Source organism: Rossellomorea sp. FS2 (assembly GCF_047915635.1).
Taxonomy (GTDB): Bacteria; Bacillota; Bacilli; order Bacillales; family Bacillaceae_B; genus Rossellomorea; species Rossellomorea marisflavi_A.
This window is the reverse complement of record NZ_JBLRVS010000001.1, coordinates 1,073,960-1,130,705: the sequence shown is the minus strand read 5'-3', so window position 1 is coordinate 1,130,705 and position 56,746 is coordinate 1,073,960. Positions and strand designations below refer to the sequence as shown.

The 56,746-nt window shown below is 46.5% G+C and carries 61 protein-coding genes and 1 other annotated feature (2 of these 62 cut by a window edge); of the genes, 50 read left to right on the top strand and 11 right to left on the bottom strand.

The genetic code is table 11. The features are described 5' to 3' along the window. Positions 1 to 640 carry the 5' end (the start) of a lysine--tRNA ligase gene (gene lysS, locus ACNA6I_RS06045; RefSeq protein WP_048016295.1) on the bottom strand. It extends 896 nt beyond the left edge of the window, so only the first 640 of its 1,536 coding nucleotides appear in the window; its start codon is at positions 638 to 640; its stop codon lies beyond the left edge, outside the window. A 67-nt stretch (positions 641 to 707) separates the two neighbouring features. Further along, positions 708 to 958, bottom strand: a binding site (T-box leader). A 202-nt stretch (positions 959 to 1,160) separates the two neighbouring features. Here lysS and ACNA6I_RS06040 point away from each other — a divergent pair. From ACNA6I_RS06040 to ACNA6I_RS06020, 5 genes are read left to right on the top strand one after another with little or no spacing between them, the layout of a single operon-like run. Then, on the top strand, positions 1,161 to 1,910 hold the full coding sequence (locus ACNA6I_RS06040; RefSeq protein WP_048012733.1) for an IclR family transcriptional regulator: 750 nt from the start codon (positions 1,161 to 1,163) through the stop codon (positions 1,908 to 1,910). Between the two features lie 19 nt (positions 1,911 to 1,929). Beyond that, entirely contained in the window at positions 1,930 to 2,886 is a 957-nt protein-coding gene (locus ACNA6I_RS06035) for a sugar kinase (RefSeq protein ID WP_063191508.1), read from the top strand. Positions 2,887 to 2,904: 18 nt separating this feature from the next. Continuing rightward, positions 2,905 to 3,543 carry a bifunctional 4-hydroxy-2-oxoglutarate aldolase/2-dehydro-3-deoxy-phosphogluconate aldolase gene (locus ACNA6I_RS06030; protein ID WP_416313220.1) on the top strand — a complete coding sequence of 213 codons (639 nt, stop codon included), beginning with the start codon at positions 2,905 to 2,907 and terminating at the stop codon, positions 3,541 to 3,543. After that, on the top strand, positions 3,540 to 4,688 hold the full coding sequence (dgoD, locus tag ACNA6I_RS06025) for a galactonate dehydratase (RefSeq protein ID WP_252266496.1): 1,149 nt from the start codon (positions 3,540 to 3,542) through the stop codon (positions 4,686 to 4,688). The genes ACNA6I_RS06030 and dgoD overlap by 4 nt, the downstream gene beginning before the upstream one ends. A gap of 35 nt (positions 4,689 to 4,723) precedes the next feature. Beyond that, positions 4,724 to 6,076, top strand: a complete 1,353-nt coding sequence (locus ACNA6I_RS06020; protein ID WP_048016293.1) for a GntP family permease — start codon at positions 4,724 to 4,726, stop codon at positions 6,074 to 6,076. Positions 6,077 to 6,191: 115 nt separating this feature from the next. Here the strand turns inward: ACNA6I_RS06020 and cyoE are convergent, their stop codons facing one another. Beyond that, the gene (gene cyoE, locus ACNA6I_RS06015) at positions 6,192 to 7,103 is read right to left on the bottom strand and encodes a heme o synthase (RefSeq protein WP_048003595.1); all 912 of its coding nucleotides are present in this window, start codon (positions 7,101 to 7,103) and stop codon (positions 6,192 to 6,194) included. 128 nt (positions 7,104 to 7,231) lie between these two features. Here cyoE and ACNA6I_RS06010 point away from each other — a divergent pair, with 128 nt between their 5' ends. From ACNA6I_RS06010 to ACNA6I_RS05985, 6 genes are all read left to right on the top strand, one after another. Next, complete coding sequence (locus tag ACNA6I_RS06010) at positions 7,232 to 7,828, top strand: TetR/AcrR family transcriptional regulator (protein ID WP_048003596.1); 597 nt, start codon at positions 7,232 to 7,234, stop codon at positions 7,826 to 7,828. A 115-nt stretch (positions 7,829 to 7,943) separates the two neighbouring features. Further along, entirely contained in the window at positions 7,944 to 8,552 is a 609-nt protein-coding gene (locus ACNA6I_RS06005) for a DedA family protein (protein ID WP_063191511.1), read from the top strand. A 94-nt stretch (positions 8,553 to 8,646) separates the two neighbouring features. Beyond that, positions 8,647 to 8,907: a hypothetical protein gene (locus ACNA6I_RS06000; protein ID WP_048003598.1), complete on the top strand. Its 261-nt coding sequence runs from the start codon at positions 8,647 to 8,649 to the stop codon at positions 8,905 to 8,907. A 205-nt stretch (positions 8,908 to 9,112) separates the two neighbouring features. Continuing rightward, a complete protein-coding gene (locus tag ACNA6I_RS05995; RefSeq protein WP_156489339.1) occupies positions 9,113 to 9,370 on the top strand; it encodes a hypothetical protein in 258 nt (85 codons plus the stop codon). Positions 9,371 to 9,753: 383 nt separating this feature from the next. Next, positions 9,754 to 10,107 carry a n-acetylglutamate synthase gene (locus ACNA6I_RS05990; RefSeq protein WP_187427049.1) on the top strand — a complete coding sequence of 118 codons (354 nt, stop codon included), beginning with the start codon at positions 9,754 to 9,756 and terminating at the stop codon, positions 10,105 to 10,107. Continuing rightward, positions 10,104 to 10,574, top strand: coding sequence for an 8-oxo-dGTP diphosphatase (locus ACNA6I_RS05985; protein ID WP_416313065.1), 471 nt, complete (start codon positions 10,104 to 10,106; stop codon positions 10,572 to 10,574). The genes ACNA6I_RS05990 and ACNA6I_RS05985 overlap by 4 nt, the downstream gene beginning before the upstream one ends. A gap of 24 nt (positions 10,575 to 10,598) precedes the next feature. Here ACNA6I_RS05985 and ACNA6I_RS05980 read toward each other — a convergent pair whose 3' ends face one another. Next, positions 10,599 to 11,486, bottom strand: coding sequence for a LysR family transcriptional regulator (locus ACNA6I_RS05980; protein WP_416313064.1), 888 nt, complete (start codon positions 11,484 to 11,486; stop codon positions 10,599 to 10,601). Positions 11,487 to 11,588: 102 nt separating this feature from the next. Here ACNA6I_RS05980 and ACNA6I_RS05975 point away from each other — a divergent pair, with 102 nt between their 5' ends. The 9 genes from ACNA6I_RS05975 to ACNA6I_RS05935 all read left to right on the top strand — a co-directional run bounded on the left by ACNA6I_RS05975 (position 11,589) and on the right by ACNA6I_RS05935 (position 20,671). Next, positions 11,589 to 12,683 carry a citrate synthase/methylcitrate synthase gene (locus ACNA6I_RS05975; protein ID WP_252266498.1) on the top strand — a complete coding sequence of 365 codons (1,095 nt, stop codon included), beginning with the start codon at positions 11,589 to 11,591 and terminating at the stop codon, positions 12,681 to 12,683. 231 nt (positions 12,684 to 12,914) lie between these two features. After that, positions 12,915 to 13,388, top strand: a complete 474-nt coding sequence (locus tag ACNA6I_RS05970; protein ID WP_416313063.1) for a GNAT family N-acetyltransferase — start codon at positions 12,915 to 12,917, stop codon at positions 13,386 to 13,388. 36 nt (positions 13,389 to 13,424) lie between these two features. Continuing rightward, positions 13,425 to 15,206 (top strand): ATP-binding protein, encoded by a 1,782-nt coding sequence (locus ACNA6I_RS05965; protein ID WP_053071924.1) that lies wholly within the window; start codon positions 13,425 to 13,427, stop codon positions 15,204 to 15,206. Beyond that, entirely contained in the window at positions 15,203 to 15,853 is a 651-nt protein-coding gene (locus ACNA6I_RS05960) for a class I SAM-dependent methyltransferase (RefSeq protein ID WP_367258034.1), read from the top strand. Before ACNA6I_RS05965 ends, ACNA6I_RS05960 begins: the two co-directional genes overlap by 4 nt. Then, positions 15,850 to 16,773 (top strand): alpha/beta hydrolase, encoded by a 924-nt coding sequence (locus tag ACNA6I_RS05955; protein ID WP_416313062.1) that lies wholly within the window; start codon positions 15,850 to 15,852, stop codon positions 16,771 to 16,773. The genes ACNA6I_RS05960 and ACNA6I_RS05955 overlap by 4 nt, the downstream gene beginning before the upstream one ends. Then, positions 16,739 to 16,957 (top strand): hypothetical protein, encoded by a 219-nt coding sequence (locus tag ACNA6I_RS05950; protein WP_416313061.1) that lies wholly within the window; start codon positions 16,739 to 16,741, stop codon positions 16,955 to 16,957. The genes ACNA6I_RS05955 and ACNA6I_RS05950 overlap by 35 nt, the downstream gene beginning before the upstream one ends. A 203-nt stretch (positions 16,958 to 17,160) precedes the next feature. After that, entirely contained in the window at positions 17,161 to 17,868 is a 708-nt protein-coding gene (locus tag ACNA6I_RS05945; protein ID WP_416313060.1) for an HAD family hydrolase, read from the top strand. A 239-nt stretch (positions 17,869 to 18,107) separates the two neighbouring features. Next, positions 18,108 to 19,382 (top strand): histidine--tRNA ligase, encoded by a 1,275-nt coding sequence (locus tag ACNA6I_RS05940; protein WP_148795128.1) that lies wholly within the window; start codon positions 18,108 to 18,110, stop codon positions 19,380 to 19,382. A 110-nt stretch (positions 19,383 to 19,492) separates the two neighbouring features. Continuing rightward, positions 19,493 to 20,671, top strand: coding sequence for a TraB/GumN family protein (locus ACNA6I_RS05935; RefSeq protein WP_048003604.1), 1,179 nt, complete (start codon positions 19,493 to 19,495; stop codon positions 20,669 to 20,671). 70 nt (positions 20,672 to 20,741) lie between these two features. Here ACNA6I_RS05935 and ACNA6I_RS05930 read toward each other — a convergent pair whose 3' ends face one another. Both ACNA6I_RS05930 and ACNA6I_RS05925 read right to left on the bottom strand, forming a co-directional pair. Then, positions 20,742 to 22,046: a hemolysin family protein gene (locus ACNA6I_RS05930; protein WP_082139183.1), complete on the bottom strand. Its 1,305-nt coding sequence runs from the start codon at positions 22,044 to 22,046 to the stop codon at positions 20,742 to 20,744. A gap of 51 nt (positions 22,047 to 22,097) precedes the next feature. Then, entirely contained in the window at positions 22,098 to 22,451 is a 354-nt protein-coding gene (locus ACNA6I_RS05925) for a MerR family transcriptional regulator (protein ID WP_048003864.1), read from the bottom strand. A 267-nt stretch (positions 22,452 to 22,718) separates the two neighbouring features. On the opposite strand from ACNA6I_RS05925, the gene ACNA6I_RS05920 reads away from it, so the two are divergent. The 11 genes from ACNA6I_RS05920 (at position 22,719) to ACNA6I_RS05870 (ending at position 33,918) form a co-directional block, all read left to right on the top strand. Beyond that, entirely contained in the window at positions 22,719 to 23,543 is an 825-nt protein-coding gene (locus tag ACNA6I_RS05920; RefSeq protein WP_416313059.1) for a M55 family metallopeptidase, read from the top strand. A gap of 14 nt (positions 23,544 to 23,557) precedes the next feature. Continuing rightward, positions 23,558 to 24,490 carry an ABC transporter permease gene (locus ACNA6I_RS05915; protein WP_048003606.1) on the top strand — a complete coding sequence of 311 codons (933 nt, stop codon included), beginning with the start codon at positions 23,558 to 23,560 and terminating at the stop codon, positions 24,488 to 24,490. Further along, positions 24,490 to 25,437: an ABC transporter permease gene (locus ACNA6I_RS05910; protein ID WP_048003607.1), complete on the top strand. Its 948-nt coding sequence runs from the start codon at positions 24,490 to 24,492 to the stop codon at positions 25,435 to 25,437. Before ACNA6I_RS05915 ends, ACNA6I_RS05910 begins: the two co-directional genes overlap by 1 nt. A gap of 6 nt (positions 25,438 to 25,443) precedes the next feature. Continuing rightward, positions 25,444 to 26,457 carry an ABC transporter ATP-binding protein gene (locus ACNA6I_RS05905; protein ID WP_048003608.1) on the top strand — a complete coding sequence of 338 codons (1,014 nt, stop codon included), beginning with the start codon at positions 25,444 to 25,446 and terminating at the stop codon, positions 26,455 to 26,457. Between the two features lie 41 nt (positions 26,458 to 26,498). After that, positions 26,499 to 28,124, top strand: coding sequence for a peptide ABC transporter substrate-binding protein (locus tag ACNA6I_RS05900; RefSeq protein ID WP_048003609.1), 1,626 nt, complete (start codon positions 26,499 to 26,501; stop codon positions 28,122 to 28,124). Between the two features lie 69 nt (positions 28,125 to 28,193). Next, positions 28,194 to 29,117 carry a S66 peptidase family protein gene (locus ACNA6I_RS05895; protein ID WP_416313058.1) on the top strand — a complete coding sequence of 308 codons (924 nt, stop codon included), beginning with the start codon at positions 28,194 to 28,196 and terminating at the stop codon, positions 29,115 to 29,117. A 5-nt stretch (positions 29,118 to 29,122) separates the two neighbouring features. Then, positions 29,123 to 30,241: a dipeptide epimerase gene (locus ACNA6I_RS05890; RefSeq protein WP_063191518.1), complete on the top strand. Its 1,119-nt coding sequence runs from the start codon at positions 29,123 to 29,125 to the stop codon at positions 30,239 to 30,241. After that, positions 30,219 to 31,124 carry a C40 family peptidase gene (locus ACNA6I_RS05885; protein ID WP_048014487.1) on the top strand — a complete coding sequence of 302 codons (906 nt, stop codon included), beginning with the start codon at positions 30,219 to 30,221 and terminating at the stop codon, positions 31,122 to 31,124. The genes ACNA6I_RS05890 and ACNA6I_RS05885 overlap by 23 nt, the downstream gene beginning before the upstream one ends. A gap of 12 nt (positions 31,125 to 31,136) precedes the next feature. Next, positions 31,137 to 32,141, top strand: a complete 1,005-nt coding sequence (locus ACNA6I_RS05880) for an ABC transporter ATP-binding protein (protein WP_048003613.1) — start codon at positions 31,137 to 31,139, stop codon at positions 32,139 to 32,141. Positions 32,142 to 32,152: 11 nt separating this feature from the next. Next, entirely contained in the window at positions 32,153 to 32,929 is a 777-nt protein-coding gene (locus tag ACNA6I_RS05875) for a serine hydrolase (protein ID WP_063191519.1), read from the top strand. Between the two features lie 275 nt (positions 32,930 to 33,204). Then, a complete protein-coding gene (locus tag ACNA6I_RS05870; protein ID WP_048003615.1) occupies positions 33,205 to 33,918 on the top strand; it encodes a class I SAM-dependent methyltransferase in 714 nt (237 codons plus the stop codon). A gap of 48 nt (positions 33,919 to 33,966) precedes the next feature. Here the strand turns inward: ACNA6I_RS05870 and guaC are convergent, their stop codons facing one another. After that, positions 33,967 to 34,950 carry a GMP reductase gene (gene guaC, locus ACNA6I_RS05865; protein ID WP_048003616.1) on the bottom strand — a complete coding sequence of 328 codons (984 nt, stop codon included), beginning with the start codon at positions 34,948 to 34,950 and terminating at the stop codon, positions 33,967 to 33,969. Positions 34,951 to 35,312: 362 nt separating this feature from the next. Here guaC and ACNA6I_RS05860 point away from each other — a divergent pair, with 362 nt between their 5' ends. The 5 genes from ACNA6I_RS05860 to ACNA6I_RS05840 all read left to right on the top strand — a co-directional run bounded on the left by ACNA6I_RS05860 (position 35,313) and on the right by ACNA6I_RS05840 (position 39,659). Continuing rightward, positions 35,313 to 35,927 (top strand): ArsR/SmtB family transcription factor, encoded by a 615-nt coding sequence (locus ACNA6I_RS05860; RefSeq protein WP_048003617.1) that lies wholly within the window; start codon positions 35,313 to 35,315, stop codon positions 35,925 to 35,927. Between the two features lie 115 nt (positions 35,928 to 36,042). After that, a complete protein-coding gene (locus ACNA6I_RS05855) occupies positions 36,043 to 37,299 on the top strand; it encodes an MFS transporter (RefSeq protein WP_416313057.1) in 1,257 nt (418 codons plus the stop codon). Between the two features lie 45 nt (positions 37,300 to 37,344). After that, a complete protein-coding gene (locus ACNA6I_RS05850; protein ID WP_048012754.1) occupies positions 37,345 to 38,079 on the top strand; it encodes an ABC transporter ATP-binding protein in 735 nt (244 codons plus the stop codon). Next, positions 38,042 to 39,178, top strand: a complete 1,137-nt coding sequence (locus ACNA6I_RS05845) for an ABC transporter permease (RefSeq protein WP_251526566.1) — start codon at positions 38,042 to 38,044, stop codon at positions 39,176 to 39,178. Before ACNA6I_RS05850 ends, ACNA6I_RS05845 begins: the two co-directional genes overlap by 38 nt. 22 nt (positions 39,179 to 39,200) lie before the next feature. Then, on the top strand, positions 39,201 to 39,659 hold the full coding sequence (locus tag ACNA6I_RS05840; protein ID WP_416313056.1) for a GNAT family N-acetyltransferase: 459 nt from the start codon (positions 39,201 to 39,203) through the stop codon (positions 39,657 to 39,659). A gap of 41 nt (positions 39,660 to 39,700) precedes the next feature. Here the strand turns inward: ACNA6I_RS05840 and ACNA6I_RS05835 are convergent, their stop codons facing one another. Beyond that, positions 39,701 to 40,087 carry a sporulation protein gene (locus tag ACNA6I_RS05835; RefSeq protein ID WP_048003622.1) on the bottom strand — a complete coding sequence of 129 codons (387 nt, stop codon included), beginning with the start codon at positions 40,085 to 40,087 and terminating at the stop codon, positions 39,701 to 39,703. Between the two features lie 287 nt (positions 40,088 to 40,374). Between ACNA6I_RS05835 and ACNA6I_RS05830 the strand changes: the two genes are divergently transcribed. The 3 genes from ACNA6I_RS05830 (at position 40,375) to ACNA6I_RS05820 (ending at position 42,900) form a co-directional block, all read left to right on the top strand. Then, positions 40,375 to 41,532: an N-acetylmuramoyl-L-alanine amidase family protein gene (locus ACNA6I_RS05830; protein ID WP_159129676.1), complete on the top strand. Its 1,158-nt coding sequence runs from the start codon at positions 40,375 to 40,377 to the stop codon at positions 41,530 to 41,532. 94 nt (positions 41,533 to 41,626) lie between these two features. Continuing rightward, the gene (locus tag ACNA6I_RS05825) at positions 41,627 to 42,052 is read left to right on the top strand and encodes a DUF1801 domain-containing protein (protein WP_048003623.1); all 426 of its coding nucleotides are present in this window, start codon (positions 41,627 to 41,629) and stop codon (positions 42,050 to 42,052) included. 212 nt (positions 42,053 to 42,264) lie between these two features. Further along, positions 42,265 to 42,900, top strand: coding sequence for an FMN-dependent NADH-azoreductase (locus ACNA6I_RS05820; RefSeq protein ID WP_048003624.1), 636 nt, complete (start codon positions 42,265 to 42,267; stop codon positions 42,898 to 42,900). A 158-nt stretch (positions 42,901 to 43,058) separates the two neighbouring features. Here ACNA6I_RS05820 and ACNA6I_RS05815 read toward each other — a convergent pair whose 3' ends face one another. Next, positions 43,059 to 43,496 carry a hypothetical protein gene (locus ACNA6I_RS05815; RefSeq protein WP_048003625.1) on the bottom strand — a complete coding sequence of 146 codons (438 nt, stop codon included), beginning with the start codon at positions 43,494 to 43,496 and terminating at the stop codon, positions 43,059 to 43,061. Between the two features lie 165 nt (positions 43,497 to 43,661). Here ACNA6I_RS05815 and ACNA6I_RS05810 point away from each other — a divergent pair, with 165 nt between their 5' ends. Continuing rightward, positions 43,662 to 44,300 (top strand): hypothetical protein, encoded by a 639-nt coding sequence (locus ACNA6I_RS05810; protein ID WP_416313055.1) that lies wholly within the window; start codon positions 43,662 to 43,664, stop codon positions 44,298 to 44,300. Further along, a complete protein-coding gene (locus tag ACNA6I_RS05805; protein WP_148795136.1) occupies positions 44,297 to 45,025 on the top strand; it encodes a nucleotidyltransferase domain-containing protein in 729 nt (242 codons plus the stop codon). Before ACNA6I_RS05810 ends, ACNA6I_RS05805 begins: the two co-directional genes overlap by 4 nt. 46 nt (positions 45,026 to 45,071) lie before the next feature. Here ACNA6I_RS05805 and ACNA6I_RS05800 read toward each other — a convergent pair whose 3' ends face one another. Further along, entirely contained in the window at positions 45,072 to 45,464 is a 393-nt protein-coding gene (locus ACNA6I_RS05800; RefSeq protein ID WP_048003628.1) for a sporulation protein, read from the bottom strand. Positions 45,465 to 45,738: 274 nt separating this feature from the next. Here ACNA6I_RS05800 and ACNA6I_RS05795 point away from each other — a divergent pair, with 274 nt between their 5' ends. From ACNA6I_RS05795 to ACNA6I_RS05785, 3 genes are read left to right on the top strand one after another with little or no spacing between them, the layout of a single operon-like run. Further along, entirely contained in the window at positions 45,739 to 47,886 is a 2,148-nt protein-coding gene (locus tag ACNA6I_RS05795) for a peptidoglycan D,D-transpeptidase FtsI family protein (protein WP_048012762.1), read from the top strand. Beyond that, entirely contained in the window at positions 47,883 to 48,500 is a 618-nt protein-coding gene (locus ACNA6I_RS05790; RefSeq protein WP_416313054.1) for a nucleotidyltransferase family protein, read from the top strand. The genes ACNA6I_RS05795 and ACNA6I_RS05790 overlap by 4 nt, the downstream gene beginning before the upstream one ends. Further along, positions 48,493 to 49,344, top strand: a complete 852-nt coding sequence (locus ACNA6I_RS05785) for a hypothetical protein (protein ID WP_416313053.1) — start codon at positions 48,493 to 48,495, stop codon at positions 49,342 to 49,344. Before ACNA6I_RS05790 ends, ACNA6I_RS05785 begins: the two co-directional genes overlap by 8 nt. 16 nt (positions 49,345 to 49,360) lie before the next feature. On the opposite strand, the gene ACNA6I_RS05780 is transcribed toward ACNA6I_RS05785, so the two are convergent. Together ACNA6I_RS05780 and ACNA6I_RS05775 are read right to left on the bottom strand one after the other, a co-directional pair. Continuing rightward, entirely contained in the window at positions 49,361 to 49,762 is a 402-nt protein-coding gene (locus ACNA6I_RS05780; RefSeq protein ID WP_048003866.1) for an SET domain-containing protein, read from the bottom strand. A 161-nt stretch (positions 49,763 to 49,923) separates the two neighbouring features. Continuing rightward, positions 49,924 to 51,225, bottom strand: a complete 1,302-nt coding sequence (locus ACNA6I_RS05775) for a D-alanyl-D-alanine carboxypeptidase family protein (protein WP_048003631.1) — start codon at positions 51,223 to 51,225, stop codon at positions 49,924 to 49,926. Positions 51,226 to 51,393: 168 nt separating this feature from the next. Between ACNA6I_RS05775 and ACNA6I_RS05770 the strand changes: the two genes are divergently transcribed. The 6 genes from ACNA6I_RS05770 to glpK all read left to right on the top strand — a co-directional run. Beyond that, on the top strand, positions 51,394 to 52,386 hold the full coding sequence (locus tag ACNA6I_RS05770) for a serine hydrolase domain-containing protein (protein ID WP_375540475.1): 993 nt from the start codon (positions 51,394 to 51,396) through the stop codon (positions 52,384 to 52,386). Positions 52,387 to 52,402: 16 nt separating this feature from the next. Next, the gene (locus ACNA6I_RS05765) at positions 52,403 to 53,638 is read left to right on the top strand and encodes an aminopeptidase (RefSeq protein ID WP_048003633.1); all 1,236 of its coding nucleotides are present in this window, start codon (positions 52,403 to 52,405) and stop codon (positions 53,636 to 53,638) included. A gap of 170 nt (positions 53,639 to 53,808) precedes the next feature. Then, positions 53,809 to 54,204, top strand: a complete 396-nt coding sequence (locus tag ACNA6I_RS05760) for a DUF805 domain-containing protein (protein ID WP_048003634.1) — start codon at positions 53,809 to 53,811, stop codon at positions 54,202 to 54,204. A gap of 132 nt (positions 54,205 to 54,336) precedes the next feature. Next, positions 54,337 to 54,909, top strand: a complete 573-nt coding sequence (locus ACNA6I_RS05755) for a glycerol-3-phosphate responsive antiterminator (protein WP_048003635.1) — start codon at positions 54,337 to 54,339, stop codon at positions 54,907 to 54,909. 255 nt (positions 54,910 to 55,164) lie between these two features. Next, entirely contained in the window at positions 55,165 to 55,995 is an 831-nt protein-coding gene (locus ACNA6I_RS05750) for an MIP/aquaporin family protein (RefSeq protein WP_048003636.1), read from the top strand. Between the two features lie 16 nt (positions 55,996 to 56,011). Further along, on the top strand, positions 56,012 to 56,746 hold the beginning of the coding sequence (gene glpK, locus ACNA6I_RS05745; protein WP_048014476.1) for a glycerol kinase GlpK. It continues 756 nt past the right edge of the window; 735 of the gene's 1,491 nt are visible here — the first part of the coding sequence; its start codon is at positions 56,012 to 56,014; its stop codon lies off the right edge, out of view.

The window sequence follows — 56,746 nt, the reverse complement described above, 5'->3', positions numbered from 1 at the left end:
GGAAAACTGAATCGAGTCTTTCAGTTTCGTTCACTCCGCATCTGCAGTGATACGTAAGTGTCAAAGCTTCTTCCGAAAATGAGTCGATATGGACGTCATCCTTTCTGCACACTTTGCAATAAACCGTCGCAGGGTAAAAGGCATCGCGCTCATCCTCCGATGATTCATTCGTCTTGAACTCCATAAGAATGTCGTAAATTTCCTTCCGCTTTTTCAATGCAAGTTCGATAGAGGGAAGGTATCTCCCAGACGTATACTCCTTATGCTGATAAATAAACTCAGGATGTATATTGAACATTTCGAGTGATGTTTCAAATTCCTTCTCGAAATGAGAGGCCCATGTTCCCTGTCCAAATGGATTAGGCACTTCGGAATATGGTTTTCCTATGTGTTCGGAAAATCCCGCATCAATATTGGAGGGGATCTTCCTTAACCGGTCATAATCATCCCATGAAAAGATGAAGCGGACGTTTTTCCCCATATTCTTCAACGCTTTCGCCACAAAATGAGTCGTTGCTACCTCCCTGAAATTCCCCATATGAACCGTGCCTGAAGGACTGATACCGGATGCCAGCGTGTAAGTTTCAAGATCAGGATCGGTAAGAACGATTCTTTCGGCTATTTCAAAAGCCCAGTGCATGATGAAAATCCTCCTTTTTCTATGATCTAGCTTCCAACAAAAAAACTCCCACCCCCAAGATCGAAATCTTGAGGGCGGAAGCTTCCATCCGCGGTACCACCTCAGTTTACCGTTACAGTCACCTGTCCAGCCTTATCAGGTACGGCTTTATGCGATACCTTATCCTTTTAACGGGGGATTCCGCCACATCATCCTTGAGAACTCAATTCCTTGTGGAGCTCAGAGGTTTTTTTCAATAGGATTCCACAGCCCCCTTTTCAGCTGCCGGGGGTCTCTTTACAGTTTTATCCTACCTACTCGTCTCATCATCGCTTTTAGATTGAATTGATGATAACAGAATATTCATGATATGGCAAGGGACGCTGAATTAGTTGTTTCAAAAAAAAGTCACGCTGATAGTGTAAACATTGGATATTTTCAGAATTATTCATTGACGGAAGCGTTTTCTGATGTTATGGTTAAGGCAATTAAAATCACAAATAGAATTATAAATCACATATGTGATTAAGAGGTGGTAGGTATGTCTGTAAAGTCAGCAAAGAGGGCGTTGGATATTTTAGAAATCCTATCGCACTTCCCCCGTGGTTTAACGATCAATGAGGTTAGTCTCAAGCTCGGGCTCCCTCAGAGCAGCACATTTAATCTCATCAAGACCCTTACCCAAGAAGGATACCTGTATCAGGATGAGATGAAAAAATATCGCTTGGGAGCAAAACTGATCAATCTGGGAACTGTAGCAATGGAAAGTCTGGACATTCATCAAGTATCCCTCCCGTATCTGAATGGATTGATGGAGCGCATGAATGAAACCGTATTCATGTCTGTGCTTTCCGGAAATGAGCTCGTTTACATAGCGAAGATCCTGAGCAATCGTTCCATCCGGACGACAGCTGAACCAGGCCATGTCAAACCCCTGTACTGTACGGGGCTCGGAAAAGCTTTTCTCGCTTTCATGCCGGAAGAGGAAAGGGAACGTCTATTGGACGGGATGACCCTGCAGCAGATTACGCCAAAAACCGTGACGAACCGACGGGAGCTCCTGTCTCAGTTGGAATCGTTCAAGAAACAGGGATACAGTATTGATGATGAAGAAAATGAAGAAGGCCTCTATTGTGTGGCTGCCCCGATTTATGGTGCAAGGGGAGATGTGATCGCAGCCATCAGTGTGGCTGGCCCAAAAGAAAGGATGACCGTCCAGGGCAATGATGTCATCAGGGATTTACTGAGTACCTCACATGCAATCTCACAAAAAATCGGATTCATTCGATAAGAAATGAGGGATAGGAACCATGGATGTCGTCGCTATAGGAGAAACACTGTTATCATTGACCCCAGCACATAATGGATTATTGCGACATGCTGAATCATTGAAGCCGAAAGTGGCAGGGGCCGAAACGAATACACTCATCGGACTGTGCCGTCTGGGCCATAGGACAGGATGGATCAGTGCGGTCGGAAACGATGAAATCGGCGAGCGGATTGTTGCCACGGTGCGGGGTGAAGGAGTCGATACGACTCATGTAAAAAAAGATGAAATGCACAATTCAGGAATCTTTTTTAAAGAAATCATCGGGAGCGGAGAGGTCAGGGTCCAATACTTCCGCGCAGGATCTGCCGCTTCCCATATGGAGCCTGCCGATTTACCTGCATCCTTCATACGCTCGGCCAAGTATCTTTATCTTACAGGAATCACCCCGGCACTGAGCGAAACGTGTAAACACACAATTTTTGAAGCGATCAAAATAGCCAGGGATTCAGGAGTAAGCGTGGTATTCGATCCGAATATCAGGAGGAAGCTGTGGAGTGAAGAGGAAGCAAGGTCCACTTTGACAGCGTTATGTGAGCTATCTGATATCGTCCTTATCGGTGGCACCGAAGGAATGTTCCTCTTCGGGACGCAAGATACGGATGAAGTTGCCCATCGATTATTCGAAAGCAAGCAGACCCGCTTGGTTGTTATCAAAAAGGGGGCAAAGGGGGCTGCCTATGCTAAACCGGGAAGCGAGACCGTTCAAGTCGACCCATTCCCGGTATCCAGCGTGGTCGATCCCGTGGGAGCGGGGGACGGATTCGCTGCGGGGTTCTTGTCAGGGCTGATCGAAGGGCTGAAAACAAAGGAAGCCGTAAAAAGGGGCTGCGCCGTCGGTGCCATGGTCACCATGGTCAGTGGTGATTATGAAGGTCTGCCGGATGAGCGGCGCTTGGAATCATTTCTAAACAGAGACAGGGAAGACATTGAAAGATGAGAAGGAAGGCTGATGAAAATGAAAACGCTTAACAAAATCCTTGAAGGAAAAGGGATCGCCATCATCAGGGGTTACCACACGGAAGACGCTGTCAAGATTGCCCGTGCCTTGAAAAAAGGAGGCGTGACCCTTTTAGAAGTGACGTTGAATTCACCCGATGCCCTCCGCACCATCAGGGAGTTGTCTAATGAGTCCGGAATGACCGTCGGAGCCGGTACCGTTCTGGATGGTGCCGCAGCACAGGGAGCAATCGAAGCAGGGGCGAAATTCATTTTATCTCCCACCTTGAAGGTCGAAACGATCCGGACTGCGAAACGGTACGGGGTAGTCAGTATCCCCGGGGCGTATACGCCTTCTGAAATCTTGACGGCTTTTGAAGAAGGGGCAGATATCGTAAAGGTGTTTCCTGCAACGGCCCTCGGACCATCATTCATCAAAGATATGCAGGGCCCGCTTCCTCAAGTCCGCCTCCTTCCGACCGGTGGTGTAACGGTAGAAAATGCAGCAACGTTCTTGGAAGCTGGGGCTGTCGGTGTAGGGCTCGGAAGTTCACTTGTGCATAAAACAGAATGTGTGGATGACGCATTCTTAGACGAAATTGAAATGAAGGCCAAACGGTTCAGGGAACTGGCCATGATGAGAGGGGTAAGAACATGAAGATAACAGGATATGAGTTATTCCAAGTACCACCAAGATGGTTGTTCCTTAAGATCGAAACAGACGAAGGAATCACAGGCTGGGGTGAGCCGGTGATTGAAGGAAAGGCAGCAACCGTCAAAGCTGCTGTCGAAGAACTCATGCAGACGCTGATCGGAAAGGATCCTGCCCGCATCGAGGACCATTGGAACATGATGTACCGATCGGGATTTTATCGTGGTGGACCCATTTTGATGAGTGCCATTGCGGGCATAGATCAGGCGCTGTGGGATATAAAAGGGAAGTTTTACGGAGCACCCGTCCATCAATTACTCGGAGGAGCCTGTCGTGATTCGATCAAAGTGTATTCATGGATCGGGGGAGACCGCCCGAGTGATGTTGGAAAAGCGGCTAAAGAAGTAGTGGATCGGGGATTTGAAGCAATCAAGATGAATGGTACCGAGGAGCTTCAATACATCGATTCCCATCAGAAGATCGATCAGGTTCTTGAGAGGGTGGCGGCCATCAGGGAAAGCGTGGGACCGTACGTGGGCATCGGGATCGATTTCCACGGACGAGTACATAAACCGATGGCCAAGATACTGGCCAAAGAACTTGAACAGTTCCGCCCGATGTTCATCGAGGAGCCAGTCCTGCCTGAAAACAATGAGGCGCTCCGAGAGATCGCTGCTCATACGAATATTCCCATCGCCACAGGAGAGAGAATGTTCTCCAGATGGCAATTCAAGCCGTTGTTGACGGATGGATATGTAGATATCATTCAACCGGATCTTTCCCACGCTGGGGGGATAACGGAGTGCAAGAAAATCATTTCCATGGCAGAAGCCTTTGATGTAGCTGTAGCACCCCATTGTCCTTTGGGCCCGATTGCCCTTGCAGCCTGTCTACAGGTGGATGCGACTTCCCATAATGCCGTCATCCAGGAGCAGAGCCTGGGTATCCATTATAACGTCGGAAGCGATCTGTTGGATTATATCGTCGATAAGGACGTATTCCGTTATGAAAATGGATTTGTTGAGATCCCTCAAGGCCCGGGGCTGGGCATTGAAGTGAACGAAGAGGTGGTAAGGAAGATGGCGGCCGAGGGACATGATTGGCATAATCCAATCTGGAGACACAAGGATGGCTCCATTGCCGAGTGGTAAAGGAAAAGGTTAACTGACAAAAGGGAGGGATTCACATGGATTCAGGAACAATGTTGATTCTTATAACCGTATTAGGAATTGCACTGCTATTATTCTTAGTTATGAAATCAAAGCTTCAGGCATTTGTCGCCCTTCTCATCTCGAGCTTATTCATCGGACTCTTATCCGGTATGGAGATGCAGGAGGTCATTGCCTCCATCGAACAGGGGATGGGAGGAACGTTGGGGTTCATCGCTGTCGTCGTCGGCCTTGGTGCCATGTTCGGTGAAATGCTCAGGGTTTCCGGTGGAGCAGAACGCCTGGCGATTACACTGGTGAATAAATTCGGGGATAACAAAGTCCAGTGGGCACTCGGTTTGACCGGGTTCATTGTAGCCATTCCTGTATTTTTGGATGTTGCACTGGTTATTTTGATCCCGATTGTTTATAGTCTTGCCCAGAAAGCAAAAAAATCGACGCTCTATTTCGGAATTCCATTGCTGGCGGGACTTGCCGTGACGCACAGTTTTGTCCCTCCTACACCTGGACCGATTTCAGTTGCGTCCATCCTCAATGCAGATCTGGGATGGGTCATCCTATTCGGATGTCTCGCAGGTATTCCGGCCATGATTTTGGCAGGACCTGTATTCGGCCGGTACATCGGGAATAAAATCGATGTGAAAGTACCGGATTTCATCGATCAGGAAGAGCTCCAAAAGTTTAAGAATGAAAAGGATTTACCAAGCTTCGGTATGATTTTCATCCTGATCATGATTCCATTATTCCTGATCCTTCTCAATACAGTGACGGGACTGGTTTTACCAGAAGGGAACACCGCGAGATCGATTCTTACGTTTGTTGGTCATCCGTTCATCGCTCTGACGATCTCAACGTTGTTGACGTTTTACTTCCTTGGGACGAAAAGGGGTTATTCCAAGGATGATATTCAGAATATCGCAACCAAATCCCTGGAACCTGCAGGGATCATCATCCTCATCACCGGTGCAGGGGGAGTGTTCAAACAAACCTTGATCAATAGTGGTGTAGGGGATGTACTGGGTGAAATGATGGCAACTTCCAATCTGCCGCTTGTCGTCGTAGCATTTATTATTTCAGCATTCGTCCGCGTGGCACAGGGCTCCGCCACCGTCGCGATGATCACGGCAGCCGGCTTGATGTCCCCGATCCTTGGAATGGTGGAAGTGTCCCAGCCGATGCTTGGATTACTTGTCATATCCATCGCGAGCGGAGCGACTGTATTCTCCCACGTCAATGATTCAGGCTTCTGGCTCGTCAATCGTTTCTTCGGATTGACTGAGAAGCAGACCTTACAAACATGGACCGTGATGGAAACGATCATCGGATTTGTAGGATTCGGTGTTGTATTCCTTATCAGTTTCTTCGTTTAAGTGAAAATAAAGCCCGGAATCCTGCATACTTACAGGATTCCGGGCTTTTTGACTTATAAATAGGATTTAAGGATCCATAAATAAAAGACCTGGACTCGGTCCAGGTCTTTACCGTTTAAAATATGATGCCCAGCAGGGAAAATACAATGACAGCGGAGAATAGCAGTGTCATGTGAAGTAAAGAATAGAAGAACATTGTATTTGCCCACTGCCGCTGTTCCATTTTACGTCTTCCGTAGATGCTCAGAACGAGCCATCCTGCACTGAGTACAAGGCCGATCGTCATAAGGGTGATGCTCACCGGCATAAGAAGGAGACTGGCCAATGCCAACACCACAAGATACACATTGGTTTGAATGACAGTGCGCTTGAATCCTTTCACCACTGGCAGCATTGGTACGTTAGCTGCTTTATAATCATCATGCTTCCTGATGGCAATGGCATAGAAATGCGGCATCTGCCAAATCATACTAATGACGAAAAGGCTGATAATGGCCGGATGATCGATGGAAGAATGGACGGCCGTCCACCCGATCAGGACGGGCATCGCACCGGATATACTTCCAATCTCCGTATTATAGATCGTCCGTCTCTTGCTCCACATCGTATAGGGAACGACGTAGAAGAAAAGACCGAGTAAACCGAATAAAGCGGCCATCGGTGTCGTGAGTGCCAAAAGGAGCAACCCTACCAGGGCCATGCTGATGGCGATCCACAAAACGGTCATCGGCTGGATATCACCTGTGACGGTCGGACGGCTCTTCGTCCGCTCCATGAGGCTATCGATATCCCGGTCATAGAGATTATTGAAAGCACCGGCAGCACCGATCACAAGGGCAGATCCGAGGACGGCCAGAATGATATTGGGCAGGTTCTCAACCAGATTCAAATCGAACATGTAGAGTGCCAGTGTCAATCCGGCGACCATTGGAATCAGGTTGGATTTGATGATGCCGGTCTTGATGGTTTGGGTCAAGACCTCACTATATGCGCGTTTCGTTGGTAAAACGTGCTCTTGAGTTTTCATTATTATCATCTCGCTTAGCTGGATTCTATGAAGATAGTAATTCGGTTTGCACATACCGAAAAGAATATATATACTATATGGTATATTAATAGTATATTCGTAAACTGTCAAGAAATCAGGAGGACATCATGAACAGAAGAATGACGCAAGAGGAAAGAAGGAACGAGACACGGCAAGCACTTCTGGGCGCAGCAGTGGAATTATTTGCACAAATGGGCTTCCACGGGGCTTCCATTGATAAGATCTCTGAAAAAGCAGGATACAGCAAAGGTGCATTTTATGCCCATTTTGATTCTAAGGAAAACCTATTCCTCATACTCCTTCAGCAGCAGATGGAGGGATATGTCCACGACATTGAATCGATCCTAAATCAACAAGAGTCCATTGAAGACTTTGTGACAGCCATGAATCACTACTATGAACAACGCAAATTCCTCGAACAATCGTCCTGTTTGCTAAACATAGAGTTCCTACTTTACGCCATGAGGGATCCATCCGTAAAGGAAAAGTGGTCTGACCTCATCCAGGCCTCAGTCGATCAGATTGCTTCAGGAATCGAAAAGCTCCTTGGAAGTGTACATCCTTCTAAAGAGCTGACGCCGGAAGAACTTGCCTGGGCCATTTTGTCACTGGAGAATGGGATATCCATCTATTCCTTCATCCGTCAAGATCAGGTGCCATACAGACTATACGAAAAAACATTGAAAGACCTCTTAATCTGTTAAGATATGTGTCACTGTTCATTGAACACTATTCATTATACCAGCTGTACATACAGAGAGAGCGATCTGGATGTGACATTTCTCTAAACAATCGAATCTACCATCTTTGGAGGGAATCATGGAAAAATGGATTATTGAAAGCATGGAGCAATACGGTTACCTTGGGATCTTTTTATTGGTGGCACTTGAAAATATCTTCCCACCCATCCCTTCTGAGATCATCCTGACGTTCGGCGGATTCATGACCACAACGAGCAGTATGACGATTCCGGGCGTCATTCTCGCTTCAACGGCAGGGTCTGTCGTGGGGGCCATCATCCTTTACGGGATCGGGGTGTTACTCTCAGCCGACAAACTTGAACGGATTGTTGATAGATGGGGCCATATCCTCAGGGTCAAACCAGATGATATAAAGAAAGCCGATCGATGGTTTGACCATTATGGGTATCGTGTCGTCCTGCTTGGGCGGATGGTGCCGTTGATCCGAAGCCTCATTTCGATTCCTGCAGGCGTTGCGAAGATGAAATTTATGTACTTCCTTCTCTTCACGCTAATCGGTACATTAATTTGGAATACTGTCCTTGTATGGGTGGGATCGGCTGTTGGAGATTCATGGGACAGGATCGTTCAATACATGGACGTATATTCTTACGTCGCCTACGCACTCATCGCATTGGTACTGCTCTATTTTGCATACAGGTGGATGAAGCGATTCAAGAAGAAGTAATATCTCGGGCCGGGCTCACCTATGTGAGCCTGGCCGTTTTTTTGTGTGGAACGGAATCTTGCGGGCTATACTACAATTAAGGAGGCATGCGTTCATGACATCAAAGAGTGAGAATATGGAAAAGGAATATAAGAACCTCGAGAGGCTGCTCGCTTCCACCCTGCACTATTTGTCCGACGATGAAGTAGAAGAAATCGATCTCGAGTACCTCATGGAGCATACGAACGGACTCCGGGAGTGGTGGCAGCAGTACCGGGAGAAAAACAAAAAGGTATTGGAAAAGGAAATTCAGCATCTTTTGCCTTCTCTTTCTCTGGAGGAATTGGAAGAATTAAAGGCAAGACTAAAAAAGTAAACCTTGACTGAAAAGGTCGTTGAGTTTGATGAACAAAGGGTGAACAAACGTTTACAATTAAGTTACAACTGCACATTATAGTTGGAACCGTTACCCATCTATCTGATATAATCAGGATAGGTAGAGAAAGGGGCAGGGGGCCATGCAACTGCAAAATTTAAGCACAGAAGAGATTGATCTCTGTTATCGCGCAGATCCATTTGAGATGACTCGGTCAATCTTAAAAGAGGACCTCAGGGGGCTTGAAATCATCTCACTCAAAGGGATTGAAAAGCGAAACCTGCTTCCAAAAGAAGTCGTAAACGTACTGTTGATCTATTTCTATGAGGAATTTGGTGGACAGGTGTATAATCGCACCGATTTGATTAAATTATACAATTCATGGGCATCAAATAATGTAAACACATTCGATGAAGCAGTCCAGATGGCAAAGGAAGACATCAGGCATTATCTTGGCCGCTGATGATTAATGTATATAGATATGAAGCGAGACCGGGACAAAAATGTTTTTGTCATAGCGAAACCCGAATCCAGTTGCCTACGATCAGGCAATTGAATTCGGGTTTTTAATTTGTTTCATGAATATTCCGTTTTTCTTGTTTCTTGCGGTTGATAGGAATGCAGGACGAAGACTCCTGCGGGTAGAGTAGCTTAGAGGAGACCCCGCCGCCTTGCCGAGGAGGCCCGGGCTACCAGTGTTCGTCATTCAATGGCACCTTTTTGTTTTGCCTCAACCTCTTTTTATCTCAAGTTTTCAATCAGTCCTCCATTTATTATCAGACAATATTGAATAATCACTCAATCGTTGTTATACTGTGAAAATCATGTCGAAGGAGGAATAGATTGTTGATCAACTATCATAATCGAACATTTACTGCAGTAGAAAACTCTGAAAACGGGGAGGTCTCGACACGGACCATTTTCACATACCAGCAGGAAGGAGACCTTCTGACTGGTTCGTATGAAGGTGGGGAAATACAAAAAGGCTTCCTTATCGGATTGGTTGGCGATGATGGATGTCTTGATTTCCGCTATAATCATGTGAATGTGGATGGAGCTATCCGTGGGGGGATATGTCGATCCACTCCGACTCTTCTGGATGATGGGAGAATTGAACTGAAGGAGGACTGGGAATGGCTGGATGAAGCAAGGTCGAAGGGTCATTCTGTGATAAGGGAAATAGTGGAAGGAGACCGTTGACCATCATACATACAAAGTTTTGGACGCTATGCTTGATCAAGGACGGAGATCGGGTCTTGATGATCGACCGGCAGCACGATGATTTTACAGGTTTTATCCCTCCGGGTGGCAAAGTAGAGTTTCCTGAATCCTTTACCGCAGCCGCAATCCGCGAGGTGAAGGAAGAGACCGGTCTTGAAGTAAAGAACCTACAATACAAAGGGATTTATGAGTATGTCAATCCTGAAAGAATGGAAAGGTATATCATCTTTAATTATCTTACGACTGAGTTTTCCGGAGAACTCTTGAAAAACCCGGCGGAGGGAATTCCCACGTGGATTGCCCTCTCCGACGTTCCAGGGCTCCCTATGAAGGCTTCCATCAGGATGCGATTCCCTTACCTCTTGAAAAAAGGTACATTCGAGATACATGTGACATGGAATGAATCGAGAGGTTGCGAGGGTGATGTCAGTATAACTGTCACATGAAGGAGACATGGGAAGACGAGCACGTTAATAATGGAAGCGGGACAAGAATTGAAGGAATTGCTGCTGGATTTCATGTGGATATTTCCATAGGGAGTATGCATTTGCTTCCGGTAGTTCAAACGAACGGACTGGAATTTCCATCAGTCTCCCTTCAAGGAGTTCCCTTCTGACTGTGGAAGAAGGCAGAAACGATACGCCAAGCCCCTCGGCAATGAATCGTTTAGTGATGTGGATTTGTGAAACCTTCATCATCTTGGAGTTGGGGTAAAAATGTTTCAGGATCTCGCACAGTTCCTCCCAATAACCTGGGTGGTTATGGGTGAGGATCCTGGCATGGTGGAGAACTTCTTCTTCATCGAGGGGAAGGGCGGATTCAAAATCTCTCCCATCATGCGGCGCGACGAGCATGACCCTGTCCGAGTAGAGTTTTTCACTTCCTACCTCTTTATGAAGGGAGGGAAGACAGGATAGCCCGATATCAACTTCTTCATTCATGACGGCACGTTCAATATCACTGGACTCGATGATCTTCACGTCCACTTCAACGTACGGATATTCGTTCATGAATCGTTTCAATACGGCAGGCAGGATGGTATCGGCTATCAAGGGAGAGATGGCAATCTTCAATGCAGCGGTATACCCTTGCATGAAGGATCGCATTTTCTTCAATCCATCTTCATGAACCCTCACCATCTCTTTAGCTTCCCCCACAAAGTATCGACCTGCTTCGGTCAATGCAACTTTCTTGTTGCTCCGTTCAAAAAGGGCCACACCCAGCTCTTTTTCCAGCTGCTTGATATGGACCGATACGGATGGCTGAGATATATACAATTGTTCAGATGCCTTTCTGAAATTGCGTGTCTGAGAAGCTGCGATGAACGTGCGTAGCCAGTTCAACTCCAACTGAATCACTCCTTGATTAAAAAAAGTAATTGATCCATTCAAATAAATATAATGTTCTTAATTAATACTCTACTATACACTGAGATTAATAACCAGTGAGGAGTGAAGAGCATGTATCAACCGGGATTGAAAGGAATCGTAGCCGCTCAAACGGCCATCAGCCATATTGATGGAGAGAAGGGTATTCTTATATATAGAGGACATGATGTACGGACTCTTACGGGAAAATGTTCATTTGAAGAAGCAGCGTTTCTTCTCTGGTATGGTAGACTCCCTTCCAAAGAAGAAGGCGAACATATGGTGGAGGAGTTGAAAAACAACCGAACGCTCTCTGAAGCTATGCTGGATGTCCTTACACGTCTTCCTGAAAACATGGATCGCATGAGCGTGCTGAGGACCGTCTTGTCAGCTGAAGGGGGATCCGAATATGGGTGGAAGCCTACCCTGAATCAAGCAGTACGGATTACGGCACTCATCCCGACCATCATCGCATACAGAGAACGTCATCTCAAGGAGTTGGATTTTATCGAGCCTCATGAAGAACTGGGGCATGTTTCAAACTATCTGTATATGCTTACAGGAGCCGATCCCGATCGCGCTGTTTCCCAAGCCCTCGAAACCTATATGATACTGACCATGGAGCACGGGATGAACGCTTCGACCTTTTCCGCAAGAGTCACGGCATCTACTGAATCCGATCTGATTTCATCCGTCATTTCAGCGATAGGAACGATGAAAGGGCCTCTTCATGGAGGGGCACCGACAGGCGTAATCGCTCTCCTGGAGGAAATAGGGAGGGAAGAAAACGGAGAGAACGTAATCAGGGAGAAGATTTCCCGAGGGGAAAAACTGATGGGGTTTGGTCACAGGATCTACAAGACGCGTGATCCCCGAGCGACAGCCCTTAAAGGCAAACTACTTGAATTCCGCGGGGAAAATAAGGAGCTTGATCTCGCCATTGCGATTGAAGAGATCGCTGTCAAACTCCTTGAAGAACTGAAACCGGGCAGGGGTCTTTATACGAATGTGGAGTATTACGCTGCATCGATCATGAGGGCCATCCATCTTCCTGATCACCTCTTCACCCCAACATTTACAGCTGCTAGGGCTGTCGGCTGGACGGCCCATGTACTCGAGCAATCCGAAGATAATACGATATTCAGGCCGCAATCTCACTACATCGGAAGCCTTGCGGAACCCATTTGACCAGTACACTGCATGGCCCTCCATCTATATGGAGGGCTTTTTATCATGCATTGAGAAGAAGGTGTTGCAAAGGAATGAGACGAATGGGCCATACAGGTGAAAAAAATGCATAATATAGGGGATGAAACACACATTTTGTCAAAAAAAGATGAAATAAGCCATGATTTTAAGGATATTTATGGTAAGTTATAAGAGAGCACTATACGGATGGAAAAAACGGGGGTGAGTGCCTTGAATGTAGTACCTGTTAAGGAGATAGAGGTCAAACAACGAGTCGGATTCTTCCTTAGGCATTGGGGAGGTACAGAGATGGTCATCTCTACAGGCATCCATGATTGTGTCAACCTGGACGGATTTGCTTGTTTAGAAGACAACAAGATCCTGGGACTTATTACGTTTGTGTACGGAAATCAAGAGTGTGAAATCATTTCATTGGACAGCTTGCGGGAAGGAGTCGGCATCGGTTCATTCCTTCTAAGAAGGGTGGAAGAGGAAGCCGTCATCAATGGATGTCTTTCCCTTTCCGTCATTACGACAAATGATAATCTCAACGCTCTCGGGTTTTACCAGCGAAGGGGCTTCCAATTAATAGACCTCAAATGCAACGCTGTGGAAACAGCCAGAATTCATAAACCTTCGATTCCATATATAGCTGAAAACGGAATTCCCATTAGGGACGAGATTCTATTAAACAAACAACTTTGAAAACATCCAATGACCCTTTAGTGGAGGAGGATACGCATGGAGTATATGCTGTTAGTCGCTATCGCATTCATACCATTTATCATCTCGATTTCATTGATCATTTACTCCAGATCCACTGTCTCCGTTGCCCTTGCCTGCTTTCTGGTCCTGCTCGGGGCATGGCAGCTTGAAATCGCGTCCCTCTATGCAGACGGGCTCCTGTCAGAGCAGGTGATTGACCGTTTATTCAGGATTTTCAGGGTCGGTCCGATACTGATCATGCCGATCATCTATTATTTCATTTACTATTTGGTCAGTGAACATGAAGAGTTGAGACGCTACAGGAAATGGATCAATCGAACAAGCCTGAGTGTGATGATCGGATACAGTATTCTGGTTTATATCATCAATTTCACGGAATATGGAGTCACGTCGTATATGGTAGCCCCGGGGAGGGTATATTCCCCTACCCATTGGCTTCCGGTCTATGGATCCCTGAACTGGACGTTCCTCCTGAATATTTTCCTTGTATTCATACACACCTTCCTGCTTCTTAGGGTCACCATCTTGATGAAGGACCCGATCTATAAGCTGTTTTATGGAAAATTGATCATTGGTGCACTATTCGTGTTCTTGAATGGAGTGACAAGTGGATTTGGGTTATTCCCCTTATTCTTTTCAAGTTTCAATTCCATTCTTGTCGCCATCCTTTTATTCATCGGTTTCTTTCAGATGCAGACAGCGCGTGTAAAGCAGGCAAACACCCGTCTGGCGAAACAGAGTGAGCTTTTGGAAGCCATCATGAATCTGAATCCGAACTATTTGATCGTCATGAACCAATCAAATCAGATCATCAAGGTTAATGACTCCGCAGAAAAACTCTGGGATGTGGACAAAACCGAGCTAACGGGAAAAGATTTCAGCGTACTGGCAGAGCCTCCCTACTCGATCAACCCCTTACGTAAAGACGTACAGAGATTCGTTAATAAAACAGGCAGGCCGTACTATATCCAGTGGGGGTTCCAAAAGTTGGATCAAGCCGAGAAGGAATATCACACATTGTTCTACGGAATCGACTTCTCAAAGCAAAAAGAAAATGAGCGTTTGTTGCTGTCGTCTGAAAAATCAAAAGTCATCGGGGAACTTGCAGCGAGCATCGCCCATGAGATACGGAATCCATTGACAACGGTCAGGGGATTTATTCAATTATCAAAAGAAGTTCAGAAAGAAAATGGATACGAAGATATCGTCCTTGAAGAAATCGATCGCATCAATGAGGTTTTGAAGGAATTATTGCTTCTCGCCAAACCTGAAGCACAAGTGGAAGATACCGGTGATAGCTCCACTTCCATATCCGTCGTGCATGAAGTCAATACCATCAAGCTTCTGTTTGAAGCCATTGCCATGGAACAAAATAAAAGCATCAGCATCCACAATACGCTTGACCATGGACACCTGGTCCGATTCGAGAAATCCCATTTCAAGCAGGTGATCATCAATATTTTGAAGAATAGTTTTGAAGCACTTCCTAAAATGGGTAAAATCAAGATTAAAATCGATGAAAAAAGCGGGAAGACCAGGATTCGGATTCTCGATAATGGTCGGGGTATTGCGAGAGAACGACTGTCCAGGATCGGTGAGCCTTATTATACCAATAAGGAAAAAGGCACCGGGATCGGTTTGACCATCTGCTTTAAATTGATCGCTGATTACAGCGGACAAATGAAGGTGAAAAGCAAAATCGGATGGGGTACGGTCGTCACCATCACCCTTGATCCGGTTCCGATGGAAAGCCGACCGCCGAAAGAAGAGTTAGACGGAAGGAGCACGGTGGTATGAACAGTTGGGAACAAGCATATCGAAAAACGGACAACCTGTGGGGAAAGCGTCCTGATCGATCCCTTATTGAATACAGCTCTCTCCTTAATGAAGGAGACGCCATTTTAGATCTCGGAATGGGGGAGGGGAGGAACGCGTATTATTTCGCCGCAAAAGGACATCCCGTCACCGGTGTCGATTATTCCTCAGCTGCCGTCAAGCGCTGCGGGGAAATCGCCATTGAGTCGGGGGTGGAGATGGAAGCGTTTGTCGCTGACATAACGCGTTTCCCTGTACCTCCTTCAACGTATTCGCTGATTATCTTAAGCAACGTACTGAACTTCTTCCATCCGCTTGAAATCGAACGAATCCTCCATAAGGCCATCAGCGGTCTTGTAAAGAAAGGAATGGTCTACATTCAAGCTTTCAGTCGCGAGGATCCTGCCTATGCGAGGAATGAGAAGATGGCTGCAAAAGTGGATGAAGGAACTTTCTATAGAGAAAAGAATGAAACGTACATCCATTTTTTCTCCAAGAGTTCCCTCCTTGACTATTTCACAGATTTCGACGTTCTGATCATGACAGAATCCTATCGTTTGGATCTTACACACGGCGAGCCCCACTATCATGGCGTCATTGAGCTCCTTGTTAGGAAGAAAGCAGGATGAACGAGCAGATTCGCTTCATAAAAGTCCGGGGTGCCGCTATGGAAGTATGGGAAATGGGGGAAGGTGCGCCCGTGGTCATCTTGACTGGCATGAATTCGCCTATTTGGGAATGGCATCCAGTGGTGCAGGCTCTCTCAAGGAATCACAGGGTCATTCTATTTCATCGACCTGGCCTTGGCAAGAGTGAGATCGGGGATCATACCCGAAGGACGGGGGCCATTGCCGAAGAACTGAATGAGCTGCTTCCTTTACTAGGGATCCATGAACCGATCATGCTCATCGGGCATTCATATGGAGGGCTGTGTGCACAGCATTTTGCTCGATGGTACCCTTCGAAGATCAAAGCGCTTCTTCTGGTGGATTCTACCTCAGTCAACCTTCATCGACTCGACGATCTCGATCTCCCTGTGATGGATGCAGACAATGATGCTGCCTGGCTCGAAACCTGTCTATCCTATAGCGAGAAGACTCGCGAAGAGCTTAAGGTTGTAATCCCCCTCGGTTGGGACTCTGGTCTGCCCACTCCGTTGCTTGAAAAGCTCAGCGATTTCCAATGGAATCCACTCATGTATGCAGCCATGCACTCGGAGGTTACATGGTGGAAGGAGGACGCATGGATAATTAAGAATGGTCCTCGGTTTCCTGTAATCCCTTTAGTGGTCATTGCCCGTGATAAAAAATCTATAATACGGCAAGAAGATGGACTCCCTGAGTGGGAGAAAAGAATATTTGAATCCCTTTGGGAAAAGCTGATGTATGAACAGACAAGGCTGACGGAAGGCAGCCGGTTCATCGTGGCGGAAGGATCAGGACATGCGGTACATCTTAATCGACCCGACGTCGTCGTGGAAGCCTTTCATCATCTGACGAAGAAGGTGCAGGAAAATGAAGGTGCTGGTGGATCTTGTCCTATCCATTGATGGGATACATATGAGAAAGGGCGGGGAATTTGATGTGAGGAAACGATCAGATATCCCGCTTCTGATTTGCCGCTGGATCAATCAAATCAAAATGGATACCGGATATAGAGATACGGAGATTGTAAGCGTTCATCTAGATGGGAGTGAAGATTTGACGGAAGAAGTCAGGCTGACTTGCCGTTGAAAGAGGTGTGATCGGTTCTCGAAGGATTGAATACTGATCGTCAAAAGAGGATGAACAGACAGCTGCCCGGCAAAAAGATGACTCCGTGTCTCGGGGTTTGCAGGTACTTGATGGTAGACAAAGAGGGATTTCCACACACTCCAAACGGGAATGTATTCACAGGCCATAAAAAAGTTCAAAATGCTGGATAGGAGGTCTGTACAATGATCAAAGCGGTTTGTTTTGACCTTGATAACACTCTTCTGGACAGGGATGGATCTCTCCATTCCTTCCTGGAGGATCAATACGTACGGCTGAGTATGTTTCATCAGATGAAAAAGGACCTCTTCATGGATCGCTTCATCGAGTTGGATGATCGGGGTTATGTATGGAAGGATATCGTTTATGAAACCCTGATTCGGGAATTCGACCTGAGGGGGTGTACCATAGAAGAGCTTCTGTCTGATTATCTAACCCATTTTCACCATCACTGCATCCCCTTGGGCCCAGTGGAAGAGGTGTTGAAGGAACTGCGTGCACGCGGGATGCTGATCGGGATAATCTCAAATGGATTCCATCAGTTTCAATCTGACAACCTGAAGGCTTTATCCATCCATCTATATGCACATACAATCCTCATTTCAGAATCGGAAGGCCTGCGCAAACCGGATAAGAGAATCTTTCAATCGATTGCCGGCAAAATGGGCGTGAAGGTTGAGGAATGCGCATTTGTGGGCGACCACCCCATCAATGATGTGAAGGGTGCCAAGGAGGCAGGTATGACCTCGATTTGGCTCCGGGGTGATGGGTACAGCGTACCGGATCATGCAGATGCCATCATCGATCAGCTTCCTGAGCTCATGGGTGTTTTGAGAAATCTGGACGTTGAAAGGCCAACCCTGCCTAGGCATCATTCCTCCGAATCTATATAAATGAAAGCTTGCCTGATCATTGATATTGTGCTATTATTGTGAAAATTCGAGGTGTTTCTTATGACTTTATTCATTCAGACACAATCCCATCATCATATCAAGTAGCCTTGCTGGTTGTTTTTAAAATCAGGAAGGCTATTACCCATTGAACCGCATCTGACTCTAGTCTCTACTTAGATCAGCTGCGGTTTTTTGTGTTCTGGATAAGGTGCCTTTGAATTAAAAAGGAGGATCACATAATGAGAAAGATGGATTATCAGAATGTAAGAGGAACAGCAGATTATTTGCCTGAAGCTGAAGGAATTCGAAGAAAGGTGAGGAATACACTGGAAGACGTGTTCATACAATACGGCTGTAAGCCGTTAGAAACGCCGATACTCAATTATTCGGATCTGTTGGCCTCCAAATATGGGGGTGGGGCGGAAATCTTGAAGGAGATGTACGTGCTGAGCGACCGGGGGGAACGCGATCTTGCCCTGCGTTATGATTTAACGATTCCATATGCCAAAGTAGTGGCTATGAATCCGACGTTGAAAATGCCGTTTAAACGCTATGAAATCGGTAAAGTGTTCAGGGACGGCCCAATCAAAAAAGGAAGGATGAGGGAGTTCACTCAGTGTGATGTAGACGTCACTGGGGTCGATTCATGTGCAGCAGAAGCAGAGCTTATCATGATGGCACTGGATGCGTTCGACCGGCTGGAAATGGAAGTGATCATCCAATACAATAACCGGAAGCTGCTTGCAGGCATGCTGGAATCCTTCGGTATCCCTCCTGAGAAAAGTGGGGAAGTGATCCTCGTCCTGGATAAATTGGAGAAGATCGGCCTGGAAGCATGTGAAGAGGAACTGAAGAAAAAAGGACTTAGTGTCGTAGCATTAAAAGAAACAAAGCAGTTCATCTTGGATTCCCCCACTTGCTTGGAGTACTTTTCACCCTATATAGAAAAAAACACATTGATCTCTGAGGGGCTGGAGGAACTGAAAGAGCTAGAGCAAATCCTTGAAGGTTTGGGATTGAAAGCTCAGTGCCAATTCAATCCATACCTTGCCAGGGGACTGGACATTTATACGGGTACCATCTATGAACTCTTCCTGAAGGACGGCGGCCTGCGGTCGAGCATCGGAAGCGGCGGTCGCTATAATAATGCCATTGCCGGATTGAAAGGGGAGGAGGAGGGATCCTATTCAACTGTAGGAATCTCCTTCGGTTTGGACGTCATTTTGACAGCCCTTTTGGAAAAGGAAGAAACCACCCCCGAACCTTGGGTGGATTACTTGATCATTCCGGTCCAAGAAATGGAAGAATCCTTTCGGATGGCACGGGTTCTCAGGCAAGAGGGGAACAGGGTCGAAGTGGACATGTCTGGAAGATCCGTAAGAAAAAGCATGGACTATGCCGATAAGGCAGGGATCCCGTTTGTAGCGGTGATTGGAGAAAGGGAGGTTTCAAACCGGATATGCATGGTAAAGGATATGAAAACGGGTAAGCAGACAGAATGGGTTTTCAAATGACATGCGGGTCAATGAAGGAAGACAACTAGAAGATGATTTTATTTAAATTTTGCCAAAACTAGTTTATCATATGATAGAGAATGTCCATTGCTTGAAAAGGAAGGTACCCTATGTCAATTGAATCAGAACAGAACATTACCAGGATACATATTGAAGACAAAGAATTCATCCTCATCGGCACGGCCCATGTTTCCAGACAAAGCGCCGAGCAGGTGAAGCAGGTTATTGAGCGGGAAAGGCCGGATACAGTGTGCATTGAGCTGGATGAACCGCGTTATCAATCCATTGTCGAAGGAGATAAATGGAAGCAGACGGATATCTTCCAGGTGATCAAAGAGAGAAAAGCAACCCTGCTCCTTATGAATCTTGCCATTGGATCATTCCAAAAACGGATGGCCAAGCAGTTCGGAATCAAACCAGGACAGGAAATGATTCAGGGAATCGAGTCTGCCAGAGAGACGGGAGCAGAGCTGATACTTGCCGATCGAAACATTCAGGTCACGTTTTCTCGGATCTGGAATAATCTCGGATTCACCGGTAAAGCAAAACTGCTCACCCAGATCATTTTCAGCATCTTCAGCGATGAAAGCATCACAGAAGAAGAACTGGAGAGGATCAAATCGAAGGATATGCTTGACTCCATGCTCAATGAATTCACTCAGGTGTTTCCGCAGTTAAAGACACCCCTTATCGATGAACGCGATCAGTACCTGGCCCAAAAGATCAGAACAGCGCCTGGAGAAAAGGTGGTTGCAGTCCTGGGAGCTGCTCACGTTCCTGGGATCACCAAGGAAATCCATAAAGAGCACGACTTGAAAAGATTATCTGAGCGCCCTCCAAAATCTAAGGCACCGAAGATCATCGGTTGGATGATCCCGCTTGCCATCATCGCATTGATTGTTTATACCTTTATCAATAACCCTTCGGCCGGCTTCGACCAATCCATCAGTTGGATCTTGTGGAATGGCGGATTTTCAGCACTTGGGGTATTGATAGGGATGGGGCATCCGCTAGCCATTTTGACAGCTTTTATTGCCGCACCCATCACCTCTTTGCATCCGCTCCTCGCAGCAGGGTGGTTCGCAGGTTTTGTGCAGGCATATTTTAAGCGTCCAAGTGTAAAAGATTTTGATACGTTATCGGAGGATGTCCTGAGCGTGAAAGGGTTTTGGAACAACAAGGTGACTAGGGTCCTGCTGATTGTTGTATTGGCGAACCTTGGAAGTACCTTGGGGACGATCATCGGAGGAGCCGATGTGGTAAGGTTATTCATTAAGAATTTCACTTGAGCAGGCAATGGTTTGCACTCTCAATCCTCTAGTTAAAAAAAGAAGGAGCAGGTATCCTGCTCCTTCTTTTTTATACTGTTTTTTCAACCTCAAGGTAATGTATCTGATGCCCGTCATTATCATGGATCCTGAAGGTGAAGCCTTCTTCAGTGACGATTTCCTTGCTTGCATTGGAATCGATGTTTTCAGAAAGGAACCATCCTCCGATGGTGTCCACTTCCTCATCACTGAGGTCGGTACCAAGGAGGTTATTCACGTCCTGAATTAGAAGTTTGGCATCCAGGATGTAGTGATTTTCTTTTACTTTCCTGATTTCCGGTACTTCATCGTCATCAAATTCGTCCCTGATTTCTCCTACGATTTCTTCAATGATGTCTTCAACAGTTACCATACCGGACGTCCCGCCGTACTCATCAAGGAGGATGGCGATGTGGACGCGTTCTTTCTGCATCTTCACGAGAAGATCATGGATCGGTATGGTTTCGATGACGCGAATCAATGGATTCACATAGGGCTCGAGGCTGTCAATTCCGTCAGCCGATTGGATGGACGCGGTCAGAAGCTCCTTTACGTTCACAAAACCGAGGACATTATCTTTATCCCCGTCGACTACAGGATAGCGGGTATAGTGTTCGGTCGTAATGACATCCATCACTTCATCCATGGTCGCATCCTTTGAAATGGAGATGATCTCTGTACGGGGGACCATGATTTCCTTCGCAAGTCTTTCATCAAATTCGAAGATGTTATTCACATACTTTAGCTCGGACTGGTTGATCTCGCCGCTCTCATAGCTTTCAGAAAGAAGAATGCGAAGCTCTTCCTCCGAGTGGGCCAGCTCATGCTCCGACGCAGGCTTCAGGCCGAAAAGGCCGACGAAGAATCGCGCTGATCCGTTCAGGAACCAAATGAACGGGAACATAATGCGGTAAAACCAGATAATCGGAGATGCGAAAAGCATTGTAATGGTTTCCGCTTTTTGAATCGCCATCGTCTTTGGAGCGAGTTCCCCAACCACCACATGAAGGAACGTCACAAGTGCAAAAGCAATTCCGAACGATAGGATGTGAGTAAGGGATGCGTTCAAGTGAAAGTACTCGAATAACGGATGTAACAGGGTTTCCACCGTAGGTTCCCCAAGCCAACCGAGGCCGAGTGCCGTCACCGTGATACCAAGCTGACATGCTGACAGGTACTCATCAAGATGTGTAACGACCTTCTTAGCCGAGACCGCACCTTTCTTTCCTTCAGCGATCAGCTGGTCGATCTTGGAAGTACGCACCTTGACAATTGCAAATTCCGTTGCAACGAAAAAGGCCGTCAAGGCGATGAGTACGATAATTGCTGCTAACTTAATTAATAATAATGAATCAATGTCCAATGAATCGTCTTACAGGTGTAAGACGTTCACCTCCCGATAAAAAATTTAGTTTAACAACAGAAGGAGGGATTGGATCAGCGTATGACTTTCCTTTGAAAGATCTTTTTTTGCCTGCGGAAGTTCTTTATGATTCAGAATCTCCGTCACTTCTGTGTTCAGGTCTTTCAGTTTCCATCTGAGTGCCCGCACGTCGATTTCTTCGGTATCTTTTTCAATCATTTTCTTCCTTATCATGTCCAAAGACATGCCGCTTGATTTCATATCATTGACTTCTCTTATGATGTTTACACAAGAAATATCATAATAGCGATAATTAGAAGGAGAACGTTCGACTTTTAGGATCCCGATATTTGTATAATGATCGATCGTACGTTTTGTTACATTCGCCAACTCGGCCAACTCACCAATTTTTAGTTTCTCTGTCCCAAACGATTTCCTCCTAACCGTCACGTGATAGTCTCTATTTTAATGTAAATGCTTAAAAAAGAAAATCCTTTTTACTTTTTAGATGGTAATGCTCTGTCCATAGGTGAAAAGGAGGTGGGGACGACCTCTATTTTTAGGAGTTTATTCCTTTTTTTCACGAAATACCTTGTCACTTCCCTTTTTAATTATTATAATATTAAGAAAATTTAATAATATTTTCCTATGAAGGGAGGAAGCACAATGAAGATTTATATTTCCGTTGATATGGAGGGGATTTCGGGACTAGTGGATCACACCCATGTCGATTCCAGGATGCACAATTATGAACGCGGAAGAAAGATCATGACGGATGAAGCCAACGGCGTCATCACTGCTGCTTTTGAAGCAGGATGTCATGACATCGTCGTCAATGACAGCCATTCACAAATGAATAATCTGATGATTGAAATGCTGCATCCCGACACAACCCTGATCACCGGCGGAGCAAAGCCGTTTTCCATGGTACAGGGGTTGGACGAGTCATTCTCGGGTGCTTTTTTTATTGGCTATCATGCACGCGCATCGAAAAAGGGCGTCCTGTCCCACTCCATGACTTTCGGAGTGAGGAATATGTTCATCAATGATATGGCCATAGGGGAAATGGGATTCAACGCTCTGGTGGCGGGATATTATGGCGTCCCGGTCCTCCTGGTATCAGGTGATGACCAGGCTGCGATTGAAGCAAACGAGCTCATTCCTAATGTGACGACGGCGATCGTGAAAGAAGCGGTTACCAGGTCGGTCGCCAAAAGCCTTACACCGAAAAAGGCGTCGAACCTTCTTGCCCGTCAAACTGCGTCGGCCCTTTCCAACCGTTTAAAGGTAGAACCCCTGGTTCCCCCGGAAAATCCGGTCCTTCGCATCGAATTCGCTAATTACGGACAGGCAGAATGGGCCAGCACCATGCCGGGGACGATGTTGGAGCCGGATTCGACGACGGTCCGTTTCGATGCGAGGGATATCCTTGAAGCATACAGGGCGATGATCGTCATGACCGAACTCGCAATGAAAACTACATTCTGTTAGAAAGTGTGAAGCTGATGAGTACATATTTATTGAAGCGATTGGTTTCCATGGTGATCACCCTGTGGCTGATCATCACCTTGACGTTTTTCCTCATGCACGCCATACCTGGATCACCATTTAACGAAGAACGCAATACGAGCGAGGCCGTCCAAAAAAATCTTGAAGCCCATTATCACCTCGACGAGCCACTGATGGTCCAGTACGGTCTGTATCTGAAATCGCTCATGACGCTGGATTTTGGTCCATCCATCACCAAGCCGTCCCAGACGGTCAATGATTTACTGAGCAGGGGCTTCCCGATCTCGTTCGAACTTGGGATGATCACGTTGATCATTGCCGTCATTTCCGGGATCATCCTCGGAATTGTCGCAGCTCTCCGACATAACGGATTCATTGATTATGTCGCCATGACATTCGCTGTACTCGGGATTTCGATCCCAAATTTCGTGATGGCCACCATGCTGATCCAGCAAATCGCTGTAAACTGGGAGCTCCTTCCGGTGGCTACCTGGCAGAGCTGGAGGCATATGATTCTGCCTACCTTGGCGCTCGCCACCGGACCAATGGCCATCATAGCGAGACTGACTCGATCGAGCATGCTCGAAGTCCTTACGCAGGATTATATCCGGACAGCACGTGCCAAAGGACTCTCACCATGGAAAATCGTGTTCAAGCATGCCCTCCGGAATGCCCTCCTGCCCGTTGTGACCATCCTTGGAACGCTGGCAGCCGGGATTTTGACGGGTACGTTCGTCATCGAACAGATTTTTGCCATACCTGGCATGGGGAAATATTTCGTCGAGAGCATCAATCAGCGTGATTACCCGGTCATCATGGGGACGACCGTCTTCTACAGCGCCTTCTTGATTGTCATGCTGTTCTTGGTGGATGTGGCATATGGACTGCTCGATCCGCGGATCAAACTACATAAGAAGGAGGCCAGATGATGGCGATCCCCAAACGAGAAGAAGAAGTAACCGCTGTTCCTGACGAATGGTTTGCTCCCTTGGATAAGAATAAAAATGAACGGGAGGCTGTCGTCAGGCCGAGCCTTTCCTACTGGAAGGATGCGTGGAAGCGTCTGGTAAAGAATAAGCTTGCCATGCTCGGATTATCCTTCCTGATCGGACTGATTGTCTTGGCCATCTTTGGACCGATCATTTCTCCACACGATGTCACGAAACAGATTCTGGCCGATCAGAATCTCCCCCCTTCAGCAGGTCACTGGTTCGGAACGGATGATATGGGGAGGGATGTTTTCACCAGAACTTGGTACGGAGCTCGTATCTCCCTGTTCGTCGGCTTCATGGCAGCTCTCATAGATTTTGTCATCGGGATCCTTTATGGCGGGATATCGGGCTATAAGGGGGGCAAGACGGATAATGTGATGATGAGGATCATCGAGATTCTTTACGGTCTTCCTTACCTTCTCGTCGTGATTCTTCTCATGGTTGTCATGGGACCGGGATTGTTGACCATCATCGTCGCTCTGACCGTGACGGGATGGATCGGGATGGCGAGGATCGTACGGGGACAGGTGCTACAAATCAAAAATTATGAATTCGTCCTTGCTTCGAAAACCTTTGGAACGAAAACCGGGAAAATCATCCGGAAGAATCTTCTCCCGAATACGATGGGACCGATCATTGTCCAAATGACCCTCACCGTCCCGAGTGCCATTTTTGCAGAAGCATTCCTGAGCTTTCTCGGATTGGGTATTCAGGCTCCCTACGCGAGCTGGGGCGTCATGGCCAATGACGGGCTGTCTACGATCCTTTCCGGTCATTGGTGGAGGTTATTCTTCCCGGCGCTCTTCATCTCCCTCACCATGTTTTCTTTCAATGTCCTGGGTGACGGGTTGCAAGATGCGCTGGATCCGAAATTAAGGAGGTAAAACATCATGGAAGAAGTTCTAACAGTGAAGGACCTTCATGTATCGTTTTCAACCTATGGAGGCGAAGTTCAAGCTGTACGCGGCGTGAGTTTCCAGGTAAAGCAGGGGGAGACCTTGGCAATCGTGGGGGAATCAGGCTGCGGGAAAAGCGTGACATCTCAAACCATCATGAGGCTCATTCCCAATCCACCGGGGAGGATACGGAGTGGATCCATTTTGTATAAAGGAAAAGATCTTTTGAGATGCTCGGAGGCCCAGATGCGTCGAATACGCGGTAAGGATATTTCCATGATCTTTCAGGATCCGATGACCGCATTGAATCCGACGCTGACCATCGGAGAGCAGATCAAAGAGGGGATCCTGCAGCATGAGGACGTTACACGGAAGGAAGCGGGAGTGCGGGCGCGGAAAATGCTGGAGCTGGTGGGCATCCCGAACCCCGAAGAGCGCCTTAAGCAATATCCCCATCAGTTCTCGGGTGGAATGAGGCAGAGGATCGTCATCGCCATGGCCCTTGTCTGTCAGCCTGATGTGCTGATTGCGGATGAACCGACCACCGCCCTTGATGTAACAATACAGGCTCAGATTCTGGAGCTTTTCAAGGAGATCCAGGACAAGACGGGTGTGTCCATCATCTTGATCACGCATGACCTCGGGGTTGTTGCCCAAGTGGCAGATCGGATCGCGGTCATGTATGCAGGTAAGATCGTGGAGGAGGGGACCCGCAGGGAAATATTCTATACCCCTCAGCATCCCTATACAAAGGGCCTCCTCCATTCAGTACCCAGGCTCGATCTCGTAGGGGAGGATTTGATTCCGATACCCGGCTCACCCCCGGATTTATTTGCCCCGCCTGCGGGCTGTCCATTCGCTGCACGATGCGATATGGCCATGGAGGTGTGCGACAGGATCCATCCTCAAAAGACCAGCCTTTCGGAAGATCATCACGTGGATTGCTGGCTGCAGGATGATCGGGCCAAACAAGCAATGCTTTCAGCTGTGAATGTAACAATCCGTTAGATTCACAGATTGATAGATAAAAACAATAAGGGGGAAATCAGATGAAGAAATGGAGCAAGCTGCTTATTTTCGGGATCATCCTTGTCATGCTGGCTGCTTGTACGGCGAATGAAGACGCAGGAAGCAGTTCGGGAGGAAAAGATCCGAAGGACGGAAAAGGGGAAAAGGTTCTTTACTTGAACAACGGAGCAGAGCCGACGTCCTTTGATCCGCCGATCGGATTCGACTCCTATTCATGGACGGCACTGAACAACCTTATGGAAGGTTTGACGAGACTCAGCGACAAGCATGAGCCGGAAGGGGCCATGGCAGAAAAGTGGGATGTATCGGAAGATGGGAAAGTTTATACCTTCCACCTGCGGGAAAATGCCAAGTGGTCCAATGGGGACGTTGTAACGGCAAATGATTTTGTATTTGCCTGGAAGCGTCTGCTTGATCCTGAAACCGGATCACCGGCATCCTTCCTCGGGTACTTTATCGAGGGCGGTGAAGCATATAATACCGGGAAGGGCAGTGCAGATGACGTAAAAGTGAAAGCGGTGGATGAAAAAACGTTTGAAGTGACATTGAAGAGCCCTCAGGCCTACTTCTTGAGCGTCATTGCAAACCCGGCATTCTTCCCGATCAATGAAAAAGTCGCCACCGACAATCCCCAGTGGTTTGCCGAAGCAGACAGTTTCGTGGCCAATGGACCGTTTAAATTGAAGGAATGGGAGCACGACAGCCATTTCGTGATGGAGAAGAATGATCAATATTGGGATAAAGAAAATGTAAAGCTTGATGAGGTCCACTGGGCCATGGTCAATGACTCCAACACCGATTATCAACTTTTCAAAACAGGAGAGCTTGATACAGCAGACGTGCCGGCAGACCTGAGCGAGGAACTGTTCAAAGATGGAAAAGTGAACGTGGAAGATCAGGCAGGCACATATTTCTACCGTTTCAATCTAGATCAGGAGCCGTTCCAGAATAAAAATATCCGGAAAGCATTCTCCATGGCAGTGGATCAAAAGCAGATGGTCGACTATGTAACCAAGAACAAAGAAGAAGCCGCCTATGGTTTTGTCGCCAGCGGATTCAATGATGCCGACGGAAACGATTTCCGAAAAACAAGCGGGGACCTTACCCGGACCGATGTAGAGGAAGCCAAGAGCCTTCTGGAAAAAGGGATGAAGGAAGAAGGCTATGAAAAGCTTCCTGCCGTCACCTTGACGTACAGTACGAGTGACACCCACCAGAAGATTGCCGAAGCCATGCAGCAAATGTTCAAGGACAATCTCGGAGTGGATGTGAAGCTTGCCAATATGGAATGGAACGTGTTCCAAGATGAACAAAAAGCCGGTAAATTCCAGCTTTCCAGAAGCTCCTTCCTGGCTGATTATGCAGATCCGATCAACTTCCTTGAAAACTTCCAGACCGGTCATTCCATGAACAGGACCGCCTGGAGCAATAAGAAGTATGACGAATTGATTCAATCAGCTTTGAACGAAGCCGATGAACAGAAGCGTTTCGACATGATGTATGAAGCCGAGAAAATCCTCATGGACGACATGCCAATCATCCCGGTCCATTTCTACAACTACGTATATATGCAGAATGAAGATGTGTCAGGTATCGTCCGTCATCCAGTGGGCTATATGGAGCTCAAGTGGGCGGATAAAAAATAAAAGGAGCGGGGAGGACAATGGAGGACTCATTGTCCCTCCCTCTTTTTCTACTAAAAGGATGTGCTACCTATGAAAGCTTCACCTATACAAAAGGGAGATAAGGTGGGTGTGATTGCACCGGCCAGCCCTCCAAACGTCGAAAACTTTAAAAAGGCATTGCCGTTTCTGAAAGAGCTTGGACTAGAACCTGTGATCGGAAGGCATCTCTATGAAAAAAATGGGTACCTTGCCGGGAAGGATGAAGAACGACTGGCGGATTTGCATGACATGTTCAGAGACCCCGAAATAAAAGGAATCATTTGTGCATGCGGTGGAGTGGGAACAGGAAGGATTGTTTCAGATCTTGACTTCGACCTGATCCGCAGCAATCCGAAGATCTTTTGGGGCTATAGTGATATCACTTTTTTACATACGGCGATTTTCCAGCAGACTGGTCTCGTAACCTTCCATGGACCCATGCTAAGCTCGGATATCGGCCTGGATTCTGTACCGGATTGGACAAAGAAATCCTTTGATCAGCTCTTTGACACAGAGGATGTCATTTATCCTGGATCCCTATCAACCATCGAAGCGTTGGTAGAAGGCAAAGCAGACGGGGACGTTGTAGGGGGGAACTTGACACTTCTGGTCAATTCCTTGGGGACACCACACGAAATCGATACAAAAGCGAAACTCTTTTTTATAGAAGAGATCGATGAAGAACCTTATAAGGTGGATCGGATGCTCAATCAATTGAAGATGGCGGGGAAATTATCCGATGCATCCGGCATCATCATCGGAGATTTCAAAAATTGCGAACCGGTCAAACGGGATCGGTCCCTTAGCTTGGACGAAGTGATCAGGCATCATATCATCCCCGCTGGTAAACCAACCCTGAAGGGATTCATGATCGGTCATTCCTCACCGAGCTTTGCCATTCCATTCGGAGCACGGGGCTTCATGGACACGGCGGACCTTTCCCTGAAAATCGAATCCGGCCTTCGAAAGGAGTAAGGAAGATGATCATACAGAACATCGAAACATTTCAGACATTTGTCCCTCTGATCAAGCCTTTCAAAACCGCTCTGAGGACCGTGACCGCCGCTGAAGCGGTACTTGTGAAAATCACCTGTGAAGACGGACGGATCGGGTGGGGAGAGGCACCGCCCACTGCTGTCATAACAGGGGAGACCCTTCAAAGTATAGAGGGGGCGATCCACCATCACCTCAAACCAGCCTTGATAAAAACCGAACTATTGAATCATGAGGAGCTATTCTATCGCATCCGAACATGCATGATCGGCAATGGGAGTGCAAAGGCTGCCGTTGATATGGCCATCTATGATTTGTTATCCCAACGGAGTGGACTCCCGCTCTATCAATTTCTGGGAGGATACAAGGATCGATTGGAAACGGATTTTACCGTTAGTGTCAATGAGCCTTCGGAAATGGCCGATGATGCACGGCAATACATACGAGAAGGTTTTGACGTTTTAAAAGTTAAGGTCGGAAAGGACGACATAGAAAAGGACATCCGCCGCATCCGAGCGATTCGGGAAGCTGCAGGGACGGATATACAGATCCGCTTGGATGCCAATCAAGGATGGGGGGCAAAAGAGGCGGTGCGTGCCATCAAAAAAATGGAAGACTCTGGTCTTGGAATCGAACTGATCGAGCAGCCTGTCCCCGCTCATGACCTGAACGGACTCAAATGGGTAACGGACCATGTCGATACACCGATCATGGCCGATGAAAGTGTGTTCAGTCCGTTTCAAGCACTGGAGGTGGTAAAGCACCGTTGTGCAGATCTCATCAACATCAAACTGATGAAAGCCGGCGGCATCCATCAGGCGATCAAGATCAACGTCCTTGCAGAAGCAGCGGGGATGGAATGCATGGTGGGGAGCATGATCGAGTCCCGATTGGGGATCACCGCGGCAGCTCACTTTGCAGCCAGCAGCCGAAATATAACCCGATACGACTTTGACGCCCCCCTTATGCTTGCGCACGACTTCCTTGAAGGCGGGGCGATCTATGAAGGCAAACAGATCAAACTTCCTGAAAATCCCGGATTGGGGATCAAACACATACACTTGGAGAAAGGGAGGGTAACCAATGAAGGAAAGGTCAGTAGTTAATGTGGCCGTAGCCACCTTATGGACGACACCTCAGTCCCCTAGAAAACGTGACGAAGAAATCTTGTCTGACCCTGTGGACATGGAGAAGTGGATTGCCCCGCAGGACTATGAATCGCTACTTGAGTTGTGCGACCATAATCTTATCCAATCACAGCTCTTATTCGGAACCGAAGTAATCGTGGTGAGAAGGGATGGGAGCTGGTCAGAAGTGGTCGTGGCGGAGCAGCCTTCATCCAAATGTGCAGACGGATATCCAGGATGGATTCCGAGCTGTCAGCTGAGCAGGGATGAACGAAAGGAACCGAAGGACGGGTATGCCATCGTCAATGTCCCTTTCACTGAGCTGGAGTATGAAAATGGCAGGATGAAACTAAGTTATCTGACTGCCCTTCCGGTAATCGATCAAGCGGAAGAAGTCGTTCGGGTGCAGACACCGAAAGGCCTTGGTACCCTCCAAGTGGACGATATCGTTATCTCTTCACGAACTGTACCTGATGTTCAGGGAGATGGCGCGGCAATTGTGAAGGAAGGAGAACAATTCCTGGATCTTCCCTATCTTTGGGGAGGTATGAGCGCATTTGGGTATGATTGCTCAGGCTTTTCTTACAATATGTGCCGTGCTAACGGTGTGATCATCCCGAGGGATGCAAACGACCAGGCAATCCACGGTGAGAAGGTGTCATTGGATGCATTGAAACCTGGGGACCTATTGTTCTTTGCATATGAGCAGGGAAAGGGTGCGGTTCATCACGTGGGAATCTATCACGGCAATGGCGCTATGATCCATTCTCCGAAAACCGGAAGGACAATCGAGATTCTTTCACTGAAGGGAACTTACTATGAGGAAGAACTATGTGAAGCAAGGCGCTATTGGAAAGACTAGGAGGCGGTATGGATGACCAATGAGAAGCTACTTCAAGTAAAACGGCTGAAAAAACATTTTCGATTGGAAAAGGGGAAATTGCTCAAAGCGGTAGACGACATCTCCTTCGATATATACCGGGGCGAAACATTCGGGCTCGTTGGGGAGTCCGGCTGCGGGAAATCGACGACAGGACGTACGATCATCGGGCTTTATGAATGTACGGATGGGGAAGTGGAATATGCGGGTCGCAATCTGCATGCATTGAGCTCGAAGGAACAGCATGCGTTTCACCGTAAGATCCAGATGATCTTCCAGGATCCATACGCCTCCCTCAATCCGAGATCCACCGTGAAAGAAATCATTTCTGAACCTATGGAGTCCCACAAGCTATATAAAGATAAGAAGGAACAGTTGGAAAAGGTGTACCAATTGCTTGAAGACGTCGGTCTGAACCGGGATCATGCTAATCGGTATCCGCATGAATTCAGCGGTGGACAGCGTCAGCGGATCGGGATTGCGCGTGCACTTGCCCTCGATCCCGAGTTCATTATCGCAGATGAACCGATTTCGGCCCTTGATGTGTCCGTACAAGCCCAAATCGTCAACCTTTTAAGGAAACTACAAAAACAAAAAGGCATTACCTTCCTTTTCATTGCCCATGATTTATCCATGGTGAAGCATATCAGCAATCGGATCGGCGTCATGTATCTAGGATCGATCGTCGAGCTGACTGAAAGTAAGGAACTGTACAAAAAGCCGTTGCACCCATATACACAGGCGTTATTATCCGCCATCCCGATTCCGGACCCCGACGTGGAAGACCGGAGGGAACGGATCATCCTGAAGGGGGAGATCCCAAGCCCCATTAATCCCCCCAGTGGATGTGTATTCAGAACGCGATGCCCGCACGCGATGGACGTATGTGCCGAGAAAAAACCAGCTTGGAAGGAAGTCGAATCCAGCCATTATGTGGCGTGTCACCTTTACGATGAAACCATAGTCAAAGATCATGACGAAGTCGCCGTAACCAAATGAAGGCGTCAGGCATGGAATACTTGAGAGAGGAAATGATGGGGATCGTACAGGAATGTTCCGGGAAAGTGAGCTTCTCGGTCCTCTTGGATGATGAATCTCTTTCGTGGGAGGAGGACCGACGTATATCATCAGCCAGCCTGATCAAGCTTCCGATCTTGATGGCTGCATATGAACAGATTCAGACAGGCAGGCTACGGGCTGATGCCATGATTGTACTGCGTCATGAAGATCATGTGGAAGGTGCAGGGGTCTTGAATGGATTGCACGATGGTCTGACGCTGTCCATTGAAGATTTGTTAACGCTGATGATCACTGTCTCAGACAATACAGCCACCAATCGGCTGATCGAGCTGATTGGAATGGATTCTATCAATAGGTTCTGTCTTGACTGGAATTTAAAGGGAACATTCTTGAACCGTAAGATGATGGACTTCCCATCATTGGAAATGGGAAAAGACAATTGGACGTCATCTGAGGACGTGGTCAGCTGTCTTACACTCATCAACGAAGGCCCCTTTGAAGAGGCTTCAAGGAAGAAGATGCTTACGATGCTCTCACGCCAGCAATTCCGTGATAAGCTTCCTGCCTTGCTCGGGGATGATGTAAAGGTCTTCAATAAGACCGGGGAGCTACCCGGCGTCGAACATGATTGTGCTATCATTGAGTCGGCTTCAGGTAAGTATGCTTATGTAGCAGTTCTGACTTATGAGTTGCCGGCTCCAGAGGAGGGCAGGAGGGTGATTCGGACAATGGGAAAGCTTATAGGTGATTATGTACACTCTTTCTAGCTGTCATCTGTTTGTCATAATTGTCATATAAATGTTCAGCTAGGCAGCGGGTCGTCTTACAGGAAGGCCCAGAAAGCCCTCCAAGAGGTGGGAAGGCTTGCGGCCACCATGTATCCATAGCCTATCTTTTGACCTATCAAGGTGATGAAGAGGGGCTTAGGGACGATTTATATGGTTCAGGTTCAAAGCCTTTCTCTATGAAAAACATCAGTGTTTCATGCTTCTGTAACATGCCTATCCTTTCCATCCTGTACAATTATAGGAGGGGGGATACGATGAAAGAATGGATTGTAGATGAAAACGATGTGATGAAGATGTTGGATTCATGGCTAAGGGATCCGAAACCTTTTTGGGAAGGATTCTATGAGAATCGTGAACGAAAAATCCCTATTTTCACAAACAGACCGGATGAGAACCTTGTGTCGTATGTGAAAAGTGGACAATTGAGAACGGGCAGGGCGCTGGATATTGGATGTGGTGCCGGCAGAAACGCAATCTATCTGGCCAGTAACGGATGGGAGGTCGATGCAATGGACCTTTCATCGACTTCCCTTGCGTGGGCAGGGGAGCGAGCAGAGGAAGCGGGTGCATCCATCCGCTTCTTCCAGGCAGACCTCCTCGAGCATGAAATTGAAAAGGATGCCTATGATTTTGTGTATGACTCGGGATGTTTTCATCATATTGCTCCACACAGAAGACCCCGGTACAGAGAAGTGATCATGAGGGCGCTGAAGCAAGATGGATATTACGGCCTTGCATGTTTTTGTGAAGACGGTGAGTACGGGGGTGCCACCCTCACGGATTGGGAGATTTACCGAACAGGTTCCCTCCATGGCGGGATGGGATATACGGAGGAAAAGCTCATTCGGATCTTTGAGTGCTTCACCCCTGTGGAGATACGGAAAATGGTCGGGACCGGCGATCCGGATGTATTTGAATCCGAAGGCCTATGGGCAGCATTATTCAAGCATGATCTGCACCGGTTCTGAACAAAAAGTAAAAGAGTTGGGCGCACAGGGCCCAACTCTTTTAGTCTATCAATATACTTTATCTCCATTGAAGATCGAGTTTTTCACGACCACATAATCAACGGTCCGAATGGCATCGAGCTTCGTTCCGCCTGCGTAGGAAATCGAGGACTGAAGATCCTGTTCCATTTCGGTCAGGGTGTCTTGCAGGGATCCTTTATGCTCTACGAACATTTTCTTCCCTTCGACGTTTTTCTTTTCGCCTTTTTGGAATTCAGAGGCAGAACCGAAATACTCTTTGACGCGCTTCCCATCAATTTCGGTCGTTTCGCCAGGAGATTCTTCATGCCCCGCGAATAACGATCCGATCATGACCATGCTGGCACCGAATCGGATGCTTTTGGCGATGTCACCGTGCGTACGGATCCCTCCGTCAGCGATGATGGGCTTTGTTGCCGCTTTTGCACACCATCTTAAAGCTGCCAGCTGCCAGCCACCGGTGCCAAAGCCGGTTTTGATTTTCGTGATGCAGACTTTTCCCGGACCGATCCCCACTTTGGTCGCATCGGCTCCAGCGTGTTCAAGTTCACGTACCGCCTCAGGTGTTCCAACATTCCCCGCAATAACAAAACTTTCAGGCAGGAGTTTTTTAATATGTTGGATCATGCTGATCACGGCATTTGAATGGCCATGTGCAATATCGATTGTGATGTATTCAGGTACCAACCCTTTAGAGGCCAGTTCCTCCACAAAACTATATTCTTCTTCCTTCACGCCCACGCTGATGGAAGCAATCAGTCCGCGAGCGTGCATGTCCTCGATGAAGCTGATTCTTTTCCCAGGTTCGAAACGGTGCATAATATAGAAATAGTTATGTTCTGCAAGGTACATAGCAATCTTCTCATCGATGATGGTCTGCATATTGGCAGGAACCACAGGAAGTTTAAATGTATGTCCACCCAATGTGATGGCTGTATCACATTCTGAACGGCTGTTAACAATGCATTTGGCTGGAATCAATTGAATATCTTCATAGTCGAACACGTTTTCCATCATGAACACTCCTAAACACGAATAATTATCGTCGGACGAAATTGAAATGTTCGTCCATTGGTAATGTACATGATTTCTTGACCGTTGTCAAAGTTTTTTATCAATTTAAGATGACGTGATTATAATCGATTACTATTTTTCGCAGCAGCAGGGGCAGTCGCATTCTTTTTTTGTTTCACAAAGACAGTTTGGGCAAGAACATTCGTGGACCATCAGGACACCTTCTTTCGTTTATCCACCATTATATCCAGATGAAAGAATGTTCAATCGATTTTCATTCTCCCATTGCAAATCGATCGCTAATGGATTAGAGTAAGAATAACCGTTAAATTATTTTTACCGAGTAAAAAGAGGTGTACAGTATGGCAGGAATCTATATCATCAAAGACCTTGATCAGCTTAAAGCGCTCAGCGATCCGTTTCGGGTCAGGCTGATGTTCAAACTGATTGAACGGCCGTATACGGGTCAGCAGCTGTCCGAAATCTTCGAGCTTTCACGTGCGCGGATTCATTATCACCTGAAAGAGCTTGAAAAACTTGGTCTGGCAGAAATCGTGAGAACCGAAGAGAAAAATGGCATCATTCAAAAGTTCTATCAGTCTGTGGCAACAGGATTCTATCCCCATTCAAGTCTTTTCCCACACACGAAGGAAATCAGCGATATGAAACAATATCTCATGCTTGAAATGATGGAACAGACGACATCGAAGCTATTATCTGCACCATCTGAAGCACTTGAAGATGTTGATTCGAGTGAAGATCCTTCTGAGTGGAATATGATGGCGTCATCCTGGGAAATACAAGCTTCGGAAGATACCTTCAAGTGGTACATCAAGGAACAATTCAAACTGATGGAAGAACTTGATCGCCGCGCGGAAGCAGAAGAGGCGTCGAGCAAAAAGAGATATTTTGTATCCAACTACGGTTTCCGGGTAGAAGAGCCTGTTTTTGAAAGAGTAAAAGACAAAGACCAGTGAGAAGGTCTTTTCTTTTGGCACAACGGTAAAATAATTTTAACTGAGTATATTTTTTTTACTTTGACGGTCAAAAAAAACTTACAGTCAGGAGATGGTGAATGAGATGAAAGAGCATATGTTGAGAAATCGAAACTTCAGCTTCATGTTTACAGGCAGGATCCTATCGAATATGGGGGACAGCATCTACTATGTAGCCGCCATGTGGCTTGTGTACGAACTGGGAGGGAGTGCCTTTTATACGGGGTTGGCCGGTTTCCTCACCATGCTGCCGACGGTGCTGCAGTTCTTGATTGGTCCACTGGTCGATCGTTTCAGTACAAAGAAGCTGCTGACCATCGTACAGCTGCTTCAGGCAGGATTGATCCTGATGATTCCGGTTGCCCATTTCATAGGCTATTTGAATGTGGCCGTGATCTTGACGATCATGCCGGTAGTATCCATGATGAATCAGTTTACGTATCCCGCCCAAACAGCCGCCTTGCCACGGATCATCAAAAAAGAACAGCTTGTAAAAGGGAACGCTCTGTTTACGTTCGCCTATCAGGGAGTCGACATGATCTTCAATGCCCTTACAGGAATCCTACTCCCATTGATCGGTGCCATAACCCTCTTCATGATGGATTCTGCCGTGTTCTTAGCAGCCGCATTAGTATACAGCGCCCTTCGCTTGCCGGAGAAAAAAAGTACCACGAAAAGGACGTTGAAGGAATCGACTCTTCAGTATAAGAAAGAGTTGGCAGAAGGGGTGATGATCGTTTTTCGCTCGTATTTGGCCATCTTTCTGGTCGCTTCCGTTGTTGCAAATGGTGCTATCGGTGCTACGTATGCCATCCTGCCCGTATACACTGGTGAATCGGCAGGGGCATCCTGGTACGGGTGGTACCTTGGAGCCATTTCACTCGGTCTTCTGTCAGGTGCAGCACTTGCTCCTATTCTTACCAGATTCCCGCTGGGTTTGTTAACCATTACATTGTTTTTCATAGGCGGGGGCAGCTGGATCCTGTCAGGTCTCTCGGGTGTTTCCATAATGGGGGTTGTATTATTTGGCATAGCCTGGCTTCCTATCGGAGCAACGAATATCATAACGGGGGCAGCCATCCAGTCCATCATGCCATCGCATCTGATGGGAAGGGTCTTTTCCGTGGTTGCGTCCATGAGTGCCATGGCGATGCCCCTTGGATCACTGCTGGGCGGAAGTATGGCCAATCGTTGGGGGAGCGGGACCATCTTTATTTCGGCAGCAGGCGCCATCGTCTTCATTTCGATATTCTGGTTAAGTGTCTCGAAGCTCCGCAGGCTTCCACGTTCACATGAGTTGTCTGCTGAGGATCTCCATTTACCTGAAAATTCTCACTCCACAAACATTGGATGATAATGGTAGAATAAGAAGGGGTAGTCAGTCAATGGAGGCATGAATATGATATTGAACACAACCATTCAAGAAGCAGGGTACGGCTGGGATGACCTGATTCTGCAAGACATTTCATTTAAGGTCGGGAAGGGTGAGCTTGTCGGTCTGATCGGGCCCAACGGCGCGGGGAAAAGCACAACAATCAAAACCATCCTTGGTCTTATGAAGCATGTGAAGGGAACGGTCGAGATTTCTCCCTATGCTTATATACCGGAACGTCCGATTTTTTACGAGCGGATGACGATGCGGGAACATATTGACTTTCTGTACACGACCATGGGAGGGGAGCACGCAGCCTTCGAAGAGAAAGTGACAAATCTGGTCAGCTTCTTCCGATTGACCCACGTCCTTCACCATTATCCTGATCGGTTCTCAAAAGGGATGCAGCAGAAAATGATGCTGATCCTGGCGTTTCTGAAAGAACCGGATCTGTATATTATTGATGAGCCGTTCATGGGGCTCGATCCGACTGCCGTAAAAAAACTCCTCGGTCTATTGGAAAAAGAGCGGGAAAGGGGAGCTGGCGTCCTGATGTCGACCCATATCCTTGACACCGCCGAGCGGATCTGCGACCGCTTTGTGCTGGTAGCTGAAGGGAAAATGATCGTCGAGGGGGACCTGGAGGACATCCGGAGAAAGAGCGGACTCCCTGATGGAACACTATTCGACTGTTTCGATGCATTGACAGAGGAGGGTGAGAAGGATGGCCTGGCCGATTTTTTGGCACCGATTCAAGGATGAGTGGATGCAAAAATGGAAGGTGGTCCGCTCGGTCATCGACTGGACGATTGCCCTTTACCTTGTCATCCCATTTTCCATCATGGTGCCTTTTTTCTATCGGGACTGGTGGAATGAAACGGAATCCTACTGGGCTACCGGCATTCCGATATGGATCCTTCTTTCCATATTGGGCATCATGACACTCGGGGGAAATATACGCACTTATGTCTTAGAGGCTGATCTATTGTTCCTGATAGAGAAGAAGGAACGTTTTGTGCCAATGAAAAGACTGGGCTTCATGGTCACCATGGGACAGAGTTTGATGTCACTCGTTTTGCCTGGTGCTTTAGCTCTCCCTATATTCCTGAACATATACAATGAACGCCCCTTCACACTAGCAGTGATCTTTATTCTATTATTCTCGTTGAAGTGGTCAGTGCTGCTAATAAAGAAATACATAGCGGGGAAGTGGAAGAAGGGAATCTATATCCTTCTCATGTTGGCAGCCTTTGTTCTGATTACAACTGGAAGGGATTCACCACTGCTGGCAGCCATGGCATCATTGATCCTGTTCATAATCTTAGTGGTTTACTTTTTTAAAGGGGTGAAAGGCACAGCCGATTTTCAAAACGAGGTGGAGATCGAGCAATCGGAGAGGAATCAATATGTGAATCTGGTGTACAGTCTTTCTTCTCAGATAGAAAAAGAAAAAGGAGGGAATCGTGGCAGACCGTTCATTTTGTTCAGGAATTCGAGACGAATATTCAAGGAAAGGACAGCTGAAAACGGAATCCTTGAACTAAGTTTGAAGGCGTTTTTGCGAAATGGAACCTACTTGCGGACATATATACAGATGATCTCCATCACCTCTGCCGGAATCCTCTTCCTACCACTATTACTGAAATGGTTGCTTTTTGGAGGGATTCTCATCTTCATGACCTTCTGGGTCCAGACCATTTTCAAGAAGCTCACGAGCAATCGGTTCTTCGAAGTGGCTCCTTTCGATAAAGAGGCGGAGTATGCTGCTGCCAACAGGTTCGGTAAGTGGCTCGGAACACCTGTCCTTATATGGACCGGAACCATCACGATCTGTTCAACAATCTGGTCGGTTTATTTTTAAATGAGAACTAGGAGGAGTCTACATGGTTGTATTGAAGCGAATGAGTGATAAAGAGTTTACTGCATGGTGGAAAAACAGTGTCGCTTCCTATGCAAGGGAGAAAGTGAAAGCGGGTAACTTCAAGGAGGAGACGGCGATTGAACAGTCTGAGAGCGAATTCCAAAAGCTTTTGCCACAAGGAAAAGATACACCGGATCATTATCTGTTCACCGTGATAGATGAGGGAGAACATGTTGGAATGTTATGGTTTCATGCCAATCACGAGATAAAGGAAAATTACATTTTTGATATTGAGATGCTTGAAAGCAAACGGGCCATGGGATATGGTAAACAAACACTCCAGGCACTCGAAGAGCTCAGCAGGGAAATGGGTATGGACAAAATTTCCCTGCACGTTTTCGGTCATAATAAGACAGCCATCGGACTATATACGGTCACAGGGTTTGAGACGACCAATATCATCATGTCTAAGCAGCTATAATAAGTTTTTCTAAAGGCTCCTTTCAGGAGCCTTTTCTATTGCTAATGAATCGTGACGTAATCCTCATCCACGCTATCTTGTCCTTCCTCAAACTTGAGCTTTGTCCTGAACAGGAACCTTGCTCCTGCAGGTTCAGCCGGCAGATCATTCGGAATCTGATAGACGAATGAATACATGTCCTTCTCTTTCGTCTCGAGAGCTTGAGTGATCGCCACCACACTCGTATCGAAGATTTCTTCTTTCTTACCGTTTTGATAGATCATGACAAGCTGACATTCGATTTTTGTCAGGAGCTGATCGACGATCCCACCGTTTATAAGGAATTTACCTTGCAATTTTTCTCCTTTTTGGTAGTGATCTTTTGGAAGGATCAGATCGATCATTGCTGAACCGACACCATTCAGTGACATATATTTTCGCAGTAGCATATAGCTCCTCCTTTTTTTATGAACATAAAAGACCTTTACCAAGAAGAGAAGTCACAATCAGCCACATTCTTCCGGTAAAGGTCTCGCTAGCAACACGGTTGCCGATGAAGCCGGGAGACTCTGCTCCGTAGTGACGACCTCATCGTATAAGCTACTCCCCTTTATGGGATTCAATTGAGATTATCATATGAAGAAATGTTCAATTTGTCAAATAGTAAGGTGAATGGATGTAAGCCGTTCCCAAAAGGACGAGCTCTTCATATAGTAACGTAAAAGGAGTGATGAGTATGGCTAAGGCCAGTGACTTTTTGATTGCACTTGATGACGGTCATGGAATGGAAACCCCGGGAAAAAGAACCCCTTATATTGAATCCCTGGGTAGGCAGATCCGTGAAAATGAATTCAATGCTGCAGTGACGAATTACCTTAAGATTGAGCTCGAAAGATGTGGTTTCAGAACGGTTTTGACTGCTCCTACAGATGTAGATACCCCTCTTAAAGAAAGGACAGATCTCGCCAACTCCCTGAATGCGGATGCACTTGTATCCAATCATTTCAATGCACTGAAGGACCGGTTCGACCCAGGTGGCAACGATCCGGAAGGGCATTCGATTCATATTTATCCGGGCGATGCAGTCGGAAGGCAATTTGCAGAAAAAGTAGCAAAATATATGCGTCAAAATCCCCGTCAGAAGTTCAGGGGAATCATTGAACAGAACCTCCATATCACCCGAGAGTTCAAGAATGCCGCCATCCTGATTGAAAACGGCTTTATGGACAATCGAAGGGAATCCCTCTTGATGATCGATCAAACATTCCAACAGGAACGAGCTCGCGAGGAGGCACAGGGAATCTGTGAGTATTTCGGTGTGCCCTATGTAGGAGGAAGCGCTCCTGCACCTGCACCGGCTCCATCCCCAACCCAGAAGCCTGTAACTGGGAGTGAGATTGGAAAACGTGTTGAGTCGATCTACCAAGGTGCGGATCAATTGAATTTTTATTCTAAACCGACCTTCAACCAAGCCTTCGTAGCAGGAAAACTCGCATTTGGGTATGGTTTCCCTAAAATCACAGCGAAGATTAACGTAGAAGGTGCCCAGATGTATGAAGTGCAGAATTCCAAAGGGAATACCTACTATGTGACGGCGTCCCCTCAGTTTGTGAAAGTCGTCGGTGCCGGTACCAGTACCCCTCAGCCCCCATCATCCCCGTCGATCAAAGCCATTGGAGAAATCACGATCATCGGAGTTGCGAACGCTGCCATCATACAGGACCGGCCGGATCGGCTTGCTTCCAATAATCTCGGTACCATCAATAAAGGTCAGACCATCCGTGTCGCTGGATCCGTCAAAGGGAAAAATAGCCCTAGCGGCTACTGGGAAGTTATCTATAATGGGAAACGCGCCTATATTACAGGTGAATTAGGCCAATTCCGTTCTTATTGATCATGAAGGCCCGGACATTCATTCCGGGCTTTTTTTGTGGATAAGCAGGGGCAAAGGAGAGGGATGTCGTATATGCATGTTAGGGAGGGATTGCATGTACGAATTGAAAACGAAGGAAACGGATGCGGACGTGCTGGAATACATCGAAACGTCCGTGACTGATAATCGCAGGGAAGATGCTTTCAAACTGCTTGATCTGTTTACTGAAGCCTCAGGGTTCGCGGCGAAGATGTGGGGTAAGAGCATCATTGGATTTGGATCCTACCATTATAAATATGCAAGCGGCCATGAGGGAGATGCAGCACTGGCAGGATTTTCACCACGCAAATCCAAGATTTCAATCTATTTAGGGTGTACTGGAACTGAGAAAGACCGGCTTTTATCGAATCTCGGCAAACATACTAGCGGAAAGGGCTGCGTCTATATCAATCGGTTAAGTGACGCAGACGCGGATATACTGAAAGAACTGATCCGGTTGTCGATCCATGAACTTCAAACCAAATATCCTGCAAATGGGTGAAGAAGAGTCAGTCAAAAGACTGATTTTTCTTTTTGGCATCGTTGGTAAAATGGGTACTTGCTTAAGAGATTTCAATCATATTCCAACCCGTCGCAAACTTATGGCTTGCAATCGTGGCGAATATCTTATATGATTAATCTCGAATTAAGAATATCTCAGTTCAAGATATACGAGATATTAACTCCCTAGAAAAGAAAGGAACGAATACACACATGTCTAAAGTATTGTACATCACTGCCCATCCACATGATGAGTCTACATCATTCAGTATGGCTGCAGGTAAAGCATTCATCGACTCTTACAAAGAAGCGAATCCATCAGATGAGGTTGTTCACATCGACCTTTACAAAGAAAACATCCCCCACATCGACGCGGATGTATTCAGCGGATGGGGCAAACTCCAAAGCGGAAGCGAGTTCAATGCACTATCTGCTGAAGAGCAAGCAAAAGTAGCCCGTTTGAACGAACTATCTGATCAGTTCGTAGCAGCTGACAAATATGTTTTCGTTACACCATTCTGGAACTTCTCTTTCCCTCCAGTTATGAAAGCTTATATCGATTCTGTCTCAGTTGCAGGAAAATCATTCAAATACACCGAGCATGGCCCTGTTGGACTCCTAACAGATAAAAAAGCCCTTCACATCCAAGCGCGCGGAGGCATCTACTCTGAAGGTCCTGCGGCTGCAATGGAAATGGGACATCGCTACCTTGAACTCATCATGCAGTTCTACGGTGTGCCTAGCTTCGAAGGTCTCTTCATCGAAGGACACAACGCAATGCCAGAAAAAGCGCAAGAGATCAAAGAAAACGGAATTGCCCGTGCAAAAGATCTTGCGAAAACATTCTAATAGGTGTAACAAAAAAGACCGCCAGCTGGATACCCAGTCTGGCGGTTTTTTATGAGGTGCCCCTTCTGCAGCGAAAGAAGCACCCCGTTCCGTTCGTTTATCTAGGAGGAAGGTGGGTAATGCATGTTCTATGCTGATGTTGCTTGTCCAGACACGGATCAGCCGGCGGTAGCCAATGCCGTGAAACTTTCAGGACCTACCCTAATCGTACCCAGTGCAGTGGCACTGACATAGGCGGAGTAAACCAGTGGACCACTAGCAGGGATTCCAGGATTGAAGTCAGCACCAGCGAATGTGATCAATTGTGGACCTACAATGGATAAATCCAAAACTTGCCTTGCAGTATACACTGTAATCAAACCAGATTGCTGTGTACCACGGATGATAGTGATATCAATGTTCGTCGCAATCGGAAGCAAAGGAAGCTGAACAGCCATCGTTCCTTCGAACTGAACCCTGATCTGTCCAACGGTTGCTTTCGTCACGTCCAGACCTACAACTCCAAAAAGACTATTTTGACCTACAAGGATTGGCGTTGAAATCTGTCCATACGTACTCGCATTCTGTGAGGTACGTGCATCAAGAAAAATCCCCATATTTTCACCTCCTGTCTTGTTATCTAGTACAGTATATGCATGTCCGATCAATGCGTCTGTGCACATGCTACAGTTTTAAAAAATGGATGATACCTTAAATGAAACTTTTCCAATCGCTAAACCGTATAAAGATGTAGGAACATTACATAAATTGGGGGAGTACAAATGTGGATCAGCATCGGTTTCAGCATCATCTATCTTTTTTGTATCATTTATATGATTTCTTATCGCCTGAATATAAAAAAAGCGGTTGAACGTTCAGCCGAAGCCCATTATCCGTCAGCACAAACGAAATTAGAGAATATTATCGTCCCTGACAGGTGGGAGCCCATGATCCCACTTGATAAACGTTCTAAATCCTATCGGATCGTCCATTGGGGAACACCTGCCGTCATCCTGCTCATGAGCGTTCTATTCATCCTAGTATTCGGAATGGATTTTCTGCATGGTTCATTCATAAATTTTGGTTATATCTTTTTTACCTTCTTGGTCATGATCCGGCATCAGGGAAACATCAACCTGTTGGATGATGGGGTCATCTTGAACGGGAGATTTTCCTCGTGGAATAAGGTGAAGGGGTACAAAGTTGAAAAAATCGTGAAGTGGCATGAATTATATGGTCTGGATGACCGGTTGAATAACAGCTATAAGGTCAGCCTGCTCTTGAAACGGGGCATCTTTCAGCCGAACTACGTGGTACTCACGGAAGAGCGTGACATGAGAAGTGTCGTTCAGCTTTTGGAGGATAAAGGAATAGAAGGGACAGTCGCGTATTCGCTTCCCCAAGTGGAGGTGCAGCGATGACTCTCGAGCGTGCATTTCATTCTGCCAAAGAGTTGATCCTTGACCGGTTTCCTTCTTGTCACGCGGCCTTATTGAGTGGCAGTGTCGTCCGGGGACAGGAGACAGCGACTTCTGATCTCGACATCATCGTCATACATAATGAACTCGCCTCCTCCTACAGGGAAAGCCTGATCTGGCAGGGATGGCCGGTTGAATTATTTGTCCATAACTCTACTGGGATCCTTGATTTTTTCAAGGATGATTGCCTCCGTGGCAGGCCATCACTCCCGCGGATGATCGCAGAAGGGCTGCCTCTGAAAAGTAATCAAACACTCGACTCATTAAAGGTTATCGCAAACAGACTGCTGAGTGCCGGACCGGAAAGCTGGGATGAAGATACCATTGATAGGAAGCGGTATTTTCTAACAGATGCCCTTGATGATTTCAACGGGTGTACCGACCGGGGAGAAGGACTGTTCATTGCCGGTCATCTGGCAGAACTGCTTCATGAATTTGTTTTAAGGACAAATGGATGTTGGATCGGCAGTTCAAAATGGATTACGAGGGCCCTGAGGGAGTTTGACCCTGAGTATGCACTACGTTTTGTCGATGCATTTGATTCCTATTACAAACACGGGGAGAAAAGAGCGGTGACCACTCTGGTGGATCAAGCTCTCAGTCCGTTCGGAGGCCGCTTGTTCGACGGATTTTCAATCGGGAAACCCATTGATGAGCCATCTTCCTGATCATACTAAAAAGGGTGTTCCGTTAAATACGGAACACCCTTTGCTTTTAATCAGGTATGATTTGGAAGCTGTCATGATCTTTTCGATGCATGCCTTCCTCAAATATGAGACGGGTAACGAATTTATACGAAATCCCCTCTTTACTTGGAGGGAACGTATCTGCCAATCGGCAGGCAAATTGAATTTTTCGTTGTTCTCCTGCTTTCATAATGGAAGAGCTCAGGATCGTATTCTGGTGAAGGACGGATGAACACTCGGTCTTTTCATTGTACTGCAGCAGATCTGTCTCGATCCTCTTCAGCTTCTGATCGACTTTACCGCCGATCAATTCGTATTCCCCTTTAATGAGTTCTCCTGGACAATAGGCAGAACGATGCAGTACAAGATCGATCTTCGCAGCACCGATCCCCATCTTACACATCAACTTTGCAAACATCATTCTCACCCTCGCTTTCTTTATAATATTTATCTGTTCATGGGCAGAATTATCCTCTAACAAAGCTATATTGTAAAGAAAGAAATCAATGATGTCTACACTATAATTTCGACATTTTTCGATTAACGTTAAAGCCCAAAAGAAAATATAAAATATAATGGAATAGTTGTAAAATAGAGGTAGATTAATAGAAGGACTTTCTATACAATAGGAATCGGAAGCAATCTTATCTGCCGAACGTGCAGGTAGTGAATATATCGTACAAAGGGGTTATCGAATGAAGGAAAAGAAAGCAAAGAAAAATCAGACGACGGTCCGTATGAATCTGCTGTTCGTTTCCGTGTTTTTTCTGTTCTCCATGCTCATTCTCCGACTTGGTGTCGTCCAAATTGTCAAAGGAAGTCAATATGAAGCGGAAGTATCGAGAACGGAAAACGTCAAGTCGGATAACGGCAATCCACCCCGCGGGAAGATCTATGACCGCTACCGGAATGTGATCGTCGATAACGTCCCCATGAATGCCATTACGTACACGAGCACTCAGTCGACGACATCAAAAGATATGTTGAAGGTGGCAAAGAAATTAGCCAAATTGATTGAAATCGACCAAAAAGTGATTGATAGCATCTCTGATCGGGATAAAAAAGACTATTGGTTACTTCAAAATAGCGATGAAGCCGCTAAATTAGTCACCAAGGATGAGTTAAAGAAGCTCGAAGCCAATGAAGAACTTGCAGAAGACGAGCGAAATAAAAAAGTGTACCAAATGCAGTTAGAGAGAATTTCTAAAAAACAGTATAGTTCCTATACAAATGATGAACTAAAGGTTCTCGCCATCTTCCGCCAGTTTAACACTGGATATGCCTTGTCACCTAAAATCGTAAAAAACAAAGGTGTAAGTGACGAAGAAATGGCAAGGGTGAGCGAGAACCTATCCAATCTTCCCGGAGTAAACGTAACGACGGATTGGGAGAGGAAGTACACGCAGAAAAGTACGCTCCGATCGATCTTAGGGAAAGTTTCCACAACCGAGCAGGGCATTCCAACGGAGCTGGTGGAACAATTCAAGGCTAAGGGCTACGCCATGAATGATCGTGTCGGGACAAGCTATTTCGAATCAGAGTACGAAAGTCTTCTGAAAGGGAAGAAAGAGGAGATTGAACACATTACGAAGGGTGGAAGCCTGATTGATTCAAAGCTGATCACGGAAGGACATAGCGGAAAGGATGTTTACCTTACAATCGACTTGAATCTGCAGAAAGAACTGGAAAAGATTGTTGAGGAGGAACTTAGTAAACAAGCAGCTAAATATTGGGAGTCTCCTTATTTGGACCGTGCATATCTAATCATGATGAATCCAAATACAGGTGAAATACTTTCAATGGTTGGGAAAAAATACGGTAAAGATGAAGATGGGAAAGTAGAACTACAGGATGATGCTTTAGGTACATTCACTTCCGAATATGGTGTAGGTTCTGCGGTAAAAGGTGCTACTGTATTAACTGGTTATATGACGGATAGTTTAGCTATAGGAGAAACTCTATATGATGAAGAAATTCAGATAAAAGGAACAAAACCGAAACGTTCATGGTTTTATCAGAATGAGGGCCCTCAGTACATGACAGATAAAACGGCTTTAGAGAGATCCTCAAATGGATATATGTGGAAGGTTGCGTTCAAAGTATCTGGGGTGAATTATGTAAGAAACCAACCGATGAACATCAAAAGAGAGTCCTTCGACACGTTCCGTAATCATTTTAAACAATTTGGGTTGGGCGTCAAGACGGAAATCGATCTACCAGGTGAAGCTGATGGACTACAGGGGACTGGGTATAAGCCAGGGAACTTGATGGACTTCGCGATTGGACAGTATGATACTTATACACCTATGCAATTGGCTCAATATGTATCCACTATTGCCAATGGAGGATACCGGATGCAGCCTCATATCATGAAGGAAATCAGGGAGCCAAACTATGAAAGCGATAAAGTCGGCTCCTTACTATACGAACACGAGTCTAAAGTTCTCAATAGGCTTGATGCTACTGACGAAGAGATACTTTCCGTTCAACAAGGGTTCTACAGAGTGGCACATGGATCTCAAGGAACGGCAGATAACTTTAAAAATGCTCCTTATGACGCCGCCGCAAAATCTGGTACAGCGGAAGCATTTTACTATGCCCCTGAACGCGGAAAGAACCTGGCGACCTATAACACGACGCTGGTAGGATATGCTCCATATGCCAATCCTGAAGTTTCATTTGCAGTTGTACTGCCTGCCTCTCATCAGGATAGAGACCCCTACGTCAATAAAACCATGGCCAAACGAGCCATGGACAAATACTTTGAATTGAAAAAGGAATACGAGAAAAAGGGCTACTACAGCGAATCAACAGACAAGGAAGTTATAGAAACTGAAGAATGACCAGGCAGTCCCCTATAAGGGGATTGCCTGTTTCTCTTGAAGGGGGAAATGTATTGAAAACTGAGTCGGAAATTACCGAAATGATTAAAAACGATTCATGGATGATAGAAATACTTAAGGTCACAGCTGAATTAGACCTCCCCGACTGCTGGGTATGCGCGGGCTTTGTACGAAACAAGGTGTGGAACCATCTCCATGATCGGGGATGGGAACCAATGAATGATATCGATGTGGTATATTATGACACTAGTGACACCGACGAAGAGACAGAGAAAAAGATCGAACTTCAGCTTCTGAAGTCTGTTCCCCATGCTCCCTGGTCTGTGAAGAACCAGGCAAGGATGCATGAGGTGAATGGGGATGAGCCGTATGTATCCACCGCCGATGCCATCTCGAAATTCCCTGAGACAGCCACGAGTGTAGCCGTCAGATTGAATGATGAAAATGCTCTCCAATTGCTTGCTCCTTGGGGAATCAAGGATCTTGTCAACATGGAAGTGCGGCCGACGCCACATGGATACACGGTTTATGAGAAGAGAATACAGGAAAAAGGATGGAACAAAAAATGGCCGATGGTGAAGGTCTTTTCCAGAGGGGGGACGGTGAATGACTGACGGGTACGCTCTATCCTCAAACATCCTTGAGCAATGGAAAGCACGGATCCTGCCGGAAGAGGATTGGTTTTTCTTCACGGACGATGAATGCTTCCCTTATGGAGAGATGGACGTGTTAGTGAAAGCCAATCTCTCACTGGATATTAAAACGTCGTATCTGACGTGGTCTCTTCCTGAAGGGGTATTTGTAAAAAAAATGCACCCAGGCGAATTCGAGGAGCTATCATATGAAGCCAGACAGAGAATCTCCGCAATTCAATGGGAACTCGGGAGGGGCTTAGTATTTGATCGTGAAGAAACGGAAGAATGGTTTGGTGAGCATGTACCGTCATTATATAAAGGAGCCGGAAAGAAACTCGTACTCTTCACAATCGCTTTTTGGCGTTCACTTGAGGAGCATCAAAAGGAAGGGTTTCTAAGAGCCTACAGCCGAATGTGGGTAGACGAACAACCATTATGGAAAGGGGCTCCTCCATCTTTTAAAACATTCATGCAGCGGGAATATCCGCATCTTATTCCGTATCTTGATGTTTTTCCCGACAGGAACGGGGCCAACTGCCTGGCTGCAGTCGCATTCGCCACCGACGCTTCGTCCGATCTCTATCATTGGATGCAGGCAGAGGAATTCAACCATCTGATGGCCGGTAGGGAAGAGGTCGGGGACATATCCGGAAAGGAGGTCCTGGTGTGGAGGGATTCTGAAGGGAGGATCATCCATGCGTGCTATGCGTTGAATGAGGAATTTGTTTTCAATAAGCACGGACAGACGATGTTCAATCCCTGGCAGCTTCTTACGGTGGAACGGGTGATAGGTTCCTGGGGAGAGCCGGTCATATACAGATAAGAAAAGAAGGGACCCATTAGGAGGTCCCTTCTTCGTCACTTTCTTTTTCGTTAAACCATAGAGGATCGTCGTTATCGACTTCACCATTGTAGTTGATAAACAGCTCTTCGCCAGCTTTAATATCCCGATACGCATAAAAATCGAATGTATGATTATCAAAGTTGATGTCATAGATCGTATTTGGAGTATAGGAATGGTTGAAAAGCATCCCATAACCAAGGAGAAGGGCTGTATGGTTCATGCCATACTCAAACACATAATCCGCCAAGAAGGTCTTTTCAATATAGTGATGCTCTTCATTAGGGTATGGAATTACCGGAGCCTCATGAATGAGCTCTCCTTTGGGAATGTCCTGTTTGGCAAAGACACCTCTTCTAAGTTCCCCGTCACTGACGGGAGACATTTTCACTTCAATCATCCTGACACCTGCTTTCAAAATTCTCTTCTAGATCTGTCAGGCCGACCGGCACACGCATGATTAGAAAAGGGCATAAAGGGTTTTTCATCATTGTTCCCGAGTGGCAACAATCAGAAAACCTCCTCCTTTAGCCTGACAGACTTACTAGTAAATTGCAATCGTTAAAAAAGATCTTTGAAGAAGGATTTGATGCCCCTGGCACTTCGTACAACCCAACTCGCTTTTTCAACCGTCTCATCAGCCGTTACGTCCACTGAGTAATCAGCGGGTACCCCATCAGGAATATACTCCTCTTCAGGAGGATTCTTCACCTTGAGGACGCCGACTTTTTCCCCTTTTTCAATCGGAGCGATCAGCTTACCGTCATTCGTTACTTTGTCGGGATCCAGGACCAATTCCACCTCGGTTTTTTCTTTTTGTTCTTTTGGAAGGGTCAGTGCAATCGGTTCTTTTATAGCGACACTGAGTTCTTTTTCTTTTCCGTTGTATACCTTTATGTTTCCAGGTGCTGCGGTTGCATCCTTTAGGGATAAATCCACTTCCTCGAATTCATTGAATCCGTAGTCCAGAAGCGCGGCAGATTGAATGAACCGCTCGGCACTGCTGGATTGACCATTAGCATCTTTAGCATCCAGGATGACAGATATGTAGCGGTTTCCGTTCCGTTCGGCTGTTGCCGTGAACGTGGTGCCGGCAAATGGGGTCGTCCCGGTTTTCAACCCGTCTGCTCCTTTATAATAGAAGGATTTCCCTTTCAGTAGTCCGTTTGTGCTTTTCATTGTCAATTCTTCCTCTGTGCCAGGTCTGAACTTCTTGGACGAAAGCCCGGATGTTTCAAGGGTTTCGGGATAGTCGTGGATCAGACGATAGGCAAGGGTGGCCATATCTTCTGCAGATACGACATTCTCATCATCCGGTTCAGTACCCTCCGGATACATCCCAAGCATATCGACATTGCTGAGACCGGAAGAATTGACGAAATGATAATGCTTCATCCCGAGTTCTTTCGCTTTTGCATTCATCTGCTTGACGAATTCACCTTCTGATCCGGCGACAATTTCTGAAAGGGCGATCGCTGCGCCGTTTCCGGATTTGATGACCATGGCTTCATACAATTCTTTGACTGTATAGGATTCGCCCTGCTTCAAAGGAACATTGCTCAATCCGGGAGCATTGGCGAGCTGATAAACTTTGTCGCTGATCTTGTAGGATTGATCCCATTTGATCTTCCCATCTTTAACGGCTTCTTGAACCAGATACTCCGTCATCATTTTGGTCATGCTGGCAATCCCCAGCTCTTCATGTTCATTTTCACCATACAGGATCTTTCCTGAGTTTCCATCTATTACAATGGCCGCATCCGCATGGATTTCCGGCTCCCCTGCCGCAAAGGCTTCACCTTGAAACCCGGCGACGGCAAGCATGGATACCAAGAGGGCGGATGCCGTCTTACGTCCATTCATATCTGTATACCTCCAACGTCAAGTGACTTACAACCCCGTTATTTTACCATAGTTTCAATGGGAGGGACGAGTCAGTTTGTGACAGATACAGAAGGATATGTCGGAAGAATGTCGAATGGGTAGAGAAGTCTTGTCTAAAAGGAGGGAATCATCATTCCAACTCTAAAAATCAATCTCGAAACCTCTTTGATCCCCTGGGTAGAGGATATCGCCCGCAAAAATGATAGTTCAGGCCACGCCCTCTATATTATGAAAGATGGGAAGACCGTTCTTGAACATTACGGCGGATACCACTCGTTTGAACCAGGTGCCCAAAAGGTGAATCCAACATCACGCTTTAACATCGCATCTGCACGGAAGAGTTACATAGGGTTGATGGTCGCTTATGCCCTGTATGATGGCTTGCTCAAAATCGATCAACCCGTGCACGATTATGTAAAGGTAAAGGATCCCGTATTCAGGGGGGTCTCCATCAGGCATCTCCTGACCCACACTCACGGCATCGGAGAAGGGGACAGTGGCCTGTATACGGAATTCACTCCGGGAGAGAACTGGAGTTATAACAATGTTGGGGTAGATACACTGGCGCATCTGGTGATGGAGATGTACGGTGTGACCATCAGCTCCTTCCTTCAGGGAAGAATCTTCAATCAGCTGGAGTGGGTGGAAACGGGCTGGATGACAGAAACCTCACATGAATTGGTGAAAATCATAGGCAACAGAGATGAAAAGCCTATGGACGGTCTTCATCCAGATAGCGACGGAACTAGGAAAAACTTATTTGTTTCCGCAAGGGAGCTCGCTTGGTGGGGTCAACTGCACCTTGATAAAGGGAAGGTAGGTAACCGTCAAATCGTCCCAGAAGAAGTGGTCAATCTTGCTACAAGCATCCACACGCCCGAATCGCTTCTGGATGAGTTGCCACGAAACGGGGCGTTTTGGTACGTACAGGATATACCGCGGATGAAAAGTGAAATCGGGGATGCTGTACCTGCTGGTTCCTACCAGATCCTTGGCGTGACAGGACCGACGATCCTGGTGATCCCGAAATATCAAATTGTTGCTGTCAAAATGTATAACAAAAGGTATAATTACGGAGGCGCAGATTACCTTCGATACTTGAAGGAATTCAGTAATAGGGTGGCTGACGCCTGTACATAAACGGGGGATGAATGGAATGAATGAGCAGCGAATGAGTAACTTGAAGAATTATGCGGCCCTTGCAGTCAAGGTAGGGGTGAATATCCAAGAGGGACAGGCACTTTGGATCAGTGCTCCCCTCGGGACGGAGGAATTCGTCCGTTTGGTGGTGAAGGAAGCCTACATGGCCGGATCGAAAAATGTGCATGTACAGTGGTTCGATGAAGCGGTTTTGAGGACCCACTATGAACTTGCGCCGGAAGAGACATTTTATGAGTATCCTGAGTGGCTGGCTGCTGCCCACGAATGGCTGGTCGATCACAGAGGTGCTTTTCTGCAGGTTGATTCAGGAGATCCCGATCTTTTGAAGGGAATTGATGCAGAAAGGATCACCGCCTTTGAAAAAGCGAGCGGAGATGCTCTGGACCGATTTTATGAAGCCATAGAGAACGACCACATCCCATGGTCGATCGTGGCAATCCCTTCCCAGGAATGGGCAGAGAAAGTCTTTCCCGATCTAAAGGGTTCCGAAGCAGTCGATACATTATGGGAACATATCTTCCAATCGGTACGGATGGATGAACCAGATCCTGTCGAGGCGTGGAAGAAGCATATCAATGAACTGACTTCAAGGGCAGAGAGACTGAACGATTTGAATTTAAGGGAACTGCATTATGCTGCACCGGGCACAGATCTCACCGTGCATCTGCATGAAGACCATATTTGGCTGACTGGTGCAAGCAAGACACCTGATGGAAAGGACTTCATCGCCAATATGCCTACGGAGGAAGTGTATACCGTTCCGGTCAAAAACGGGGTGAACGGGACCGTCCGTGCAACAAAACCCCTTGCCTACAACGGCAATGTCATCGATGATTTCACCCTTACATTCAAAGATGGGAAGATCATTCACGCTACTGCTCAAACAGGAGTAGAGATCCTGAAAAAAATGATCGACATAGACGAAGGCGCGGCCTTTCTTGGCGAAGTGGCTCTCGTTCCCCACGATTCACCGATCTCAAACTCCGGGATTCTTTTCTTCAACACCCTCTTTGATGAAAATGCATCCAATCACTTGGCGATCGGTTCTTCCTATCCTACCTGTATGAAGGATGGCAGTATCCTCTCAGATGAAGAAAAGGAAGCAAGGGGACTGAACGAAAGCGTGGTTCATGAAGATTTCATGATCGGTTCCGGGAGAATGGATATCGTCGGTGTAACCAAGGATGGAGAGAGTGTACAGATTTTCAAAGAAGGGAACTGGGCATTCTGATTTAAGGAAAAAGGATTAAAATATGAAACATTCTGGTAATTTAGGTTTAGTTCAAACTTCCTTGAGGTATTGAAAAACAGGGCGATTTTTCCAGTCGCTTTGTATATCCCAACTTTTAAGGAGGGTAGACTGTCCAACTAACTAAATAAGATGATTAGGAGCGATGAGTCATGAGCTGGTTTTTAAAAGGATTGAAGCAATACGCTGATTTTAGAGGGCGGGCAAGAAGGCAAGAATATTGGATGTTTACTCTTTTTAGTTTCATTTTAGGCGCCATTCTATATTCCTTACTTTTCATTGGGATTGCTATGGATTCAATGGGCATGATTGTGTTCGGATTGATTCTTTTCATCATTTATGTACTTGCACTATTTGTTCCGACACTCGCCGTCACTGTACGAAGATTGCACGATACGGGCCGAAGTGGAGTATGGTATTTCATCAACTTTGTACCATTTGCAGGAGGAATCATTTTATTGGTGTTCTGCTGCCTCGATAGCGAGAACGGAAATAATCAGTGGGGAACGAACCCAAAGAATAGCGGTAGTGCAATCGAAGCAATCTAAAAGGACAGGGAGGCCATTCCTACATAAGGAATGGAAGGATGGAATGGGCCCGCCTCATCCAACTTCCAATCTGGACGTCAGATGACAGAAAGGCCCCCCTTTTTCTATTTACAAATGAAATGGTGATGCAAAATGAGTTTTGAAGGACAAAGTATTTTACCCGCAGTGAGATCGATGAAGGATTTTGACAAAATGCTCAAAACATCATTCCAATACGGAGTATTCCTGGATCTCCACGTAGGGATGCTGAAAAGCGTATTCGACTATGCTAAAAAGGAAAAACGGAATATGTTCCTCCATCTGGATTTGATCCATGGCTTATCGAGCGATGAATATGCAACAGAATACATCTGTCAGGAAATCAAGCCGTACGGGATCATCTCCACTAAAGGGAGCGTCATTAAAAAGGCGCGTCAAAGGGGGATCTATGCCACACAGCGAATATTCGTCATTGATTCCAGTGCCATGAAAAGGAGCATTGAGCTCATTCATAAGACGGACCCCGACTACATAGAAGTGCTTCCCGGGGTTGTACCGAAAATTATTCGTGAGATAGGCGAAAAGACGGGGAAACCGATTTTTGCAGGCGGTTTGATTGATACCGTGGAGGAAGTAGAGGCATCCCTTGAAGCAGGCGCCACGGCCATTACAACGTCCAATCTCGATCTTTGGAAATATTATGATAGAAAAAATCTTATTAACTGATTGACAACGCTTCCATGTTATTTTAATATAGGGATTAAGTTAATAACCAGTGAATGAGACCTAAGAGACTCACAAGATTTTTTCCGTTTATAGCCATTATAAAAGGGATATTTCTGTGGGTCTTTTGTCTGTGAACTGGTTGTTCCATAGATCAATTGTTATACCAGAAGTTGAAAGCGGAATCAATCAAAGGGGTAACGGTATCATTCATCTATGGAATTGACTTATACTATCTTGTTGGAAAGAAGGGGTATCATGTCTCCATTTTTAGCTGAAGTGTTGGGAACTGCACTGCTTATCGTTTTCGGTGCAGGAGTGTGTGCCAACGTCAATTTAAAAAAATCATTCGCTTATAACTCCGGGTGGATCGTCATCACATTCGGATGGGGCTTGGGGGTTGCCATGGCTGCCTATGCAGTCGGTCAATTCAGCGGAGCCCATTTAAACCCGGCTGTTACATTTGGACTTGCCTTCAATGGCGATTTCCCTTGGAGCGATGTACCGATGTACATCCTTGCTCAAATGATCGGCGCCATCATCGGTTCTGCCATCATCTATCTGCATTTCCTTCCACACTGGCATGCAACGAAAGATCCAGGTGTGAAGCTTGGCGTGTTCGCTACAGGTCCTGCAATCCCACATTATTTCTCGAATATCTTAAGTGAAATCATTGGAACTTTCGTATTGGTTATAGGATTATTGACAATAGGGGCGAATACATTTGCAGAGGGATTGAATCCGTTCATCGTCGGGTTCCTGATCATCGCCATCGGTATCTCGCTTGGTGGTACTACTGGGTATGCGATCAACCCTGCTCGTGACCTCGGTCCACGTATCGCTCATTTCATCCTGCCGATCCCGGGTAAAGGATCATCCAACTGGGGCTACTCCTGGATTCCGGTTCTTGGCCCGCTATTGGGTGGATCATTCGCTGGTGTGTTTTACAAAGCATTCTTCAGTGGAACGATGACATCGGCGTTCTGGATCATCCTTGCCGTGATGGTAGTAGTATTGGTACTTGCCTATGTGGCAGACAGGAAACAATCTCTTGCTGAAAAAGCTGCATTATTAGCAGACGAAAATTGAATGGAGGAACAAAATCATGGAAAAATTCATTCTCTCCCTTGACCAAGGGACAACAAGCTCAAGGGCAATCCTTTTCAATCAGAAAGGGGAAGCGGCCCATACGGCACAAAAAGAATTCACTCAACACTTCCCGAAACCAGGCTGGGTAGAACATAATGCCAATGAAATTTGGGGATCGATCCTTGCCGTCATTGCAAGCGTTTTATCAGAATCGAGTGTAAAAGCAGAGCAAATCGAAGGAATCGGCATTACGAACCAGCGTGAAACAACTGTGGTGTGGGATAAAGAGACTGGCGATCCCGTTTATAACGCCATCGTTTGGCAGTCAAGACAAACGGCTGGAATCTGTGATGAACTGAAATCCCAAGGTTTGAACGACAAGTTCCGAGATAAAACCGGATTGTTGATCGATGCATATTTCTCAGGGACGAAAGTAAAATGGATCCTTGATAATGTTGATGGAGCTAGGGAAAAGGCCGAAGCTGGAAAACTACTCTTCGGTACGATTGACACATGGCTCATTTGGAAGATGAGCGGTGGAAAAGCCCATGTAACGGACTATTCCAATGCATCCCGTACGCTCATGTACAATATTTACGATCTTGAATGGGACAAAGAACTACTTGATATCCTCGGAGTTCCTGAGAGCATGTTGCCAGAAGTAAGACCGTCTTCTGAGGTATATGCTACGACGATCCCTTATCATTTCTTCGGACGTGAAATTCCGATTGCGGGAGCTGCAGGGGACCAG

Bases quoted from the DNA above. Each gene is read 5' to 3' on its own strand.
- ACNA6I_RS05835 (WP_048003622.1), bottom strand. From the start codon at position 40,087: ATGCTACTGCGAAAATATATGTCACTGAATGGTGTCGGTTCAGCAATG.
- ACNA6I_RS05965 (WP_053071924.1), top strand. From the start codon at position 13,425: ATGGAGTATATGCTGTTAGTCGCTATCGCATTCATACCATTTATCATC.
- ACNA6I_RS05760 (WP_048003634.1), top strand. From the start codon at position 53,809: ATGAGCTGGTTTTTAAAAGGATTGAAGCAATACGCTGATTTTAGAGGG.
- ACNA6I_RS05975 (WP_252266498.1), top strand. From the start codon at position 11,589: ATGTATCAACCGGGATTGAAAGGAATCGTAGCCGCTCAAACGGCCATC.
- ACNA6I_RS05825 (WP_048003623.1), top strand. From the start codon at position 41,627: ATGTACGAATTGAAAACGAAGGAAACGGATGCGGACGTGCTGGAATAC.
- ACNA6I_RS05780 (WP_048003866.1), bottom strand. From the start codon at position 49,762: ATGATTGAAGTGAAAATGTCTCCCGTCAGTGACGGGGAACTTAGAAGA.
- ACNA6I_RS05960 (WP_367258034.1), top strand. From the start codon at position 15,203: ATGAACAGTTGGGAACAAGCATATCGAAAAACGGACAACCTGTGGGGA.
- ACNA6I_RS05830 (WP_159129676.1), top strand. From the start codon at position 40,375: ATGGCTAAGGCCAGTGACTTTTTGATTGCACTTGATGACGGTCATGGA.
- ACNA6I_RS05955 (WP_416313062.1), top strand. From the start codon at position 15,850: ATGAACGAGCAGATTCGCTTCATAAAAGTCCGGGGTGCCGCTATGGAA.
- ACNA6I_RS05810 (WP_416313055.1), top strand. From the start codon at position 43,662: ATGTGGATCAGCATCGGTTTCAGCATCATCTATCTTTTTTGTATCATT.
- ACNA6I_RS05775 (WP_048003631.1), bottom strand. From the start codon at position 51,225: ATGAATGGACGTAAGACGGCATCCGCCCTCTTGGTATCCATGCTTGCC.
- ACNA6I_RS05895 (WP_416313058.1), top strand. From the start codon at position 28,194: ATGAAAGCTTCACCTATACAAAAGGGAGATAAGGTGGGTGTGATTGCA.
- ACNA6I_RS05995 (WP_156489339.1), top strand. From the start codon at position 9,113: ATGACTCGGTCAATCTTAAAAGAGGACCTCAGGGGGCTTGAAATCATC.
- ACNA6I_RS06005 (WP_063191511.1), top strand. From the start codon at position 7,944: ATGGAAAAATGGATTATTGAAAGCATGGAGCAATACGGTTACCTTGGG.
- ACNA6I_RS06030 (WP_416313220.1), top strand. From the start codon at position 2,905: ATGAAAACGCTTAACAAAATCCTTGAAGGAAAAGGGATCGCCATCATC.
- ACNA6I_RS05840 (WP_416313056.1), top strand. From the start codon at position 39,201: ATGGTTGTATTGAAGCGAATGAGTGATAAAGAGTTTACTGCATGGTGG.
- ACNA6I_RS06040 (WP_048012733.1), top strand. From the start codon at position 1,161: ATGTCTGTAAAGTCAGCAAAGAGGGCGTTGGATATTTTAGAAATCCTA.
- ACNA6I_RS05765 (WP_048003633.1), top strand. From the start codon at position 52,403: ATGAATGAGCAGCGAATGAGTAACTTGAAGAATTATGCGGCCCTTGCA.
- ACNA6I_RS05850 (WP_048012754.1), top strand. From the start codon at position 37,345: ATGATATTGAACACAACCATTCAAGAAGCAGGGTACGGCTGGGATGAC.
- ACNA6I_RS05870 (WP_048003615.1), top strand. From the start codon at position 33,205: ATGAAAGAATGGATTGTAGATGAAAACGATGTGATGAAGATGTTGGAT.
- ACNA6I_RS05845 (WP_251526566.1), top strand. From the start codon at position 38,042: ATGGCCTGGCCGATTTTTTGGCACCGATTCAAGGATGAGTGGATGCAA.
- ACNA6I_RS05790 (WP_416313054.1), top strand. From the start codon at position 47,883: ATGACCAGGCAGTCCCCTATAAGGGGATTGCCTGTTTCTCTTGAAGGG.
- ACNA6I_RS05795 (WP_048012762.1), top strand. From the start codon at position 45,739: ATGAAGGAAAAGAAAGCAAAGAAAAATCAGACGACGGTCCGTATGAAT.
- ACNA6I_RS05910 (WP_048003607.1), top strand. From the start codon at position 24,490: ATGGCGATCCCCAAACGAGAAGAAGAAGTAACCGCTGTTCCTGACGAA.
- ACNA6I_RS05860 (WP_048003617.1), top strand. From the start codon at position 35,313: ATGGCAGGAATCTATATCATCAAAGACCTTGATCAGCTTAAAGCGCTC.
- ACNA6I_RS05875 (WP_063191519.1), top strand. From the start codon at position 32,153: ATGGAATACTTGAGAGAGGAAATGATGGGGATCGTACAGGAATGTTCC.
- ACNA6I_RS05920 (WP_416313059.1), top strand. From the start codon at position 22,719: ATGAAGATTTATATTTCCGTTGATATGGAGGGGATTTCGGGACTAGTG.
- ACNA6I_RS05750 (WP_048003636.1), top strand. From the start codon at position 55,165: ATGTCTCCATTTTTAGCTGAAGTGTTGGGAACTGCACTGCTTATCGTT.
- ACNA6I_RS05755 (WP_048003635.1), top strand. From the start codon at position 54,337: ATGAGTTTTGAAGGACAAAGTATTTTACCCGCAGTGAGATCGATGAAG.
- dgoD (WP_252266496.1), top strand. From the start codon at position 3,540: ATGAAGATAACAGGATATGAGTTATTCCAAGTACCACCAAGATGGTTG.
- ACNA6I_RS05935 (WP_048003604.1), top strand. From the start codon at position 19,493: ATGTCAATTGAATCAGAACAGAACATTACCAGGATACATATTGAAGAC.
- ACNA6I_RS05940 (WP_148795128.1), top strand. From the start codon at position 18,108: ATGAGAAAGATGGATTATCAGAATGTAAGAGGAACAGCAGATTATTTG.
- ACNA6I_RS06010 (WP_048003596.1), top strand. From the start codon at position 7,232: ATGAACAGAAGAATGACGCAAGAGGAAAGAAGGAACGAGACACGGCAA.
- ACNA6I_RS05820 (WP_048003624.1), top strand. From the start codon at position 42,265: ATGTCTAAAGTATTGTACATCACTGCCCATCCACATGATGAGTCTACA.
- ACNA6I_RS06020 (WP_048016293.1), top strand. From the start codon at position 4,724: ATGGATTCAGGAACAATGTTGATTCTTATAACCGTATTAGGAATTGCA.
- ACNA6I_RS05885 (WP_048014487.1), top strand. From the start codon at position 30,219: ATGAAGGAAAGGTCAGTAGTTAATGTGGCCGTAGCCACCTTATGGACG.
- ACNA6I_RS05890 (WP_063191518.1), top strand. From the start codon at position 29,123: ATGATCATACAGAACATCGAAACATTTCAGACATTTGTCCCTCTGATC.
- ACNA6I_RS05815 (WP_048003625.1), bottom strand. From the start codon at position 43,496: ATGGGGATTTTTCTTGATGCACGTACCTCACAGAATGCGAGTACGTAT.
- ACNA6I_RS05915 (WP_048003606.1), top strand. From the start codon at position 23,558: ATGAGTACATATTTATTGAAGCGATTGGTTTCCATGGTGATCACCCTG.
- ACNA6I_RS06035 (WP_063191508.1), top strand. From the start codon at position 1,930: ATGGATGTCGTCGCTATAGGAGAAACACTGTTATCATTGACCCCAGCA.
- ACNA6I_RS05800 (WP_048003628.1), bottom strand. From the start codon at position 45,464: ATGATGTTTGCAAAGTTGATGTGTAAGATGGGGATCGGTGCTGCGAAG.
- ACNA6I_RS05805 (WP_148795136.1), top strand. From the start codon at position 44,297: ATGACTCTCGAGCGTGCATTTCATTCTGCCAAAGAGTTGATCCTTGAC.
- guaC (WP_048003616.1), bottom strand. From the start codon at position 34,950: ATGGAAAACGTGTTCGACTATGAAGATATTCAATTGATTCCAGCCAAA.
- ACNA6I_RS05785 (WP_416313053.1), top strand. From the start codon at position 48,493: ATGACTGACGGGTACGCTCTATCCTCAAACATCCTTGAGCAATGGAAA.
- ACNA6I_RS05950 (WP_416313061.1), top strand. From the start codon at position 16,739: ATGAAGGTGCTGGTGGATCTTGTCCTATCCATTGATGGGATACATATG.
- cyoE (WP_048003595.1), bottom strand. From the start codon at position 7,103: ATGAAAACTCAAGAGCACGTTTTACCAACGAAACGCGCATATAGTGAG.
- ACNA6I_RS05880 (WP_048003613.1), top strand. From the start codon at position 31,137: ATGACCAATGAGAAGCTACTTCAAGTAAAACGGCTGAAAAAACATTTT.
- ACNA6I_RS05945 (WP_416313060.1), top strand. From the start codon at position 17,161: ATGATCAAAGCGGTTTGTTTTGACCTTGATAACACTCTTCTGGACAGG.
- ACNA6I_RS05855 (WP_416313057.1), top strand. From the start codon at position 36,043: ATGTTGAGAAATCGAAACTTCAGCTTCATGTTTACAGGCAGGATCCTA.
- ACNA6I_RS05905 (WP_048003608.1), top strand. From the start codon at position 25,444: ATGGAAGAAGTTCTAACAGTGAAGGACCTTCATGTATCGTTTTCAACC.
- ACNA6I_RS05900 (WP_048003609.1), top strand. From the start codon at position 26,499: ATGAAGAAATGGAGCAAGCTGCTTATTTTCGGGATCATCCTTGTCATG.
- ACNA6I_RS06000 (WP_048003598.1), top strand. From the start codon at position 8,647: ATGACATCAAAGAGTGAGAATATGGAAAAGGAATATAAGAACCTCGAG.